This is a genomic window from Arthrobacter psychrochitiniphilus (assembly GCF_003185915.1).
GTDB lineage: Bacteria > Actinomycetota > Actinomycetes > Actinomycetales > Micrococcaceae > Specibacter > Specibacter psychrochitiniphilus.
Genome location: NZ_QHLZ01000001.1, coordinates 575234 through 632904, shown reverse-complemented (window position 1 = coordinate 632904; position 57671 = coordinate 575234). Strand labels below are relative to the sequence as shown.

Below are 57671 nucleotides of genomic sequence, written 5' to 3'. Positions count from 1 at the left end.
GGCCGCCATTGTGGCCGGTGTGGTGGGTGCCGTGGCAGGCTACCTTGGCGGTTGGTGGGACAGGGTTATTGTCTGGGTCATCGATCTACTATTGGTGCTGCCGAGCTTGTTCCTGTTCATCTTGCTTAGCCCAATTTTCAAGCAACTGTCCTGGGTGGCGCTGATCTTCCTCCTGGCAGGCTTTGGCTGGATGATCATGGCCAGGGTCATCCGGGCCCAAACCCGCTCGCTGCGCGAACGCGACTTCATCAAGGCCGCCCGCTTCATGGGTGTGGATACCTGGACCATCATCCGTAGGCATGTGCTGCCCAACGTCTCTTCGCTGCTGATCATCGACGCGACGCTTGGCGTAGGTGCTGCAATCCTCAGTGAGACCACCCTGAGCTTCTTCGGCTTCGGCATCCAAGCCCCTGACGTTTCCTTGGGCACCCTCTTGGCGGCAGGCCAGAGTGCAGCCGCCACCCGCCCTTGGCTGTTCATTTTCCCCGCAGCCATCCTTGTCTTCACAGTCCTCTCAGCCAGCCTTGTTGGCGATGCGCTCCGAGATGCCGTAGACCCGACCTCGGGAGTCAACCGTGACTGAAAACCTGATCGACCCCGCAGCAAGCAATGAAACCAGCCCGTCAGTACGCCCCGGCCCCACACAGCCGAATCCGTCAAATCACCTGCTGGAAGTCCGCGACCTCCATGTCACCTTCCCTCAGCCGGGCGGGGCAGTCACAGCCGTGCGGGGAGTTAGCTACCATGTGGACCAGGGTGAGTTTCTGGGGATTGTGGGTGAATCCGGATCCGGAAAGTCTGTCTCCTCGCTGGCCGTCATGGGCCTGCTGCCCTCGAACGCAAAAATCAGTGGAGATATCCTCTTTGAAGGCAAATCACTGCTGGGTCGCAGCGATAAGGAAATGTCCAAGCTGCGCGGCGAGGGCATCTCCATCATTTTCCAGGACCCGCTTTCGGCGCTGACCCCCGTTTACACCATTGGGGCGCAAATTTCTGAGGCTCTGCGATTGCATGACCGCAAGCTCTCCAAAGCTGCCGCCAACGCACGCGCCGTGGAACTGCTCAAGGTGGTGGGCATCCCCAATCCGGAGCGCCGCGCCCAAGCTTTCCCGCACGAATTTTCCGGCGGTATGCGCCAACGCGCCATGATTGCCATTGCCATTGCAAACAATCCGCGGCTCATCATCGCCGATGAACCAACCACTGCCCTTGATGTGACCATCCAGGCGCAGATCCTGGAAGTGCTGCAGAAGGCGAAGGACATGACAGGTGCAGCCGTGGTGCTGATCACCCATGATCTGGGTGTGGTGGCAGGGAATGCGGACAGGCTCGCCGTCATGTACGCGGGGCGGATTGTGGAGACCGGGACCGTGGATCAAGTGTTCCACGCACCGTCCATGCCGTACACCGTGGGGTTGTTGCGTTCCATGCCGAACCTGGCCACGGCCGGGCATACCCGGCTGGTGCCGCTGGAGGGCCGTCCGCCCCAATTGAGCAACCTGGCGCCAGGGTGCCCCTTTGCGCCCCGGTGCCCGGTAGTCATTGAGGCCTGCCGTTCCACCGAGCCGCCCTTGACAGTCATCGGGGAGGACCCGCTGAACTCTGCCGCCTGCCTGCGTGTAGCCGAAATAGCCTCAGGCCAGCTGGACCGTACCAAGCTGTACCCTGTGCCTGAACCTGTCGCCACTGCGGAACGGGCCTTAGTGGCCCCTGAAACAGTGCTGGATGTGGCGGGGTTGGAACGCCATTTCCCCTTATCCAAGGGTTCGGTGTTCAAACGCACTATAGGTACCGTGCGGGCCGTGGACGGTGTCAGCTTTGACCTGCGGACAGGGCAAACTTTGGGACTGGTGGGTGAATCCGGCTGTGGGAAGTCCACCACTGTCATGGAGATCTTGGAACTCACCAAGCCTCAAGCCGGGCAGGTCAGTATCAACGGGCGGGATGTGGCCACGCTCACTGCCAGGGAACGGAAGGCTCTGCGCAAGGAAATACAGGTGGTTTTCCAAGACCCCATGGCCTCCCTTGACCCGCGGCTACCCGTGCAGGATCTCGTGGCGGAACCACTCACCGTTCACGGTGTCCCTGCCAAGGACCGGCTGGAAAAGGTCCGGGCCGTTCTGGATCTGGTGGGGCTGGACCCGTCAATGGCCTCACGGTATCCGCACGAGTTCTCTGGAGGGCAGCGCCAACGCATCGGCATTGCCCGGGCCTTGGTGACTGACCCGAAGATTGTGGTGTTGGATGAGCCTGTTTCCGCCCTAGATGTCTCCATCCAGGCCGGGGTGATCAATCTGTTGCAGGACCTGCAGGAGAAATTGGGGCTCTCCTACTTGTTCGTGGCCCATGACTTGGCGGTAGTGCGGCAAATTTCTGACAACGTTGCCGTCATGTATCTGGGCAGGATCGTGGAAAGCGGGCCAGCGGAAGCGATCTTCGAGAACCCGCAACACCCCTATACCAAGGCTCTGCTCTCGGCCGTGCCCGTCCCAGACCCTACCGTGGAGCGCAGCCGCACCCGGATCCTCCTCGAGGGGGACCTACCGAGCCCCACCGAGGACATCACGGGCTGTAACTTCCGCACCCGCTGCCCTCTGTACAAACTCATGGACGCTCCAGGAAAGGAACAGTGCCGGACCCAGGATCCACAACCCCGAGCCGTGCAAAACAGTGTGGTGGCCTGCCACCACGCTGAGCGAATCGGCTTGCTGGCGGCCGGGATGCCATGATCCCTGAGCGCCTTCGTGAACACCCCCACAGAACTTACCGTAGCCACCGAACCCCGCGGGAGAAGAACAATGACCCGCCGGGGACCATTCAATGGGAGGAAGAAATGAAAAATATTAACAAGATGGTGGGAGCCGGCGTTTTGGCGGTTGCCCTGGCCATGACAGGTTGTAGCGCTGGCGGCGGAGGCGATAACAAGCCCACCGTGGACAGCAGCAAGGGCGCTGCTGAGACCGCCACCCTGCCCACCACCGCATGGGTAAGCGCTGATTATGCTTCCGTTAAGGACGGTGGCACCTTGACTCTGGCTGTTGACCAGTTGCCGGATAACTGGAACACACTCCAGATTGATGGCAACGTCAAGGCCGGAGGCGAGATTCTGGATCCCACTATGGGCGCCCCGGTCCGTACCACGGTGGACGGCGGTTGGGCAGTGGACCCCAACTATGCCACCGAGGTGAAGCTGCTCAGCGAGGACCCGCAGGTTGTGGAAGTGAAACTGAACCCCAAAGCAGTGTGGGAAGACGGCACACCCATCACGTACAAGGACTACGCGGCTACCATCAAGGCCAATAATGGCACCAACAAGGACTACCAAATTGTGGGAGACAACGTCTTCAAAGACATTGATACTGTCACCAAGGAGGACACCGACTTCAACTTTAAGATCACCTTCAAGAACAAGAATGCTGACTGGGCCTCAATTCTGGGCAGCAGCACGGCAGGGACCGCCACCGCAGCAGTGCTGCCCGCAGCCGTTGCCTCCGATGTGAAGGCTTTCAACGAGGGCTACAAGTCCAAGCCGCTGCCTTCCACGGGCCCGTTCAAGGTGGGTACGGTGGACACCACCGGACAAGTGGTCACCCTGGTCCCCAATGACAAGTGGTGGGGGCAAAAGCCCAAGTTGGAGAAGATCATCATGAAGGTCATCTCCCGCGATGCCCTCGCCCAGGCTTACGCCAACAAGGAACTTGATGCTGTCATCATTGGCACCAACAAGGACAACTATGACACCGCCAAGAAGCGCGCAGACGGCGCCATTCAGCAGTCCGGTGGTTTGACCTGGAACCATGTGACAATGAACGGTTCCAAGGGTCCGCTGGCAGATGTGAAGGTCCGCCAGGCCGTGGCACGCGCCATTGACAGGGACACTATTTCCGCCAGCCGCCTAGCTCCTATCGGCGCCCCCGTGGCCAATCAAAACAGCTACATCTTCATGCCTGGTCAGAAGGGCTACGAGGACGATGCAACGGCCGTCATTGGCTATGACACCGCCAAATCGGAGGCACTGCTCAAGGAAGCCGGGTACACCAAGGGCTCCGACGGGGTGATGGAAAAAGATGGTGCCAAGCTGGAACTTATTTACACCTTGGACGCCAACAACCCTGTTTCTGAACAAATTTTCAAGCAGATTCAGGCAAACCTGAAAGTTGTGGGTATTTCGCTCAAAAATGACACGGTCCCAGCGGATAAGTTCTTCTCTGACTACGTGCTCAAGTCCAACTTCCAGCTGACCGGCTTCGCCTGGTCCGGGACCGCCTTCCCGGTTGCCGCCGCCGAATCGATCTTCTACCCTGCCGATGCTGGGCAGAACTTCACCGGAATTACTGATGTCAAGCTCGGTGAGATGTGGGCCGCTGCCAATGCGGAACTGGATCCCGCCAAGCGCATTGAACTGGCCAACGAGATTGACAAGACAATCTTCGCCTACACCCCTGTCATCCCGCTGACACCCACTCCGAACACCTTGGGCGTCAAGACAGGACTGGTCAACTACGGTGCCGCCCAGTTCGAATCCATGGATTGGACCAGCATCGGATTCAAGAGCTAACCCAACCCGCTTCAAGCTCAACAAAGGCCCGGCCTCACCCTTCATGGGTGGGCCGGGCTTTTGGCTTAGCTCAGCACGCTGGCAAGAACCAGCCCTACGCTCAAGACACCTACGACGACGGGGACCACGTTCCAGCGCCGGGTCACCGCTGTTGGTGGGTGGGGCTGAGCGGTTGGGCGGTGGGGCGCGGAGGCGGCCGCGCCGTCGTCCATCTCTGGTTGCCGCAGTTCCCAGGCGTCCCACGCCGCCTGAATGACAACCTTGGTGTGCGGGATGGTGAGGGCGCGGGGGCCCAGTTTTCCGGTGCTGGGGGCTCCCCAACTGGGAATCCTTCCCGCGGTGGTGTCAAAGCTGGTGGTTTGCAGGACGCGGACGGCGGTGAGCTCGCTGAAGGGGATGGTGTGCTCGCGCAGAATATTGCGGACCAGAATGCTGTCGGAGGTGATTTGTAGGCAGGGGCGCCACAACAGAATGTAGATGGTCCAGCCAACCAGCAGCAGCCATGGCAAAAATCCCCAAATGGCTTGCACCGTTCCGGTCAGGATCAGATTCACTGACAAAAAGATGCACAATGTCCACGTCACCGCACCTAGAACCCGAGTTGGTGTGGAGTAGATGAGTGTTTGTGGGGTGCGCGGAGTAGCTGCCATGGTACTTCAAGAATGCCAGAGGTGGTGGGCAAGGTGTGGGAAGCAAGTACTCAAAGGCGCAATACGGCCAGATGTTCTGCGGTGGACCCGTCAACGGTGGGCCGGGGCCGTTTGCGTACTCACATCGCTGACCCCGGCACAGGGGAAGGATAGGAGCCGGTGAGAGCGCCCGGCTATTTTTCCCATCCAGCTAGAGTTCGCTCATCTGGTCTGGGCGAACTCCGCCCGTGCCAACGTGCTTCTCACTGATCGAGGGACCGTTCTTGATCACCTGCACCAAGGCCATGGCATCCCCACGCCCCAGCCAGTCGTGTTCCATGAGCCAGTCAATGTCGCAGGATTTTCCGGTGGTCCGTCTAAACTGCGGGAGTGCACCTCAAGGGGGCCACTGACACCTCCGCTGCCATGACCGTTCGCCCTCGTTCCCAGAAGGCGAATAAAACCCTAGAGTTCTTTTCTCTTGGCGCAATGACGTGCGTCCGTTGATGCTGCCTTGCTACTGACGGACCCGAAATCCCACAACGGAACGATTGCGCCCGCTGGCTTCGCTATCCCATGGACCGCGGGTGGACAGGGCCACGAGAGCAAGCCCGAGCAGGACGAACAAGATGTACACCCACGAGCCCGCAGTCACGAGTCGGAGAATTCCAGCCATGGCAACGAAACTCCCAATGGAGAAGAGCAAGCGCGTCGTTTTCCAGCTGAACATTCCATGGTTGGGTCGCATCCAATAACACTACGCGAGCAGACCCATCAAAGCAGTCCCCCCATCGAGTCCTTACTAGCTGGGCCGTAACACTGCAAGCCGTGAAAGGTTCACTCATGCTGCTGCCACCCGAGCCAGTGCTCAGAGGCTCAGTGCTCAGAGGCTCAGAAGAAGAATGCCAGCCGGGTCAGGATCTTGCTAGAGCCGATCCGGCTCTCTCTTGGCTTCTTCCTCCAGGGTGGCTGCGTGATCGTTCATCTCTGCGATGTCCGGGGTCACCATCTCGGAATAAACCTCAGCCAGCCGGTCCGGCGTTGTAGGCTCGTGAATTAGTTCGCTGTCATCAAAATCTGGATGCTTGCTCATGCTTCACACTAACGCCTGCCGCGCGGCCAGGGCTAGGCCTGCCGGGGACTGGACACCGCCAGCGGATCCGCAGGTTACGGCAAGCAATGCCGGGCCCGTCCGCGCCCAATAGCACTGAGGCGCTATTGGCCGTCAGCAATCCCCGGCACGAAGAAGGTGCTGGAGGAGAGCCGTGCGCCGTCGAGCATCACAACCCATTCATAGGTGGAGCCCGTGGGCAACGGCAACCCGCCCGGGAAGTTCAGCACCACGTTGGAGCAGCCCGGGAAGCCCATGGGTGGCGGCTGCATGTTAGGAGCCATGGTGTGCCGGAAGTCCACTTGCTGTTTGAAGTGCAACACGTTGGGGCCCTCGCTTGCCGGTACTGAGACGGGACGGCCGTCAGTGTCCACAAGTGCCACCTCCACCACGGCTTGGGTTGAATCGAAGGCGGGAATACTGACGGTGACGCTCACAAAGAGTGAGAACGGTGCGCTCATTCCGGTGTCGGGGTCAAAGCCTAGGAATTGGATCCCGCCACCAATGATATTGACCTTTCCGGCCGCGTCGATGTTGACGAAGTCGGCAATGATGATGCTGGCGCCGGCGCTTGAATGATCGCTCATGTGGAAATCTCCATAAAGCCCATCCAACCACGTCCGGTGAGCGCTGTTGGTTCCCGTTACACTGGAGCGGCACTCGCCACGCGGTGACGTGGCGAAGATGAGAGCAATGTTTGACGGTAGGCTGGGAATGGTTGAGCAACAACGCAGTATTGGCAAGGCGAGGCGGGCTGATTGGCTACGCACCATTTTGAGAGCGGTAGTGAGCGCTGCCGTCACTGTAGCCGTGGGTGCTGCCATTCTCGTGATACTTGTGGGGTCCGGCCAGCGCGAACATCTTGCGGCTAAGGCGTTGATTCTGCTGGCCGTAACGATCATTGTTGCTGGCGGTGCTTCTTGGATGGCCATCAACGCCCGTGCGAAGAAGGATCTTTCCCGGCTCTGCAGCGACGTTCAAGCGCTGGCTCCAAATACTTGCGTCTACGGCTCTGCGGGCACCTTCTTTTCTCCCCACACACCAATCCCGGCACTAGGCGTTTCTCTGGTCCCTGATGACACGCAGGCCCGCCCCGGCGTGGCCATTTCCACTGACAGCTCCGGAATGAGCTTTTGGTGCCGTGTTCCGGGCATTACGTCTGTGTGGCAATTGCCTTGGAAGAACATTGAGCAGTTGTCCGTGGTGCGCCGCCGGATTCCGCTCCGGGGCAGTTACCGCAAACCTCTCCGAACTGTGATCCGAGTGACTCTATGCAATGAATCAGGGACGCTGCCGGAAGAGTTCAACATTATTGCCGGCCACACTGGCAAGCGGTCCATGGAATGCGCTGCCAAGGAAACCGTCCAGACGATGCTCGAATCCCGTCCGTAAACAATATTGACGCTTAGACACTGTTGGCGGCCGTCCCGGATGGGACAGCCGCCAATAGCGTCTAGTTCTGCGCCTGCCTGCTAGTTATGGCTGGCTTTCCTGCGCCGGAGGATGAAGAGTACTCCAACACCCATCAGGAATAGGGCTGCGCCGAACAATGTGCCCGCGTTGGCGCCCGTGCTGGCGAGGCCATCGCCTTCCGAGGCCGCCTGGCTCGTCTCAGGTGCCGGGGACGTGCCTGTGGTCACCGAGGACGACGGCGTGGCGCTGGCTACCGCTGTTTCGCTCGGCTTATCGCTGGGCTCCACCGTGGGCTTATCGGTGGACTCGTCACTGGGGAGCATAGTCGGCTCCACTGTCGGCTTATTGGAGGACTCCACTGTTGGCTCGACTGTGGGCTCATCAACTGCCAAAACATTCTCTGTGCTGGCTTTGACACTGAAACCGGGGTAGTACGGAGAGCTCAGAGTTGCCCTATTTGAGGATGCTGCCATTGCCCGCGTCAGTGACCACGCCACGGTATTCCAAGGTTGCTGTGTGTCCGGGCTCCAACAGACCCGCCCAGGTCAACAGAGCCTCATCGAGGAGTGCCGGGTTGGTGATGGCGCCGCGCTCAGGACCGGTCCAGACCTGCATTTCCCACAGGGACATCCCGTATTTCTTGCCGCCAATAGGAGTACGGTCCAGGCCCTGCATGCGGACAAAGGAGACCCGCTCGGTCACTGTCAGGGATTGCCGGTCCACGCTGCCGCAGACCGGTGTGATCTCTGCCGTGGCCGGGACCCACACGACGCCGTCCGTTGAGACATCGATGCGGTACTTGGCTGCACAAGCCTCTTCCCAATAAATACTCACGTGATCAACCATGGTGGGCTCAGCCAATTCCACGGCGAGCCACGCATCATCCGCTCCGTTGGAAGACCAACGCGAACCTTGGGCGCCGGATGGTCCGCTCGTGATGCCATCCACAGCGAGAGCAGGCCCCCACTGATTGGCTACCTCTTGCCCGGAAGCGGTCACGGACCTTTTGAACGCCGCGTTGATACCGGGCTCACGCACCACGGTGCCGTCCGCATCAGTGATCGCCACGGTGGGTGCCACTGTCAGGCTCACTTCATCCAGGACATCGCTAAGGTCATCGCTGACTGTGGCCTTTACGGCGGTGGAACCGGTATTAGTGGCCAGTACCTGCCAAGAAATCTCATCTCCTTCCTCAAGGTCGCCAGTAACGGAAGATCCTGCGCGGGTGGCGGTTGCTGTCTTGGTCAATTCCAGAGCCGGTGCTGTGGACAAGTCGGCAGCAGCAGGCTGGGTGCCTATGGCTTCAACCCGTGCCAACCAATCCGCGTAGCTGGCGGTGGAGCCGCTCGGGTTCCAGACACGCTCAGCCATGGCACGCAGGGGAAGCCGAATACCAGCAGTGACTTGTTCTTCAGTTTGCCGTGCCGGTGCATCGCTCCAAATAGCAAAGGAGGATCCCGTGATCCAGTCCGGGCTGGGTTCGGGGTACGTCTGGGCCTTCTGGGCTGCCGGTACGGTCCAATCCTTGTTGGGGAAGACCCCTGGACGCCAGGAGGTGTAAATATCGGAGGCGGGCCTCCGGAACCAACGTGGCCATCGGCTCAACCGCAACCGCTTCGAGCTCCGCAGCAGGAACCACCGCTGGGGCTGCCGTGGATCAGAACCTTGGCACCTCTTGGAAGTCCGGTCCGGCGGAAGGAACCTCCTGGCTGATACTTGATTTGAAGAAGCGCCATGATCTGACCGGCTCCACGCTGGTCTGGGACTAAACGGGAGCCTACCCATACCTGATCCAGTATTCCGAAGACGGCATTGTCTGGGACACGGCACTGGATAAATCCGGGAACCATGACGCTGCCGAGAAGGTGATTGATAACTGGCTGCGGTCCGGATGCTACGTACGTGTGGTGTTCCCGGAAAATGCTGCCAGCGGTGTGGCCGGGGTGGCCGAGTTCAAACTGTTGGGATCGGAAAGTTCTGCCCCTGCGTCCTTGGACATTGTCCAGGAAAAGCTCGGTGTGATGGCCTCCAACTTTGCACCAGGACATGAGCCGGCCGTGGCTAGTAATGGCAACCCGGCGCAATACTGGCAAGGCGGCCGTGGAGGGAACACCTGGTGGTCAGTGGACTTGGGTGCCCGCCACCAGCTCACTTCTACCTTGGTGACATGGCTCGATGGCAGCAAGGCTTACCAATACACCATTGAAGTTTCCAATGACGGGGAAAATTACTACACGGTCGCGGACAAGAGCTCCAATACTGTGGCGGGGAATGAGAGCCAGGACGCATTCAGTGCAGTGGCCCGGTATGTGCGCATTTCCATTGTGGGCGGTTCAACCGATGAATCACCCGTGGGCATGTACAACTTCGAGACACTTGGCTTCCCCGTGGCTGACGTGGTGGCACGCAAGTCCAGCACAGCAACCTCATCAGCAGACGGGGCCGCTGCAGCCTTGGGCAATGACACCGCAGAAGCTACTGCCTGGCATTCGGCTAAGGGGGAGAGCGCACCCATGTGGAGTGCAGATCTTGGTGCCGTGTTTGACCTCAACGGCATTGACGTGACGTTGGCGAAGGATTCAGCCCCGAATTTCCAGGTTGAAACCTCCTTGGATGGAACTGCTTGGAATGCTGTTCCTGCGACTGCCAGCTCCACCGGTTCGTTGACGTTCAGCTCCACCGTGTCCGCACGTCACATCCGGGTGAAGTTCACCGGTGTGGGTACTGAAGAGTTTGCCGGGCTGGAAAACGTGGCCGGCTACGCCGGCGAACTAAACCGCAACTTAGCCTTGGCCTCGGCGAACCCGAAGACCATTGTTACGGCAACGTATTCCAACGCAGGCGGCGGAGACTCGCTCAGCAAGGTCAATGACGGCATCATTGCCAACGCCAGCAGCGGAGAGACAAAGAACCTCTGGACCAACTGGATTGCAGCCCCACGTGCCGAGGACACCATCACGGTTGACTTTGGCGCAGCAAGGAGAGTCTCTGCCGCAGAGTTTTACGCGTTCGTTGATTCCGGGGCTGCAGCACCTGCGGCGGTGAAGGTTCAGTACTTGGATGGTGCCACTTGGAAGGACGTTCCTGCTGCAACAGCAACACCGGCCCAGCCGGCACAAGGAAAGAATGTGGTGCAATTCGGTGCAGTGACTACCAAAAAGGTCAGGTTCGTAATGAGCGCTGGCAGGCTGGCGAACGACACTCTGGGTTGCCATGCCATCTCTGAGCTGCGTGTCCTGGGTGCGAATGCGCCATTGCCGCAGCGGCTAGCGGCTGTGGACGTGACTCAAGAGACCGGAATGCTGCAGCGGTCAGCGAACAATATTGCTCATCCGGGAGATACGGTTCAGCTGGCTGCTACAGGTAGCCCGGCCGCGTTTGCTGCTGTGGAAGCCACATGGGAGGTTCAAGCCGTGGCCGGTGAAGAGCCTGTTGCCTCCGTAGACGCCAATGGCATGGTCACCGGTCTCCTGCCACCACTCCGGGCGGTAGTCCAACCACTGGTGCCGCAACGCCCGCCGCCGGCGGATCGCAGGCCTCGAGTGCTCCAGCTTCGAGTACCCCGTCAGGTGCCGGCGTGGATGATTTGGCCAGCGCGGGGCTCGATTCAAGGCTGCAAGTCTTGGCAGCCTTCGCAGGCCTGATGCTGCTAGCCGGACTGGGGGTGGTGGTTACACGGAACCGCAGCAGGCAGCGACGTAGTCACTAGAACAAGAAATAGGTACTAAAAATGGCTGTGGCACCCACAAAATGGTGGGGGCCACAGCCATTTTCCTTCTCAGCGCCCTGCTTTGGCGAGGGCTTCCTTCAGAGCACCAAGAACCAGCGTCACGGATGCGGGGTTGGCGTTGGGCCCCATCATGCCAATTCGCCACACGGAGGAGGCGAACTCACCCACCCCCGCACCAATCTCAATGTTGAATCGCTCCAGCAGGTAGGCGCGTACGGCAGCCGAGTCCACGCCGTCGGGCACCTTGACCGTGGTCAGGCTCGGGAGCCTGCTCCCTGCTGCGGCAAACAGATCCAAGCCCATCTCTTCCAAACCGTCCTGAAGTGCCAGGCCGGCGGCCACATGACGGGCCTGAACTGTGCCGAGCCCCTCTTGAAGGACTCGGTTTACGCCAGCCTCAAGGCTGGCAATCATGGTGACCGGCGCGGTGTGATGATAGGTGCGGCGGCTACCGCTGGCACTGCCCACATAGCCACCTAGCAGGCCCAGGTCCAAATACCAGGATTGCGGGTCCTTGATGCGCAGTTCAAAGGCGGCATCGGAAATGGTGAAGGGTGACAAGCCCGGCGGCACGCCAAGGCACTTTTGTGTGCCAGCATAGCCAACGTCAATGCCCCACTTATCGGCGTACAGTTCCAGGCCTCCGATGGAGGTGACGGCGTCGGCGATCAGGAGGGCATCGCCCTTGAGCTGACCCAGAGCGGCAATGTCAGAGAGCACCCCGGTGGAGGTTTCTGCGTGGACCGCAGCAATGACCTTGGGACTCGGATGGGCTGCGGCCACGCGTTCCGGGTCAATGGGCGTGCCCCAAGGATGTTCCACACGCACCACTTGTGCACCAGTGCGCCGGGCAACCTCGCACATGCGGGCACCGAACATGCCGTTGACGGCAACCACCGCAACGTCCCCCGGACCTACCGCGTTCACGAACGCCGCTTCCATGCCGGCAGAACCGGTACCACTGAGAGGTAGGGTGCGGCTGTTGGTGGTTCCCCAGACCTGACGCAGGCCTTGGCAGGCGCTGTCCATGATTTCCAGGAAGAGCGGATCAAGGTGCCCCAGCACCGGATTACCCAGAGCGGAGATCGCCTCCGGATAACAATTGCTGGGGCCAGGGCCAAAGAGGTGGCGGTAAGTGAGGGTGGTGGTCACGGGTGCTCCTTCGGTGGCGGTCCTGGGTGCAAGGGATACAGGCGTTGCCTGTTTGCCTAGGATAGGCGCACCACTTGGGATTACCTACAGTTGACCCTGGCTACCTTGGTCCGTCCTGAGTGTGCTGCGCTATTTGCGTGAAATCACATCTGAGCTATTCAAAATGACAAACTCGTGTTCATCAGTCAAAACGTTGAGATATCCCGAATCCACGCTGAGGACATAGCCACTGACGGGGCCGTGGGTTGTCATGATGGCTTCATGCGGGACCCACGGGGTCTGGATGAAAGCGGCAACTATCAGCACTGCAACTGCGGTGACCCCACCAACGCCAGCCATGGCCACCCCAAACCCGCGCCGTAGCCAGTGCTTGACCGGGAGGGCGCGGGTGAGCGCAAAGACTCCAAAAACAGCTGCGGTTGCCAGCGGCAACCACCAAATTTTGAAGCTGACTGTCAAGGCGATCAGAGTGACACTGCCCAGTGTGGTGGCTAATAAGACTGTGGCCCGGTGTCCGCTCGAGGACCATAAAAATGTGGCAATAAGCAACGGCAGAACAATGATCAGCAGGATTTGCACCAGGACATGCCCTGCCATGAGTGAGCCAAAGACAAGGGCCAGCCCATCGCTCAAGCTCAAGGTGGTGCTGACGGCGAACGCCGTTTCCCAGTCATACCCGGAGACGGCAAAAATCCGCAGAATCAAGAATACGAACCCCACGGCTGCCACCGGCGCGAATTCTCCAGTTGACGTGCGTTTCCCCTCACCAGGAGCCAGGGGTGTGGGGGCGGACGTTGGGTTAGTGTCCGGGGCTTTGTCAGCAGTCATGAAAAGAGGGTACTTGCCAAGGGTGCCTGCATCCCAATTTCCTCATGGTGAGGGAAACCGCTAGCGGATACAGGCCTTGCCGGCCAGGAACGTTTGGGAGATGGCAATGCTCTCAATGGAGGTGGGAGCTACTTCCAACGGGTTCTCCTCCAGCATCAGCAGATCGGCGTACTTGCCTCGCTCCAAGGAACCGGTGATGGTGTCAGCGCCGCACTGCCAGGCGGCGTCAAGGGTGACAGCCCGCAGCGCGGCCTCCACACTAATGCGTTCACTGGCGTTCAGCACCTCCCCACCCTCAGCCATGATTCTGGTGGCAGCGTCCTGGACATAGCGCAAGGGTTCCAGCGGGGTCACATTCCAATCACTGTGCAAGGAAATCCGCAGCCCAGCGCTGAGCGCCGAGGCACACGGATCGTAGAAGGCAGTCCTTTCCGGGCCAAGAAGCCGGTCCTGGAAGGCTTTGCCCCACCAACGGACATGGCCAATCAGAAACGATGGCGAGAGCCCCAGCTCAACCATCCTTTGAATGTGTTCCGGACGCATCACGCTGCAGTGTTCAATCCGGTGGCGGTGATTGGCACGGGGATGGGCTTTCAAGGCTTGTTCAAAAGCATCGATGGTGACGTCAATAGCGGCGTCGCCGTTGGCGTGTACCCCAAGCTGCCACCCATCGGTGTGGGCGCGCAGAACCACCCCTGCCAGTTCCTCCGGTGAATAGTTCAAGGAACCGCGGCTTTTTTGGCCCAGGTAGGGTTCGCGTTGGAATCCGGTGCCTGCTTGATTTGAGCCGTCGGACCACGCCTTGATGCCATCCACCCTGAACAGGTCAGTGCCGAATCCTGGCCGCAGCCCCATTCCCATCCACGCATCGTAGGCCGTAGAGACGAGCATGCCCCGGTAACGTACGGGCGAATCGGCGTCGAGCACCTGCTCAAGCCCAGCCAGATCCGCGGTGCCGTCAATGGATCCGATCCCACAATCGTGCAGGAGCGTGACACCTTTGCTAGCGGCATGCCACAGCAGGTCACGGATGCGTGCTGTGGCAGCATCCCCCGTGACAAACGGCAGGCCTTGGGAAAAGGCAGCCAAGGCTGAAGACTCTTCGAGGCGGCCTGTGAGCTCGCCGCGGTCATCACGGGTGTAGCGGCCAGCCGGCGGGTCAACAGAATTCTTATCCACCCCTGCCCGGGCCAAAGCTGCCGAGTTCACATAGGCAATGTGTCCATTGCTTTCCAACACCAAAAGCGGCCGGTCTGGAACCAGCCTGTCAAGGACCTCCAAGGTCAAGACGGGGTGGCCTTCGGTGATGCTCGGATCAAACTGTTGAGCCAAAACCCACCCTGTTGATGTAGCAGGGGCGTTGCGAAGCGCGGTAAAGACCTCATCAACTGTGGGCGTGTTCATGGGACTGATATTGACCCAGTCATTGAGCTGGACCATGGAGGAATGCATGTGCGGATCGATGAGCCCGGGCAGCAGCGTGCGCCCATCAAGGTTCACCCGTTCTGTCCCGGGGCCGGCGAGCCCACGCAGCTCTTCCATAGTGCCCACCGCAAGTATCCGGCCTTCACGGATGGCAACGGCCTCGGCGTCGGGACGGTTCGGGTCCATGGTAATGATGGGACCACCGCTGATGAGCATCTCGGCATCGCCGTGTTCATCCTGCCAGTAGGCGGGGTTCAACGCAGCTGTGGTTGGCCTTGCAGCGCCAGGTACTTCACCGCTTGGCGCTGAAGATAGTGCCGGCGGGGCCGTGGACTTGAGCTGAGGGGGTTTCGGCGTTAAATCACAGGCTGCGCACATGCCCCCTATGCTAGCCCCGGATGGCCTTGATGCGCGTAATAATAGTGACGGCTAGTACCGCTACCACCCCGACGGCGGCTGTCACCGCAGCTGGCGTGGACACGAGGTCCCCGTTGGTCCGTGCTATGGCTACCCAGGCCAAGCCCCAGCATAGAGAAACGGAGGGGGAGAGCCGGCCGCGGCCGTACAGGGCCAGGGCAATACCGACTGCTGCAGCAACGGCAAGGACCAGAACGGCCCAGGCGTTGGCCGCTAGCCCCCAGCCAGCAAATCCGGCTGCTACTAGGACGGCGGAAATATTGGCGGCTGTGGCCACGCACACCCAACCCAAGTACAAGCCCATGGTGCCGTCAGTGAGCACTGCATCGAGGGTGTTGCGTGGTTTGTTGTGTAACAGGAGGACAAAAATTCGTGAGAGCACGGCAAGCAAAAAGATGATGATGGGGACACTGAGCCAGAGCTGATCAAATTGGATACTGAGGATCCAAGCCGCGTTCAGGATGAGGGAGGCCGCGGCCCAGTAGCCCAGAAGGCGGTGGCGTTCTGAGGTTTTTTGGGCGGGCAGGAACTGCCACACCGCGTAGGCCATTAATCCAAGGTAGATCACGCTCCAGATGGAGAAGGCGGAGCCGCCTGGGGCGATGAGTGTGGCATCGGCAGCCAAGGCCCCGTTGGAGGCATTCTGAATGGGGGTGCCACCTGCTGCGCCGGATCCAATGAAGGAACCTACAACAGCAATGACGGCGCTGGTGGCCACCACAAGTTGCCGCGTTAGATCACTTGATCTTCGGATTGTTGGTGCGCTCATGGTGCCATCCCCTTCAGATTTTTGCTGTGCATATGCCTTTAGCTATGGCGTTGATCCTACAGTTACGCGCCAACCCAGAAAATTCGGGAGCCTTGAAGCTGGTGCCTGGGTTGTGGGCGGAGATCAGCCGCCGAATGATGCAATGAATTGATCGGCAGCGGCCAGGTTACGAATCATCTTTTCGCGCTGGTGGGTGGCTCGGTTGCGAAAGAATTCCAAGCGTTCTGTTGTTGCGGCACAGTCATTGCCTAGGTTGTCGGTGAGGGCGGGAAGAAGAGAGAGCATCTCCGCCATTTCCTCCAAAGAGAACCCCAGGGGTTTCATAGCCATAATCGTTAAGAGCCGTTCGTGGTCGGCCTCGGTATACAGGCGGAAGCCGCCCTCGGTCCGCGCGGTCGCTGGGAGGAGGCCTACGTCGTCGTAGTGCCTTATGGTTCGCAGGGACAAGCCGGTGCGCTCCGCCAGTTCTCCGATGTGCATGGTGATGGCCTCACGTTCAGTCATGGGTGGGTCACTCCTCATTCTGCGACAAACCCTACCATTACGTTAAGGTAGGGTTTAACGGGCGCAGCGCTGACTGGGCTTTTTCTCATCATGAATGGAACCAGTAGTGGCAACCGTAAAAGTAGAGCCCGCCTCAACCCTCACTCCGGAGCAACGTCAGTCCGTGTGGGGAACCTTGCGCTCACCCCGCCGGCTGAAGACTGAAGTGCTGGCCGGGCTGGTGGTGGGTTTGGCGTTGATCCCGGAAGCCATTGCCTTCTCAGTCATTGCCGGGGTTGATCCTCGAGTGGGGCTTTTTGCGGCCTTCACCATGGCTGTCACCATTGCGTTTGTGGGCGGGCGTCCTGCCATGATTTCTGCGGCCACGGGCGCCGTTGCACTGGTGATTGCCCCGTTGGTGAAGTCACACGGAGTTGATTATTTGATTGCCGCAGTGATTTTGGCCGGCGTCATCCAAGTCCTATTGGGTATCTCCGGGGTGGCGAAGTTGATGCGGTTCATTCCGCGCTCTGTCATGGTGGGGTTCGTGAACTCCTTGGCCATTTTGGTGTTCATGGCCCAGCTGCCGGAACTCCTTGGTGTCCCGTGGCTGGTGTACCCGCTGGTGGCGCTGGCGCTGATCATCATGTTTGTGTTGCCGCGATTCACGCAGGCCGTGCCTGCCCCGTTGGTGGCCATTGTGGTGGTGACGGTGATCGCGGTGGTTGCCACCCTTGTGGTTCCTACAGTGGGGGATAAGGGCGAGCTGCCTGATTCCGTACCGTTCTTGCACCTGCCGCAGGTGCCTTTCACGTGGGAGACCTTGCAGGTTATTTTCCCGTTCGCACTGGCCATGGCCTTTGTGGGTCTGTTGGAATCCTTACTGACCGCAAAGCTGGTGGATGACATCACAGATACTCGTTCCAGTAAGACCCGTGAGGCGTGGGGGCAGGGCGTGGCCAACATTGTTACCGGATGTTTTGGTGGGATGGGTGGTTGCGCGATGATCGGCCAGACCATGATCAACGTCAAAGCGTCCGGCGCCCGCACCCGCATCTCCACCTTCTTCGCAGGAGTGTTCTTGCTATTGCTGGTGGTGGTGCTTGGAGACATTGTTTCGATCATTCCCATGGCAGCACTGGTGGCTGTCATGATTTTTGTTTGTTGGGCCACCTTTGATTGGCACAGCATCCGGCTGAGTACCTTGCGGACCATGCCCAAGAGCGAAACGTTCGTCATGGTGGTGACCGTGGTGGCCACTGTCGCCACGGAAAACCTGGCCATTGGGGTGGGTGTAGGCACTGTCACGGCCATGGTGATGTTCGCCCGGCGCGTGGCCCACTTTGTCACCGTGCAACGGATCATGGCCACAGGGGAGGAAAGCGTCACGTATGTAGTCAATGGGGAACTGTTCTTTGCCTCCTCCAATGACCTGTACACCCAGTTCAGCTACGTACTGGATCCAGCTCATGTGGTTATTGATATGCACGCATCCCATCTGTGGGATGCCTCCACCATTGCGGCGTTGGACGCTATTACGGATAAGTACCAGCGGCTGGGTAAAGACGTGGAAATTGTCGGTCTGAATGAGGCCAGTGCCAAGATGCGCCAACGCCTGGGCGGCAAGCTGAGCTAAGGCTGCCAGTGAGCCCACCGGTGCACTTGCCCTACAAGAAACGTTCGACGTCGGCCCTCGGGGTGCGCTGGTCAACGTCACCCAGGTGCCGACCCTGTCATACGACCTCGCCGAAATTATTGGCCATGCCGTGACGCGTGTCCGTGTCGACTATGCGAAGTTGCCCTATCCCTGGCGGGTACTGGAGTAGCCGTTTACGTTGAAGGAACTGCGTGAACTGCACGAGGTCGTCATGGGGGAGCGGCTCCAGCGCCATACTGTTCGGGGTAATAGCGGGACCGGAGCAACTTGCCCCACTGTTTGTCACCTAGTTGTAGGACAAATCGAGTTCAACGAGCCGAAAAGCTCGAGTGGCTTTGCAAACCCGGAGATTATCGCCGGGACAGTCCTGACTCATCTCTAAAGAATTTGAGGGGTTCCACTACGGAGTGTCTCAACTGCTATATGCCAGCTTCGCCCGACGAATCGAGCTGCGGGACCTGCGGTGTCGAGTTGAAAGAAAGCCCCGTCATGGCTACAGCTGCTAGTGGGCCCAGCCTTCGGCAAGCTGCCGCACCAACGACCAGAGCAGAGCGCAAGGCAGCAGCCCGGATTTCCGGAGTTGGGGAGGTGGAGGGCCCAGGCCAAAGTTTCACGCCTTCGTCCGCGTCGGTATTCCCAACACCTGGCCACGGGGCCCGGCCAATGGCAGTGCAGGGTAGGACAAATCCGTGAGTGATCGTTTCGCTGATCCTTGGGATAGTTGGCGGTTCGCTCTTAGCAGTAATCGCTGGCTAGATAGCTGTAAAACAAATCAGGCAGAAGGGTGAGGGCGGTTTCGGTATGGCAAAAGCTGGTTTGATCCTTGGATATACGGGACTGGCCGCAATGGTTGCGACCTATGCCTAAGCAATGAGTATCGTCTCCGGCATAGGCGGCTATTAGAAGTCATTCGGTGGGCGGGACCCATTGCTGCGACCGCGACAGGACACCGTCCAGCTGATTCCCGCCGACTTCCCTTAGCAGCTCACCATCGCCAACTATCACCAACAGGCAACGTGCTCGAGACAACCCCACATAAAGGAGCTCCGCAGCTCGGGTCATATCCTTAAAACCGTTGACGCACAGAATAACTGCGGAACGCTCAAGGCCTTTGAATCCCAACACGTGGCCATAGAATTCGGCTTCGTCGGCGTGGAATTCCTGCCAATATTCAACGATGGTGTCCTCATCGAAGTACTCGCGGTGAATGGGATGCCGAGAGTTGGTGGTCAGCAGTGCGATCTGGTTATTGGTCCAGCCTTCGTCAATAAGCGCATCAACACAGCTGTCGGCAACGTCCAGAGCGTCTTCGCTGGAGCATTGAACCCGGCGAACCGGCAGCCCAGTACTACCCCGCGGCGTGAAACCGTCCTCGGCAAAGGACTTGAAAGTTGCTGCGATTCTCTTGGTGTTGCGGAGGTTCTCGTCGATGTGGATGGGCAGCAGATCCCGGATGGAGTCCTCATTGGCCCACCTGTTGTAGACATCCTGCCCGTCGTCCATGAAGGCGTAGATCTCAGCAGTGTCGGGATTCTTCAGGCAGCCACGCAGGGCCTCCCACCAGAGCGGGGCAAAGTCCTGGGCCTCGTCCACAATCACGGCGTCGAACTTTTCTGCACCGGGCATGGTCAGTGCGAGTTCTTTTAGCTTGGTCGGCATGTCAACATCGAAGTAAGCCTGCCCAATGCCGTCGGGAACGCCGAGCGAGCGTACATATTCGTGGAACTCTCCTGTGAACGTCGGCTTCGCTGATTTCCACGGTGCGACTTGCCGTTGCAGATACATTCCTAGGCCCTTGTTGTAGCAAAACAGGCCAACCCGCTTGCCCTGTTTGCTCAACAGGCGCGCCTTCTCCACCGCAAGCCATGTCTTGCCACTGCCGGCGCCGCCCGTGAACTTGATGCGGGGGAGTGAACGTGTGGCAGATAGCAATACTTTTTGGCGTATCGTCAGGTGGTTCTGTTCGTCCTCAATCTCGGTCTGGCCCGCAGAGCTCGTGTCGGCCTGTTCCAGATTCCCTTCCAAGTGCGGGATGATTCGCACCATGAACTTTGCTGCTAGGGGAGATGTGGCACCGCCCTCTGTCTCAATGGCGTGGCGGATTTTCTCCGTCGGTGACTTGCAGTCATGCTCATCGAGGATCAGCGCGCGTGGGCTGCCCGACTTTACCCATTCCTGCGGGACTCTGGAATAAGGAAAGGCAGCCATGTAAGCGAACCGGTTGCTGAGCTTCGATCCCAGCTGCCCCTCGATCCACTTCCTGAAGCCGTGCAGAGATCCTTGGGACTGTGCGATGGGATCTAAGAGCCTGTGCTTGTTTTCTTTACCCCCAGATTGGTACCACTGGCCCTGTTCAAGAGTGACAAGCCCACCCTTGACTTCAATGGCGGCCATTCCCACGCCGGGCCACAGCACAAGGATGTCGATCTCGTGCTCAGCACTGCCGTTCCGCACCTGCACCGAATGCGCAAGTACGACGTCGTCTGGCAAGCCCGCTTTCAACTGGTTCCAAACAGCCTGCTCGGCCAATTGGCCTGCACCGAAGTCAGGCTCGGGTGGGATGCAATGCACGGCGGACGACCTCTCGTTGGGACACAGCTCACATCAAATGTAGTCTGATTTGAACCGTGAATAGTTGACGGTCGGCTGGAGCTCGGCAAATGTCTGGGAGGAGCCTGAGCTTCTCTATAGCGAGACGCTGCTGCAAGCCTTACAGGCGTTTCTAGGCCACTCCAGTGGTGATGCGAAGCAACAGAAATGTGGACTCCTGGCTGGGCGATGGTGATGCACGCTGAGACGATGAATTACCGTCGACTTGAGTATTCGGTGGACTGAAGCGTTACTTGATATGGCGGGCTCTTCACTATGATGTCAGTGCCTCGTGGCAACGTGGGAGACACGCCACAGAAGGTCGAAGTAAATACTTTGCAATGAGAAGATGGACGACATGAACACCACCACCCCCCTTTACGCCCTTGAGATCTGCGCTGGCGCAGGTGGTCAGTCATATGGCTTGGAAGATGCTGGCTTTGCACACTCGCTGGCCGTTGAAATCGACAAGGACGCGGCGGCAACGCTGAAACTCAATCGACCGTCATGGAACGTCCACCATGGTGATGTTCGTGAGATCAACGGTCGGAATTACAAAGGGATCGATTTGCTCGCTGGGGGTGTGCCATGCCCCCCATTTAGCGTGGCTGGCAAGCAGCTGGGTGCAGACGATGAGCGCGATCTGTTCCCGGAAGCATTGAGACTCGTCCGAGAAGCTAACCCAAAGGCTGTCATGCTCGAAAACGTGAAGGGGTTGGCATCGGCCAGATTTACTAGCTACCGTGAGCTGATTCTCGAGGAGCTCCGAGAACTTGGCTACGAACCCCAATGGCAGCTTTTCTACGCGAGTGAGTACGGTGTTCCGCAGCTGCGACCGCGCTTCATTCTTGTCGCCGTTAAGACGAGATACGCTAAGAAGTTCGCTTGGCCGACGCCGAAAGGTACTCCTCCGACGGTTGGCGAGGTGCTGCTGCCGATGATGGCGAGTGGGGGATGGGCTGGTGCCGAAGCCTGGGCCGCCAAGGCCAACAATGTCGCCCCCACGGTTGTCGGCGGCTCCAAGAAGCATGGTGGAGCTGATCTCGGCCCCACGCGCGCTAAGGCTGGCTGGCTGATGCTGGGCGTCGACGGCAAGGGCATCGCCAACGAAGTACCGGGGCCGGAAACACCAATCAACCACATTCCTCGCTTGACCAATCAGATGGTTGCCCGCATTCAGGGCTTCCCTGCGGAGTGGCAATTCTCCGGACTCAAGACTTCCGTTTACCGGCAGATTGGCAATGCTTTCCCTCCTCCCGTGGCTAGCGCCATCGGGACGTCAATCGCAGCTTCGCTTGGCGTGAAGGCTGCGGCGAAGAAACCCGAATCTGAGGATTTGGAGCGCCATCTTCGCGCCGCGAGCTAGCTCGAGACTTGCCGGTTGGTGAGCTTCTTGTCATTTTCGATTTGCCTTATAAGGGGAGCAATAGGCTCTGACGGCCAAGGCATCCATTTGGTCAGTTCGTAGGAACTGCGCATGCGCCCGTGTTTTTTCTTTTTATGGGTCCTATAGTCCCAACCAAGCTGTCGTAATTCGCGCATGCGCTTCTGCCAGTTCTCTTGGTATTGGATTAGGCAGGCCACGAGTCCCACCACTTCCGATGGAGTTGGCTCTCCGGCCTCTTTGAATACCCTGAGCGTTTCGCCAATGCGCTTGTGTGGCTCAAGGAGAGAGGCTGCGACGCGGATCTTATCGGCATACGCATTGAATGTTGCGTAGTAGTCTTGCTTGTCATGATTGCACTCTTCGCAGAGTGGCTGGAGGTTTTCGATGTCATCCGTACCACCCCAGGCCAGGGGGCAGTTTGTGGTCAACCTCAAGCTTCACGTTGTCTCGTAGCGGTGTCTTTCCACATTGGGCGCATATTTGGCCATGGAGCACCCGAGCCCTCAGCTTGCCTGAAATTGATTTCCGGCTGGAATAGGTTGCATCTGGCATTCCTTCAAGGACGTACCTGGGCTTCTTGTTGATCCATCGGCAGGGGGGCGCAAATTCCATAGACATCACGCAGATCGCGGACTCGTCGATCGGTCTGGGAATGGCCTTCACAGGCAATGGTGGTGGCGTGCGCCCTGATTTCGACCATGGTAGGCGGGTCATCGTGCCTTTGGTGCAGGTACTCGTATATTGCTCGATGTTGAGTGGAGGGGATCAAATCGATTTGGGCCCACGTGCCGGGCAAAGGTAGCTCACTGAAGTCCGTAGTCACTGGCTGACCACTTTCGGTGCAACTGCCCTGGAGTCATGGCCATGTTCAATCCTGCGCCAGAGCTGGCCGTCGAGCTCTACAGAATTATCAACAAGGTAGTCCACCGGACTGACTCGAACACTTACTAGCTCACCAGGTTCGGGAACAATGCATCCGAGAGCCCTGGCAACGGCCGTTTGTGATGAGTAGTCGCCCCCGAGTATGAGGTAGCCTTCGGCCCGAAGGGTGCTTCGGGCTCCACCGTTTTCCCTGACTCGTTTCATGAAGTCGTTTTGTTGTGCGACGGTGGCGATGATGTTCCGGGAGATACGCATGTTGGTGGCAACACGGAACAGTTCATTGACTCTCGCTTGGCCACTTTTGGGTGCAAAAATCCGAGCGACCTGATCCTCTGGGAGCTGCAAGAGGATGTTTGGCTGCATAAGGGCATCCTTAAACAGCCACTGAATGCGAGACTTGCCGAGGGCGCTCAGGCTGCCTTTCCTGTCTCGGTTTGTACCGACGTTGCGGTTCTCTGGTGTCGCCCGGACAAGTCCAATGCTCCAGGTAGATTTCACGTCGCTGGCAACGGAGCCAAGGATGAGGTGGTCAATGCTCTCCGGTGGCAACATCCATTGCGCTGAGGCAGAATATTTGCAGTCGATTTCATGGCCAGCAATTTGGTAGTCCATGACGAGTCCGTCGTCGAACTTGAACTCACGCTGGAGGTTGATCTCGATCAGGGTGCCGTAGTGAGTCTTCTCTGTTTTGTAGAGCTGATCCCAGCGATATCGCCCAGTCCTCTGGCCGTCATAAAGCTGATCAAATGTTTCCCGATACACCCGGGCCATGCGGGATCCGTCCGGATCCGCTTGCCGGAACCAGTCGAGAACTGCAGTGAGGCCTGGATCGACGAGTTCGGCATTTGGCTCCAAGGAAAAAGGCAACATGGCCCAACTCTATGGCGGTCACGAACGATGACCAATTTAATGTCGACGTGTTGCAAGTAATTCAGCGTTGGTCAGACGGCTTGACACCGTCGACCCTCCATTGCAATCTTGGCTTTCACCACGGACCGGGGAGAACCTTCGTAGCCCGCTAAATCAATAGAATGAGAGCCGATACCAGGATTTCTGTAGTTGTGATTGCTGCAGGGACGGGTTCCATTGATTCGTACGAGTGTGGACTGCAGCAACGTCGAACGTTTGGCCTATGGAATCTGACGTGCGAATAGTCGGGCGGCAGTATCAAAGCAGTCTAGAAAGATCGTTGACCCCGATTAACGACAATTGCGGTGTCTCGGGGACCGACGGCGGGCAATAAATTGATGCCCTAGCACGATACTGAGTACTTGCAAATTACCCATGCCATTCTTTGCTTATGACGGGAAAAATTTTCGTGTTTCGGGTTGTATGCGACGCGATTCAGGAATGTCGGAGGTCCCCATTACAATCATCACCATGGGGGATCTTGAAGCACTAGAGACATACGTGGACTACGACATGTGGCAGTCGAAGCTGTCTCAAGCGTTTTTCTCGATGAATCAACCTGATGAACCTGTGATCGTCTTCATTGATGATGAGGAAATGTCAAGGTTCTTTCCTCATTTAACAGACCCTGTGGGCTCTCTACGTTCTGCCGTGCTGGCTGAGCTTCGACAAACGGACAAATCCACGATATTCGATGCTATTGACAGACGGCTTGCCATTTGGAGGCGGGGCCCGCGGGATCTTGCACCGCCGTGTTTACCGCTCTTGGCAGTCACGGTACTTGCCGGATCCAGAATGAGAAATGACGGGGAATTCTCGCAGGCGGCCTATTATCCGCGGTTGCTTAGTCTGATGACGTCCGGATCAAACAACATCACGGCTCGGGGGATTCAAAAACATTTCGATTTAGTAGCTGAGATGTGGCAAGTACTCGACAAGTGGATAGAAAGTAATCAAGATTTCTTGGGTTCCAGCACCATCTACCCAGGAAATTATAGCAGAATTGGATATCCTCTCTCGCAAACATTGATGAAAGCATCAGATCGAGAGCGGTTATCAATTTTTCTTCAAAGGCGACGAGTTGATCAAGCGTCAAAGTCGTCACCTCAGCATTTGCTTGCCCTTCTGCGTCTATGGCTCCATAAGCCGCGAGGGTTCTCGAAGGCATTCTTGGACCTGGTTCAAAAAGGTTCAGGAAATCCGTTACTGTTAGCGGTCATTGTAAAATTAGCGGAAGAACAACCCTCGGACTTTCCTGTAGTTGAGGGCAGGGTGAGATTGGACCTGGGCCTCTGTATCGATCCGGAGGACTGGTCAGTCAGCTGGGTTATCCCTGTTCATCCGCGGCTGACAACTCAGAGGCTCACGACGGGCAACGGGTCATTCATAACGATCAAGGAACCAGAATATGGCACTGTCTACGACATAGTTGAGGGTGCTCTCCCCGAATCTGTCCCTCTCATGAATCGCAGCTTTCAAGCGGTCGGTGACAAAGCAGTCGTCACCAAGAAGTTACGTCAGTTATGGATCTTACGTATGGATCCCTCGTCGGGCCGCTGGCTGTCTGTGAGTGATGTAATTCCAAGTGAGCAGCATCTGTTGGTTGTCCAGCAATCTGATAATGCCGAGATGGACGATCTTCTCTCCAAAAGTGCCGTGTCTGGATACTGGAAATTTCGCGGAGTTCTCTTCCCTGGGTGGAGTGTCTATGTTGATGTGTCCTTCACCGGACCTATTGGGTTGTCCCCGACGGGAACGTTCATCAGCATAGAAGAACTCCTCAAGCCGGCTTCCAATCTGCGGCCCAAGCTCATGAACGGACTCGAACTTCGGACTGTAGTTGGCGGTCGACACTTCCTCTCAGGTGGTGAGCCGGATTTGCAGCTCCCAGACGATCCTTCGAGAGAATTCATTCAGATTCTTCTTGATGGTCGGCTTCCCGGGACACGAGCAATGGCCAACGGCTCACTGTTTCCTTTGCGGCTGGCCGGGCCGTTTACGGAAGGTAATCACGCCGTATCTGTTGACGATGTCACATTGGAATTTTTCGTTCACTCAAGGGGCTCTGCTGCACAGTGGGAGGCGGAGCAAACTGAAAGCGTTGTCGATCGTTTGCCTTCAGACTCCGCGTACGGAATCAGACGTGCAGAGTTCGTGCTGTCCAGACGAGGAAAGGACGCTGCTGTTTGGTTTGTCAGCCCTTCAGGAAAAGTGCGCATGCAAGGTGAGCCGCCAATTTCGAGCCTTAGTACGAGGCTCGGCTTCCCTGAGTCGTACCAGTGGAAAGTACAGGTTCCCACCGACACAGCGTGGGTGCTTGCAGAACGAGCAGGCAAGATTTCACACTTGCAACAGATCACTACAGATCCGCCGAATTTCGAACCACTAGATATTCCCGCACAGTTTTTCTGGAGAAGGGCCGCCAGCGAAACAATCGACTACACGAACCCTTTATGGCGAGCATTTTTGTCACAATCAATGCAGGAGAGCATCCATGGACGGTGATCTAGTTCTACAGTGGTTGAGCTCAAGAGGCTACGGAAGTATGACTGACGTGGTCGCGTCAGTTGGTGCCGTGATGGACGGCGTGCCTCCTGAAAACGTCCAAGCTGCTCGATCCTACCTTTGGCGTTTGGAGGTACTCGGGCACTTGGACCAATCATGGTCAGAGGGTAAATGGCGTATTCGACCAACAATGGTGACGCAGCTTCCAGGGTCCTCAGCGTTTGCACTTGTCGTTGGAAAACGGTCGCCTGAACTGGAAGAACGGCTTGAAGCCGATACGGTCTTGCACAAACTGGAACAGTCACGATCTGGAATCGGGTCACTTAGCGACCCGCGAACTTTGATCGTTGAGTACGACAATGAAGCAGAACTCCGTCAGGTTGCTTCCAGTTCAGGCGCAGATTTCATATCGTGTGCCGCGCTGTCCATAGCCGAAGATCTCCCTTCGCTTGGTCTCGGGCCTCTAGCAGGGGGACCAAACACACAAGGTTCCCCTGTCCAGATGTTCAATGTACGCATGGGAAAATTCATGCACGTTGAAACTTTTCATCGGGATGGATTGTTCAAACAGAAAGTGAACGGACGGTCTGTTTACTGGCTGCTGAGATCGGGTATTTGGTACTCAACGACCTACGCCGAAGGGGTCTGCTTAACCCGAGTAGATATTGACAAAGAGTGCTTTGAACTGCAAATTACCGAAGATGCTGACGATCCCATCGGTATGCTCCGCGTTGACAAAGGCTTGCCACTACCCATGCCGCACTTCCAAGCACTGACGCTTTGTAGCGGGTTCCACCCCGACAAGACCTCGGATGGGAGCTGGACGTTCGAAAACATTCCGAGCTCCGTTGCCAACGCTGTCGCACAATCTGTTCATCAACAATTGCAAATTGTCTAGCGAAAATTCCAGGTTCCCGCTCGTTCAACAGAAAGACGCCGCCATGCCCATCGACATAGTTGAGACATTCGATCACTTGCGGGAGTCATATTTCCGCTATTACGACACACCGTTTGGACTTGCTGATGAGAAACTCATGGCAGAGCGCCGTCGAATCCTTGACAAGGACAACGGTGTCTACAGAGAGCCATTTATAGAACTGCGACCCGAATACAAGGTCTCCACACAGACGTTCGAGCAGTCAGTAGAACAAGCCCGGGCTTCGAAAGACCTCGTTGAGTTTGCCCGGACCGGGCTCATTCCTGTCGGTCGAGACCTATACACACACCAAGAGTCCGCGCTGACGTCCGTCGTGAGGGATAAGCGCAATGTTGTCGTGACCGCTGGAACCGGCGCCGGCAAAACTGAGGCGTTCCTTCTACCTCTACTGTCCAACCTTTTGACAGAATCAACATCGTGGACAGGGCAGGGAGCCAATTTTGCTCCGTGGTGGAAACGGGACAATCGGCCGTTCGCTCCGCAGCGAGGGACAGAGTCGGGACGCACCAAAGCTGTTCGCGCCATCATCTTGTATCCGATGAACGCGCTCGTTGATGACCAACTCATCAGGCTCCGTAAGGCTCTCGACAATGATGAGGCCCGAGCCTGGTTGGACAAGCACAGGCGCGGTCATCGCTTCTACTTCGGTCGGTACACAGGAGCGACCCCTGTCACGGGTTCAGTGGGCGACACTGTTCCATTAGGGAATTTACGATCCTATCTGCAAGACGTCGATGAGCGCAGTGCCCAAATGCGGCAGCTCGATGATGAATCCAAGTACTTCATGCCCCACCTGGGCGGAGCTGAAATGGTCTCGAGATGGGATATGGCCGACGCTGCGCCTGATATTCTCATCACCAACTATTCGATGCTCAATGTCCTGCTCCTTCGTGATCGGGATAGCCGATACTTCGACTCAACTCGCGCGTGGCTTACCGCCAGCCCTGACCATCGGTTCACCTTCGTTGTCGATGAGCTGCATTCCTACAGGGGTACCGCCGGTACGGAAGTCGCGCTGCTGATCCGGAACTTGAAGCTGCGGCTCGGCCTCGGTGAAGACTCCAAACAATTCCAGGTCATCGCCGCCTCGGCTTCGTTGGAAGCCAACCGGGACGAAGCGTATGTTGAGGAATTTTTTGGAGTGCCTCGCGATTCATTTGATTTTCTTCCCGGAGAGCTCATCCGAGCACAGCATCAAGCTCTTGACCTCTCCGAAACCGGGTTCGCAAGCCAAGAGGGCACTCCCAGCCATGCGGACGAAATTATCGGGGCAAGCGCACTGAGCAACGTCTTCTTTCGGAGTGAAAACGGTGAACCGCTGTCTCACCCCAACGCCAAGTCTCTGCGACAGATTGGCGAGCAACTGTTTCCCGTATTGACTGAAAATTTGCGCGGCCCGGCCGTGCAAAAGCTGCTGAAGTCTGCCGCGTCAACGGTTGAAAAGACTGAGGTAATCAAGTGGCCGTTATTGAGAAGCCATCTATTTTTCCGAAATGTACCGGGAATGTGGGCCTGCACCGATCCTTCCTGCCCCGAAATTCAGGAAGAGAAGAGCGAAACTAGACGCGTAGGACGGCTGTATTCCGAGCCAGTAGGCCGCTGTTTATGCGGATCCAGAGTATTGGAACTCCTGTATTGCCAGAACTGCGGAGATGTCTTTCTTGGTGGTTATGTTCCTTCCGGTTCGACCCAGCAGCCCGGGAAAGCCGTAACCTTGTTGGCTGACCTGTCCGACATACAACATTTGCCTGATCACGTCGGACTTGAGCGAACAGCGAACAACTATCTGCTGTACTGGCCTCAAAAACGAAGCCCAGATCTAGAAGCGCTTGAATGGAATGCAGACAAGAATAAAGTGAAGTATGCTTTTCGTCGCTCCATCCTAAGGCCCGAAACAGGGGAGCTCCGACCAACGAACGGAGATGGTTATACCGGCTGGACCTTCCAAGTTACATCTCCGGCAGGCAAGCGGAACGTAGAACAGCTGTCGGCGTTCCCCACTAGATGCCCTAATTGCTCCGATGACTGGGAGATCAGGCACACTGCGGAAGGGCCTGTTCGATCAGATGACAAAAAACGTCAACGATCACCCATCCGCGCCATGCGCACAGGGTTCGAGAAAATAAATCAGGTATTGATTACTGAATTGTTCCAAGACCTCGAACCTGCAAACCGGAAGACTATCGTTTTCGCCGACAGCCGTCAGGATGCTGCAAAGCTATCGTCTGGAATAAGCCTCAGGCACTACCAGGATTTGTTGCGGCTGCTTCTCCATAGTGAACTTGCAGGATCAGATCAGGTTGCAGCTGATATTTCATTGGCCAAAGAACACTACTTGAACGGCAACCGGACTCCAGAATCTCGAGACGCGATCAAGCGATTACGAGCCAAGGATCTGAAAGCTTTTACCACTCTTCAAGACGTGTGGGATCTCGAGAGTAATGTGCCGGAAACTGATGCCATACGTGATCTGAATCAATCCCCATCGATTCCCGTACTAACTGCACGGATTAGTCAGCGACTAGTTGAAATGGGCATGAATCCTGGCGGACCATCGGCTTCTCTTCAGCAGACTGACGAGAAAGATGCCCTGTCTTGGTCGCATATTTACCGTTGGGATCCTGTACCTTCACGAAAAATTGATCTTTCGACACCTCAGAACCGACTAGAGGCTGCCATAGACAAGAATCTACAGAAGGAGGTCATTGACGGGTTGTTTTCAGGAGTAGGCCGAGACTATGAATCCTTGGGACTAGGGTGGGTAGGACTTGTTGGTGCACTCAGTAGTGCTCAAGATTCCCGCTCTTCGGCGGCTATCGCGCAATCCAGCCTGCGGATTTTGGCTGGAATGCGTCGATTCGCTGGTATGAGGAATGCATCCGAGACGCCGCCCAGGAAACTCAAAACTTTTTGGCAGTCAGTGGCGAAGACGTTTGACATGGATTTCGATGACATTCAGACCTCAGTCAGGAAGGAATGGGGAGATTCGGTATCTCAATTCCTCATCCATCCAGACAAGGCCACCATCTATCAGCCCTCCGGTAGCGACTGGACATGTGAGAATTGCCGACGACGACACCTAGTGCAGGGATGCGGACTTTGCACGTATTGCGGTAAACAACTTCCAGAGGCGACTGCTCACAAGACGGACCTTGATTATTACGGACACAAGGCCATCCAAGGAGCCGGACAGTTCAGACTGACAGCGGCTGAGCTGACCGGCCAAACCGATAGACTTGCCGCCCAATCGAGGCAAGCTCGGTTCCAGAATGTTTTCCTTGACCAGAAGGAGAACAAGAAATCCGATGGTATTGAGCTGTTGTCAGTGACCACAACAATGGAAGCGGGCGTAGATATCGGGGCCCTCGACTCCGTCATCTTGGCGAATATGCCACCTACCCGTTTCAACTACCAACAGCGAGTTGGGCGTGCTGGCCGTCGTATGACGCCCATGGCAATATCGCTTACAGTGTGCCGGGGACGCAGCCACGACGAGTACTATTTTGGACGTCCAGAACTCATTACCAATGAACCAACGCCTAAGCCATATCTTGCTCTTAATCGTCCAGAAATATACCTACGGGCCCTAAGGAGTGAGACACTTCGGCGTGCCTTTATCTCTCTTGCCGATGTCCTCGCACTTGACGAAGAATTTTCCGGACTTGGCCGGAACACCCACGGCCAATTCGGGCTCGCATCAGACTGGTACAAGGTGAAGCCGCACCTAAGCCGATGGCTCGATGACAATCAGGCCATCGTCGAGCAAGCTGTGACCGCCTTCGCGACTTACACAAACTTAAGCCACGACGACTTGAACGGCGCACGCGCCGACATAGCCAATCTGGTAGACGACATTTCAACGGTCGTAGCTCTTGACAGCCCGGGCCATTCCGACCTGAGCCAGCGACTGGCCGAAAATGGTCTCCTGCCGATGTTCGGGTTCCCTTCAAAAGTTCGAGATCTCTACCTCAAGAGACCAAACATCGCATTCCCCTGGCCGCCCGACAATGTCATAGATCGAGATGCCGCAATGGCAGTAAACCAGTTCGCGCCTGGGAGCGAACTGGTTCGCGACGGGCAGATCTATCCAGTCATTGGCGCGGCCGCGTTCTACCCGGCTGGGCGCAACGTCAGCAAAGAAGACAATGCTTTGGGTGACCAACGACTGATCGATATTTGCCGACAATGCGCGTATGTGGAGGAAAAACCGACAGGTTCGGACTACTCGGAAGGTGCCTGCCCACGATGTGATGCCGACCCCGGAATCTTCAGCACCATCGACCTGCGGGAGCCCAAAGGATACCGGGCAGGTAAACCTCGTGACTTTGACGGCAACTTCTCTTGGTCACCCAAGTCGACATCGACCCGGGCCGTGGCTGATCTCAAAACACTGGAGTCCGTTTCTCTTTCCAACTCAGTCGCATACTCGGGCCCTGGGAAGCGGTATGTCATCAATGACAACTCCGGAAAATCCTTCGAGTTTCAGCAGGCTCTCTCAAACGATTACTGGGGCGGTTACGTAGCGGTAGCGTCTGATGGGACGACACCAGTTCACACTGACCAGTCAGCGGCAGTCATCTCAGTGGCACTCGGAACGATTCAGCCCACGGATTTCCTCTTCTATGGGCCCCAGTCAGCAGTAGTTGAGGGTCAGGGGCTGCGGTTGGATCTGAGCGCGGGAATGCCCCAACAATACGGCGCCTATGATTCCATCCAAGGCCGTCGGGCCGCTTGGTACTCGCTGAGCTTTCTGATGAGAACTGTAGCCGCCAACAAACTAGACATTCAGTCCCAGGAGTTTAACGCCGGAATCTATACGGGACTGCAAGACGGGCGCCCAACCACGTTCGCTTTTCTTGCCGACACATTGGAAAACGGCGCGGGTTTTAGTAGTCATTTGGGAAGACCTGACATTCTGCCGGAATTCCTCAATGACGTCGACGCCTATCTCGGAGAACTGGCCGGTGAGCACTCCATTGAATGTTCGTCTTCTTGCTACCGATGCTTGCGTGACTACTCGAATATGGCCTACCACGCACTCCTCGACTGGCGTCTAGCCAAAGACTTGAAATCAGTACTTGATGGTCAAGTCCTGACTATCGAGTTGGACAAGCAACGTAAAGCAATCCAAAACTGGGCGGCGGTCTACAACGTATCGACGCTCTCGAATAGCTTCGCAGCCTGCGCCCTGTGGGATAAACCTGCTGAGGGACGCATTGCGGTGATTCTGCGGCATCCCCTCGAATCCGGGGAACCTGGCTTGATGCCGGAGAGATTAAAGGAGGCTACGGCACAAATTCATGCAGAGAACCCGGGTCTCGATGGAGTGGTTTATGTCGACGCGTTCATGCTTGACCGCGACCCGAGCCATGCTGTCAATCTAGTTCGGAGCCTGAGGATCGGGGACTAAACATACGTTTCAGGTTCTGTGAACGCTCCTAGGGGCAAGGGCATCGAATCGGTAATTTTGCCCCTCAGCGTCCGTAGAAATTCGATCATGAAGGCCAGGTGGGGCTGTTGAAGGTTTGAGTGAGGCTTCAACAGTTCCATCTGCATAACAATTGAAGCTGGGCTCTCGCAATGTAAGCGATATTGGAGGCTACAGGTCCTACGTATCCGCCTTCCGTAGCTGTTAGGTACTGGTTGCCTTGATGATATCTTTCTAACTTCCATCTGCCAGGCTCGGTGATCCATGTCGGGTGCACGCGCACCCGACCAAGTGAATATTGGCTTCTGTGGGCTGCACTTGTGGTGCGGGTAAGCGCCATCGCTCGGAAGTGTGGCCGGCGTGGTTGATCCCTACGTCCATAGCGTCATGTACTGTCGCGTAACTCTGGCACGTGCAACAGTGGAACGATACCCATTGCTATAGGAGGACCACCATGAGCGTTCGAGACAACACCAACCGCAGGCTCAAAGAAGTCCTTGACATCATGGCCGCCGGATCGTGGCAGGATGACAAGCCCAACGGCGGTGAAGTCCTGGCCGAAGCGGTGGCACGGATTCCCTTCACCAAGGAAGAGTCCGAACTCCTCAGCGGCGGCATCCCGCGCGGTCACAAGAACCTCACCAAGGCCACGGCAGATCTGGTCAAGGCCGGATGGATGACCAAGGGCCGTGGTGGCTGGGCCATCACGGACAACGGCCTACGCGCCACGGTGGCCTTCAGCACTGTTGAGAAGCTCAGCGATGCACTCAGCAACGGCACACTCATTCCTGCCGGTACTGAACTGCCAGAAAAACCTGCCGGCACGCCAGCAGCAAAGACCGCACCAGCCAAGCAGCCGTCCGTCAAGGCAGCCACAGCCCCAGCGGCCGCCAAAGAGCAGGCGGGGGACTCCGGCGTCGTACTTGGGGAGCAGCCAGCTTCAGTGGCTTTGGTGGGAGATTTCGGCACCACCTTGGGTGCGGAGAAGAACTGGGATCCCAGCCATGCCGCCGTGCAGATGACGCTAGATAGCATTGGTGGGCTCTGGCAGTTGACAGCCGACCTCCCCGCCGGACAGTACAACTACAAGGCTGTGGTCAACGGAAGCTGGGATGAAAACTACGGCGCATTCGGTCTGCTAGATGGCGCCAACCACGAGTTCTCCCACGCCGGTGGACCCGTCACTTTCCACTACAACCACGCCACCAAAGACGTGCTGCGCGGCTAAAACGCCAGCCCGGGCAAGCCGCCCCAGTTAACGCCGCGCCAACGCGGCCGCCAAATAAGGTGCGGTGCGGCTTTCCTCAGCAGTGGCTACGTCCTCGGGTAACCCGGTGGCCATGATGCGGCCGCCGGCGGACCCTCCCGAGGGTCCTAAGTCAATGACCCAATCGGCGGCTGCCACCACGTCCATCTCGTGCTCCACAACCACCACAGTGTTGTTGGCGTCCACCAGCCGGTTGAGCTGATGCATCAACAACTGAACATCGGCAGGGTGCAGACCCGTGGTGGGCTCATCCAAGAGGTACAGCGTGTGACCCCGCCGCGGGCGCTGCAATTCGGTGGCGAGTTTGATCCGCTGTGCTTCACCACCCGAGAGTTCCGTGGCCGGCTGCCCCAGCCGGAGGTAGCCTAGCCCCACTTCACGTAGGGTTGCCAAGCTTCTTGCCGCAGCGGGAATGTCCGCGAGCACCAGCGCTGCCGCATCCACCGTCAGCGCCAGAACATCGGCAATGGACTTTCCCTTGTACAACACTGCCAAGGTCTCATCATTGAAGCGGGAACCGTGGCAGACGGGGCAGGGGCCGTAACTACCAGGAAGGAACAGTAGTTCCACCGCCACGGCGCCTTCACCCAAGCATGTTTCACAGCGCCCACCCGCAACGTTGAAAGAAAACCTGGCCGCGGTAAATCCCTTCGCCCGGGCCTCGGGTGTGGCAGCGAACTCACGCCGGACGGCGTCGAACATTCCTGTGTACGTAGCCAGGTTGGAGCGCGGTGTCCGGCCAATGGGGCGCTGGTCCACGGGAACCACACGGTCTACGCCGCCGAACCCGCTTGTTCCCGCAATGTCCTCCGGGGCGGAGTCATCGCCTTCGCGCTGGCCGCCAGCAGTACTGTTCAGCACCTGCAATAACGTGGACTTCCCAGAACCGGATACCCCAGTAATGGCTGTCAGAACGTTCCTAGGGATCTGCGCATCAACGTTCTCAAGATTGTGGGAGCTGATACCTACCAATTCCAACCAGCCTTGGGGATCTCTGCGCACTGCGGAGGTGCCGGTAGCCCTTTCAGCATCCTGCGCTATGGGCGCAGAAGGGGAAGCCCCTTCCAATAGGAAGGGCCGCGTGACTGACTCTTGAACATGGGCAATCCCCGGAACTGGGCCGCTGTAAACAATCCGGCCGCCGGCTTCACCTGCCTGGGGGCCTACATCAACCAGCCAGTCGGCCCGCCGGACCATGTCCATGTTGTGTTCAACAATGAAGACGCTATTTCCGGAACGTTTGAGCTGTTGTAATACCTCCAGCAGAGGCTCGGCGTCGGCCGGATGCAGCCCCGCTGACGGTTCGTCCAAAACGTAGATGACACCGAAAAGTCCAGAACGGAGCTGGGTGGCAATGCGTAAGCGCTGCATCTCTCCGGGGGAGAGGGTGGGCGTGCTGCGGCCCAGGCTCAGATACCCTAGTCCCAGATCCAGCAGCACTGTTATGCGCTGGTGCAAATCATGGGCAATGGCGCTTGCAACGGCCTCACGGCTCCCATCATCGCCAGTAGGGCCGGTCATGATCCTCTGCAGTACCTCAGCAAGTTGCGTCAGCGGCAGGGCATTCATGGCGGAAATGTCTTTGCCCTCCACCGTCACCGCCATGGCCGCCACTTTCAACCCGCTCCCACCACATTCGGGGCAGGGTCCTGAATGCATGAATCTCAGGGCGTTCTCACGCATAGGTGCACTCTTGGTGTTGGCTAGAGTGTGTAAAACATGGCTGCGGGCGCTCCAGAATTTTCCCTTATAGGGTTTGGCCACCCGGTCCCTTTGCGGCGTTACCTCAACAACAGGTTGCTCTTCGGTAAAGAGGATCCAATCACGTTCTTTTTTAGGCAGCTTCTTCCACGGAACGTCAACGTTGTAGCCCAGATGGCTGAGAATGTCGCGGAGGTTTTTACCTTGCCAAGCGCTGGGCCACGCCGCAACCGCACCTTCGCGAATGCTGAGGTGTGGGTCCGGCACCAGCAATTCTTCGGTAACAGTGTGGGCTGTTCCCAAGCCGTGGCACACCGGGCAAGCGCCAGCCACCGTGTTGGGCGAGAAGGAATCTGAGTACAAAATCTCAGCGCCCTTAGGGTAATCACCTGCCCGAGAAAACAACATCCGTACTGAGTTTGAAAGAGTTGTTACTGTCCCCACTGAAGAGCGGGTGCTGGGGGTTCCGCGGCGCTGTTGCATGGCCACTGCCGGTGGAAGTCCCGAAATGGACTCCACCCGGGGTGTATTTCCCTGTTGAATGAGACGGCGCGCGTAGGGAGCCACGGATTCAAAATAGCGGCGTTGGGCTTCAGCGAAAATAGTGCCAAAGGCCAGCGAGGACTTACCGCTCCCTGAGATGCCGGTGAAGGCGACAATGGAGTCGCGGGGGACATCCACGTCCACGTTTTTCAGGTTGTTCTCGCGGGCACCGCGGACTTGGACAAATCCTGAGTGCTCAGGGCTGGTGGTGGTCAGAGCTGTACTTAGAGACGATCCCATTTATCGACCCTAACGTGAATTTTGCTTGGGCGCTGTCCTAGTGCCCAATGCCTGTACCTACTCCCTGCATTTCGCGGCCTACCACCGCCCGGCTAGCCTTGAAGCATGACAATCGACGCGAGTGATTCCACCCTGAGTGCTACCCCGGCTAAAAAGCCGGCAGCTGCGTGGCATTCGGAGAGTGGGAACCTCGTTGCAGAAGGGGACAACCTCAGCTTTTTAGGCACACTGCCGGATGAAAGTTTCCGCCTGATCTACATTGACCCGCCCTTTAACACCGGCAAGGTTCAAGCGCGCCAAAACATGACCAACGTCCGCAGCGAAACAGGCTCCCGCGTAGGTTTTCAAGGCCGCAGCTATGAAACCATCAAGGGCTTGACGCTGAGCTACAACGATTCCTTCGGCGACTACTGGGAATTTTTGGAGCCCCGGCTAGAAGAAGCATGGCGTCTCTTGAAGGACGATGGCACTCTCTACTTGCACCTGGACTACCGCGAGGTCCACTATGCCAAGGTGCTGCTGGACGCCCTCTTTGGCCGCGAGTGCTTCCTCAATGAAATTATCTGGGCCTATGACTACGGGGCGCGCTCCAAAAAGCGTTGGCCCGCCAAGCACGACAACATCCTTGTCTACGTCAAAAACCCTAAAACCTACTACTTCAACAGCACCGAAGTAGACCGCGAGCCCTACATGGCGCCCGGGCTGGTCACGCCCGAAAAGCGGGAACTGGGCAAGCTGCCCACCGATACTTGGTGGCACACCATTGTTTCCCCGATGGGCCGCGAAAAAACTGGGTACCCCACCCAGAAGCCCCTCGGGATCCTTCGCCGCATTATCCAAGCCAGCACCGAGCCGGGGGACTGGGTACTGGATTTCTTTGGTGGCAGTGGCACCACCGGGGCCGCCGCCTTGGAGCTGGGCCGCCGCTTTGTCATGGTGGATCAGAACCCCGAAGCCATTGAAGTTATGCGCTCACGCCTGGACCCGGAGCAGGTCACCTTCATTAAGCACAAGAGCGCCAAGTAACCCTCAGCCGAAGGGGACCAGCCACTCCACCGCAACGTAAATGCAGGCGGCAATGGTGATCACTCCGGTGAAGCACGCCGCAATCCAGAGTGAGCGGCGTGGTGCTTTCACCGCAAGGCCCAGCAGCAGCGGAAAAGCCAGCATGGCCAAGGTGGCCAGAAATCCCAAAACGCCCAAGGCAATACCGGGGCCCGTGACCGCTGTGTCCAGAGTTCCCGTCATGACTATGATAGAGAGCAGTGCCAGCAACAACGCGGGGTAACCCAGCAACGCCCAGCCGGCAACGGTGATGACAATGGCCAGCCAGAGTCCGCGCTGGGGCCTAGCTGCAGTAGCTGGCTCAGCGCGTGATGTGGCTAGGCGCTGGGACGGGATCTCGCGGTGAGGACGGGGCATGGGCTTATTTTGGCATGCCGTGCTGAGTGCGGACTGTATTCACTTGGAGTCATCCAGTAGCTACGTGAATGAGGCCCAGAATGGCAGGGATGGTGGCTAAGGCGCCAAAAATCAACAAGCCCGTGCTGCGCCGGTAAAGTGCCATCCCGAGTAGTAAAGGGGAAGCTACTGCAGAAGCGCCGACGAAAAAAGACTGCCCATAGAAATTGGAATTATTAGAATCCCCGTTGCCGGAACTCATCAATGCAGCCATGAGGGAAAAACCAGCAAAGACCAGGAAAGCCGGAGAAAATACTAGCCACCCGATGACCGTGATGGCGACGGCCCCACCCACGTTACCCCTCGCTTTGAGCGCCGGGATCTCCTTAGCAGAGGTTGGCTCAGGGGCGTGGTTGGAGTTGCTGAGGTAGGCCATCAGCCCAGATTGCTCAGCCAGCGGAACACGAAGTACAAAATGACGCACACGGTGGGAATGCCCGTAAGCAAAGCGGCCCGCCACATGGCCCGCTCCTTAAACCGCACCGCCTGGCCCAGCAGGTGCGGAGCGGCAATCATACAGAACAGTAGGACTGCGCCGCCAAAAATCAGGGCTAAGCGGGCTGGCGATGCCATACTCTGCGAAGGCTCCAAGACGGCGGCAAGGATGAAGACCGCCATCAAAATGATCGGCACCACCACCACAGCCCAGCCGATGAGCGCCACGAGGGTGCCGGTGAGCTGGGAGCGTTCCTGTTTTACGCGTTCGTTTGGCGTGGGTTCAAGGCGGGAGTTCTCAGTCATGTTCTAGTTCTACCAGCATTGGTGACGGAACTTGCGTTCGCTTCTTGTCCGCGAGGTACCAACAAGGCTTTCCTCTCCGTGAAGCTGAGACTGTGCTGAGACTCCCCGTTCACAATTGACAGGCCAGCGTTAAGTGCTACCCGCAGCCTGCGCCCAACGAGCGCCGTGGTACATCAATTCTACGAAATCTGTGGACGCACCGCCCGGCTGGGTGTATCCTGCATCACCGTCTATAGTGGTCTGGGTGACATTGGACGGATGTCCCGCAAAAATCTTGAAAGAGGGCCACTGTGCACGATCGTATTCGCCATGCCGGATTGTTGGAAAAGCGTATGTCGGCCGAGGCAGCCGCTGCGCTAATCAAGCCCGGAATGACCGTCGCCATGAGTGGCTTTACCGGTGCAGGCTACCCGAAAGCCGTGCCGCAGGCGCTCGCTGCACAGATGGAAACCGCGCACGCCGCCGGAACTGATTTCAAGATCAAGGTCCTCACTGGCGCCTCCACCGCACCTGAGCTGGACGGTGTCTTGGCCAAAGTGGGCGGCATGGAACTGCGCCTGCCGTACATGTCCGATCCTGCGTTGCGCAAGCGGATCAACGACGGCGACCTCGACTACATGGACATTCACCTCAGCCACGTTGCCCAGCACACCTGGTTCGGCTTCTACGGCGGCATTAACATTGCGATCGTTGAAGTGGTGGGCATTCGCGAGGACGGATCGCTGATTCCCTCCACCTCGGTGGGCAACAACAAGACCTGGCTGGACATGGCCGACGCCGTGATTCTCGAGGTCAACGCGCAGCAATCCGCACAGCTGGAAGGCATGCACGACATCTACTACGGCACTGCACTGCCGCCGCACCGCAAGCCCATCGCGCTCGTGGCACCGGAAGACCGTATTGGCCAGGCCTACCTGGACGTTGACATGAACAAAGTCATTGCCGTGGTTGAGACCGACGCGCCGGACCGGCTCTCTGCCTTCGCCGCCCCGGATGAGGCCTCCACCCAGATTGCCTCACACCTGCTGGACTTCCTGGACGGGGAGATCAAGACCGGCCGCCTGACGGATAAGCTGCTGCCGCTCCAGTCTGGCGTGGGCAACATTGCCAACGCTGTGCTGGCAGGACTGTCCCGTGGTGGATACCGCGGTTTGAAGGCGTACACCGAAGTGATCCAGGACGGAATGCTTGAGCTGATCAAGGACGGCACCCTGGCGTTCGCCTCGGCCACCTCCTTCTCCCTCTCCGAGGCCGGCATTGAGGAGTTCAACCGAAACGTCGACTTCTACCGTGAGCGCATTGTTTTCCGCACCCAGGAGATTTCCAACCACCCCGAACTGATCCGCCGCCTGGGCTGCATTGCCCTGAACGGCATGATCGAAGCGGACATTTACGGCAACGTAAACTCCACCCACGTTGTTGGCTCACACGTCATGAACGGCATTGGCGGCTCCGGCGACTTCGCCCGCAACGGCTACTTGGGTGCGTTCATGTCCCCTTCCACTGCCAAGGGCGGAAAGATCTCCGGCATTGTTCCCATGGCCAGCCACGTGGACCACACTGAGCATGACACCATGCTTATCATCACCGAACAGGGCCTGGCTGACCTGCGTGGTTTGGCGCCGAAGCAGCGCGCCCGCGTCATCACCGAAAAGTGTGCGCACCCGGACTACAAGCCCATGCTCGAGGACTACTTTGCCCGCGCCTCACGGGATTCGTACGGCAAGCACACCCCGCACCTGATGGGCGAGGCCCTGTCCTGGCACCAGCGCTACATTGAAACCGGTGATATGCGCCTGTAGTTAAGCCAACGTTGTCTGATTTTTTGCGGTGCCTGTGGCCCGAGTAGCTTAGCTCGCCACACCGCAAAGCCCCGTTCTTTCTCCCTTTGGTTGCAAGGACGGGGCTTTCTGCGCCCCGGCGAGTGATTAGTGCGTGGGCAGCGGGTGGACGGTGAGCCGACGGCGGTGGACACGATGCCGGCAGGGATGCAGCTGAATAAGCGGAAAAGCCAAATGAAGGCCTGGCGTGAGGGCCTGCTGGCCCTGGAGCGTCGCCACAAGCTACTGAATTTCCAGCACCCCGAGATCACTGATCCAGTGCCGCGGCGTTGGGCGTGCCCGTCAGCCAGTAAATGCATGTGGCCACGGTAGCTGATACGAATGAAACTCAGATCCTGAGCGTGTGTAAACGCCTGCACCAGCGTTGAAGATGTCTTGGGACTTTGCCCTAGATAGGCTCACGTTTGAGGATGCGGAGGGCAACCACTCCCCAAGGAGGCCTTTAACATCGATCAGCCCGGTTCCGGGAGGTCTAAGACCTACCCGGAACCGGGCATGAGGGATAAACGTACTTCTTTCAAAACTTTCCACACGCTAAGGCTTAGCAGCCGTACTTTCGACCGTAATCAACTGTTGTGCCGCATGAGGAGATATGCCCTAGTTGCAGGCTCCTGTGGCTTCCCAAGGTCCCCACTGTGAAGCGCCGGGCTTCTCATTCAGGGTCCACCATTTGGCCTTGTAACTGATGCCGCCATGGGACACCTTGGAACCGCCGAGATAGGTTGCCGTTGCGCTCCAAGGAGCGGCACAGCCTGACCCGGCGGGCGGAGTTGTGGGCGGTGTTGTGGGAGTGACTGTCGGAGTGGTGGTCGGGGTAGGAGTGGGAGTGACTGTCGGAGCAGTGGTCGGTGTAGGTGTAGGAGTAGGAGTGGGGTTCGTCGTGGACGGGGGTGCTGCTTCAGTGACAGGACCCGGCGCTGCAGCGCGGAACTTATCAGACATTGCGCCTACCAGCTCACCGTTGCGGTCGCCAGAGAGCTCCCACCACATGCCGCCGCCAAGTCCCTTGCTGACAATGTAGTCAGTTTTTTGCTTAGTGGTGGCCATGTTGTCATAACTCCACCACTGGGTGCCGTCATAGCGCCACGCAGATCCGGTTGCGGCGTCGTAGTGGTCCGTGCCAAGCGTCTTTAGCTTGTCGTAGTCCTCATTGGCCTTTTCGTAAGTGCCGGGAGCGCCATCAGTGGCAGGGCCCCAAGGGGAAACGTTCTTTGCACCTGTCCAGCCGCGGCCGTAGGCTGCTAGCCCTAGTCCCAGCTGCTTCGGGTCAATGCCAGCTGCAAGGTACTTTTTCACGGCCTTATCGGCACTGAATTTCTTGCTCGGCTCGCGAGGATCCGCGGGGTCGTCATACAGATTGGCCTGGTGACCGGTGAGCGTGGGGTTCCACGCACCGTGCAAGTCATAGCCCTGGATACTGCCAAAGTCCAAGGACTTGAAGTTGGCAGGGTCATCCCAGCCACCTGCATCGATGTCCGCAGGATTAGCAGGCAGGAAGGCGCTCAGGACGTACTTCTTATTATTCGTTGAGCCGTAAGCGTCAAGCTGCTTACGGAACTCCGCCAGTAGAGCCTTGAAATTTGCACGATCATTGACGGTGTCTACACCGTTGCCTTCTAGACCGGAGTTTGTGCCCGGCCATTCCCAGTCAATGTCAATGCCGTCAAAAATCCCGGCCGCCGCACCAGCGCCGCCGCGACCTTCGAAGTTTGGCAGGTTGCCCTTGATGTATAGGTCAATGCAGCTGGAAACCAGCTTCTGGCGGGACTGCTCAGTGGCTGCGGCCTTGGAGAAGTTCTTGGACCAGGTCCAGCCGCCCAAAGAGATCATGACTTTGAGTTTGGGGTTTTTAGCCTTCAACTGCTTGAGCTGGTTGAATGAACCAGCCAAAGGCTGATCCCAAGTATCAGCCTTGCCTGAGACGGACTTGTCGGCCGCATAACCCATGCCGAAGTCTGCCCAAGCATCGCCGGCGCCATCGGAGCCGTTGGGACCGGTTCCCTGCGCCTTATTGGCCATAAAACAGGTCAATGTCTGGTTGTTGATGTTACCGAAAGAGTAGTTGATGTGAGTGAGGTTTTTGGCTGTACCGGAGACGTCTAGCTGCTTTGCCTGGAATGCGCGTCCATACACTCCCCATTGTGCAAAGTAGCCAACGTTGCGGTAGCCGTTGACCGTTGAAGTGAGGGGGGCATCGGCCGCGGTGTTGGGCGGTGCAGCATTGGCACCGAGGGCACCCACACCCCCTGCCAATCCGGCAACCATGGTGCCCGCCGCTACAGCAGCCCACAGCTTAGTAAGGCGTCTGGGCCGTTTGATTTTTTCTGACATGAGCAGTCCTTTGAACAGTGAGGTGCGCGTATCGCACCGTCGTCCAGGAACAACGCTATTCGTCGGTGGCGCATGTCACATCAGCATGATCCACATACTTTTCCCGCTGACATTGACCTAAGTAGTAATACTTAGATTGCCGTGATGGCAGGAATTTTTTCGTTTCCTCTACTTTTCCCCCCACTCATGGACATAAAGACGGCGAGATTCCGAAGAACCCCGCCGTCTTTGTGTTAGATGCTCACGATCTGTGGTGTTACGTTTCCCGTGTCAGCAGGAAAGGCCTCACTTGCCGCACAGGATGGGAGAACCCCAAGCGTTGGCAGCGCCGGAACCGGGGACTTCACCCTGGGTCCACCACTTGGCCTTATAACTGGAACCTGCGTGAGCTACAACAGCCCCGCCGGTGTAGACCGCTGCAGCGGACCATGTAACAGCACCATTACAGCTCTCAACCGGGCCCGCGCCGTTGCCGCCGCCAGTGCCCGCGGAGGGCTCCACCACGCTCACGCCACGAGGGTAATCGGTCAGGAGAGCATACTGTTCTGAACCAATACTGACCCGGAAGTTGGAAATCATCGAGGTAGGTAGCGTCCATGCCAGCTTGGTACTGACGGTAGCGCCGGGCGCAATGCCCCCGGCGGGTACCTTGATGGTGTAGGTATGGAAGTCACCCTTGAGCCCGCCGACGTTACTGCCGGTGTGATCGCTGGAATCCTTTGTGATAGACCAGCCGCTCTGTTCCTTCATCTCACCCGTATCGCTTGTTGCACTGTCAAAGGTGATAGTTGCACCGGCCGGGATGGTGGTTTTGGAGTTATTCGTGAAGTGCGCTTCTGGGTTGATGGGGTAGTTGTTGTCACCCAAGGCGAAGTTTTTCAGTTCAACACCAAGGTCAATGGCCTTGGTGGGCATCTTCACGTTGGCCTTGGTGGCCCCATAGGGTTTGGACGCGGACAGGGTTGAATGGATTCTATTTACCAGTGTGGAGCCCATCTCGTACTGGCCCTTGCTGGCGTTGTACTCGTAGTCACCGGCGAGCTCCCAAATCATGACCCCGCCCAGGCCCTTATCTGCCACGTAGTCTGCCTTGGCTTGGATCGCCTGATCGGCGTCGCCGCTAAGGAATGTCTTTGTGGTGTCATTCCACCACCACTCATTTTTGGTGACGTTATCAAAATGGCGTGTGTAAGTGCCCTTGAGAGCACCCGTCGGTGAACCATAGGAAGCCGCGTAATCGCCCACAACACCCTTTTGCAGGTTCAGCACATGCCATATTGGGTTAGCCCCGGCGGCCAATTCGCCACCCATCGGATCGCTGTCATGCCACAGGTTGTCGATGCCCCCGGCACCGTCACCACACTTGGAGTTTCCGCCGGCTTTAGGCCCGGTTCCGGGAGCGCACTTGTTCTGGTCGGCCAACACGGAGCTACCGTAGAGGCCATTGGTTCCGCCCTGTACGTTAGTCCAGCCGCGAGTGTAGAAAGGCACTCCTAGGTTGATGCGACCAGCTGGCATTGCGCCGCGGAAGTAGTGGTATGCCCAGTCAGAGTTCAAGTAGCCGATGCCCTTATAGGCGTTGTACACGCCACCAGCGGCGAGCTCTGGATCTTTGCCATCGTCGAAGAGCGCCGCGTTGCCGCCCACGAAGTTATTCCATGCACCGTGCAAGTCATAGCTCATCATGTTAACGAAGTCCAAGTATTTAACAACTTGATGCGCTTCCATGCCACGCAACAGCCAGCCCGAGGCCGGAGCGGCAACTGTGAGCTGGTAGTAAGTGCCATCAGCAACGCTGGCTTTGTCCAGTTTTTCGCGCAGAGTCTTCATTAGCTTCATGTAGTTCTCAAAGAGCACGGCTCGGCGAGGCTCCGAGATAGCAAAGTCATCCGGGTTACCCGCTTTGGAGTTGCTAGTGGCGTATTCGTAATCGATATCCACACCACTAAAGCCATACTTGCGGATGAATTCCACGGCTGAATCGGAGAAGGTATCGATCTTTGCTTGGGATTCGGTCAACGTATAGAAGCCGCCATCCCCAACACGAGTGCCATCAGCAGCGAAGTAACCACCGGTCTCGGCCCAACCACCAACTGAAACCAGAGTTTTCACTCCAGGGTTTTCCTTCTTGAACTTCTTCAGCTGGTTCAAGTGCCCCTTGTAAGGCAACGTTGGGTCCATCTCTGCGCCAGCAACACCGGGCCACGTCAGGTCAGTGGCCGCATTACCGGGTGTCTCTGCACCCACGGAGACTTTGTTGTTCTTGTCAATGTGGGCAAAGGCGTAGTTGATGTGGCTGAGTTTCTTCCACGGGATGTCACTGGCGAGGTAGCGTGGGGCGCCGTTCTCACCGGTGCGCCAGCTGGTGAAATAGCCGATCACGCGTTGTTCTAGTCCATTGGGAAGGAGTTCCCTGCCGGCTTCGTCATAGACGGAGCAATACGGCACATTGACGCCGGGGGTTTGGTACAGGCCGTCGGGCCGGCACTTCTCATCCGGGTTTGATGTCCAAGGGGTTCCGGCCGCAGGGGTTGTGGGTGGCGGCGTGGTTGGGGTTGCTGTCGGAACAGCAGTGGGAGTTGTGGTCGGAACCGCAGTTGGCGTCGGCGTTGGCGTCGGCGTAGGCGTCGGATCGGTTACGGTGCCGCATGTGCCCTGACTAGTCCACGGGCCCCAAGGATCAGAGCCCGGGACGTTGTTCTGGGTCCACCACTTGGCAGAATAGTTCACGCTCTGGTGGGAGACCACTGCGTTTGAACTGTACGAGCTGGCCGGGGCCCACGGAGTGGCGCACGCCTTGGTTGTGGTGGTCCCAGAGGGGGAGGCATAAGCCACCTGAGTCGTTATGCCTATTGAGGCAACGAGGGCGAACCCCGTCACGATGGCGGCACTGCGATGCCGCCATCTTGGCAATGTTGGTGTCTGCATGAATTTCCTGTTCTGCTGTGCGAATGAGACCGCTGCAGCGCAGGAAGTAGGCTCCTACGCTTGCTGGCCCAAGGCTATCCATGGCCATGGCCACCGCACATCAGCACAAACACGCATAGGTGTCACTACGTACAAGCAGGTATCCATTCGCTGCCCATACGGTGCGCCAACACGCTTAGCTCCACACGGGAACGGACACTGAGCTTGGCAAAGATGCGGCCCACGTGAACTTCCACCGTGCGTACAGAAACATGCAACTGTGCCGCTACTTGCCTGTTTGACGCACCATCAACAACCAACATGGCTACTTCCATTTCCCTCTCGGTCAGCTGTTCACCCCACGCTTGGCGGAAGCGTTGCAGAGGTCCGTCCCCGCGCACGTTCACGGACTTAGCTGATGCCAAAGATCCTCCTTGAGGGCCGCTGGAGTGTGCCAAAGCTTCCTTCGAGCCCGCGGCTACCCGCGGTGCAGCTGCGGCGCTGATGGTCACCGTCTCCGTGGGTATATCCGGTTCCAACGTAGGGGCATCGAGGTGGCTTGGCGGCTCCGGCATATTGCTGAGAGTGTTTTCTACGCAGCGCAGCCACGCCAGGGCACCGATTTCCCGGAAGAGATCGGCAGCCACCACGAGGTGTTCCCGGGCAACGCCGGGCGTACCGTGTTCTAGACATGTCCGGCCAATGACGAATTCCGTGCGGGCCCGTTCATATTGGGACCGCAGCGTCACGCTGACTCTCTCTGCGTATTCATAGTCCTTGGCAAAACGGGAGGCGCTGGTGGCGCAAAGAGCCATGCGGGCGGAGCTGGCCCGGCGGTGGCCAGATGGCATCAGTGGTCCGTTGATGCCATCATCGTGCACCCTGGCCCCAGCACTACCCGCTTCACTCTGGTGCGGTGTCATCTCATCAAAGCCAGGGACATGCAGTGGCGACGCGGCACCACGCAACGAGCGTTCAGCAGCCAGTCTGCCCAAAGTGGAGGCTTCTTCGATCCGGCCATCCAGATATGCACTCAACGTCCGGTCCATGAGATCACCGGTGCGAATGAAGGCAGAGCTACCGGCCGGATAGCTAGCTTCCATGGCATGGGCCACGGTGCCCACTTGCCCGGTGGTGAGCACGTCAAGTCGCCGCGCTACGATAACACCGAGGCCGAAAAATGGCAGGCCCACGGGCACGGACGCGGCCGCTCGCCCTAGTTCGGCTGCTGCTCGTGAGACATCTCCGAGCCATAGCTGAAGTAACGCTGCCACGACTGCCCCGTAAGCAAGTCCCAGCGGTGTTGGTGCCCATTGCAGCCCACCGCCTCGGTTCCTTACCGTCATAGACCGACCGGCTTCTGGACCCTCTTTTAGTAAGCGCAGACCCGCGTAGGGATCGTCATCAAGTCCTAGCGTCAACGCCTCCATAACCACGCGCGCACCGGAATTATCAGGCAGGCCGTCAAGGCACCCGCGGCACCTGCAGGCGTATTCCGGCTCAATGGTGGGTCCGCCAAAGTTCGCGCACCAGAGCCGTGCTGCGCAGAGTGGTAGCCCGTCAATCTTGTGAACTTCCACAAGCCGCTCAGCCATGGTTAATAGCCCCTCGGCCTCCTCGAGCATGCCCCGTGCCGCGCACAGCCCGGCTGCCAACCCAGTGGCCTTGGCAACCTGGCGGGCAACGGTAGCGAACCCCGCCGCATCCAGGGCCTGGGCTCGGCTGAGGAAGGCTTCACTGTAGCGAGCTAGGGCCACGGTGGGCGCCTCCCCTGCCAAGAGCGACTCGGCGTGAATGAATGCCGGCAGTGCCCGGGCAGCCACCAACACATCCGGAGATGACAAGGCTCCACCAAGCCAAGTGGCGGCGTCGCCCACTTGCCCAAGGTTGAGCGCGGCCTCACCAGCGCATAGCTGTGCTTGAAATAATTCAGCACCCACGGCATGACTGGCAGCTTCGCGGGCAATGGCATGCGCCCAGACTGCATTGTTAGCCGCGTTCGCTTTGCGAGAGAGGCGTAGCAGCGATGGGACAAGCAGGTTATCACCCTCAAGGGTCGCCAGTGACTCGTGCCAGATCGCTTTGTCCATATCCCCCATGGCGGTGTAAGCGCGCTGCATCTCGATGTGGGCGTTTGTCCGTTCGGCTAGGGTTGCCGAACCATGGACCCATATACGCATGCGGGGGTCAACAAAGGAAAAATGTCCTGCCACGAAGAGCAGATGGGTGCCCCCCCGGCTGGCTATGAGTTCGCTCATGGTGACTTGCTGCTGTTCCAGAAGCACGTCGGTGCGGTCCTCGACACAGATTGCCGCAGCCAGCAGGCCTGCTCGGTCTTCGGCGTCGAGCTCGTCACCGGCGGCACCTATCCGCGCCCTTAGCCCTGGCATCAAAGGCAGCGGGTCTGGGAGTGCAGAGTGGCCGGAAAGCTGGGAGGGGGTGAGGGCTCTAGCCACCTCAAGTACAGCTTCAATGTCTGAGGCTAGGTCTGTGACCAAAGCTGCAGCCACATGTGGTGCCAAGGAGATTCCTGCTTGTGAGAGAAACTCCAGCAATTCCGGAACTTCGCCCACGGCAGTGTGGGCCAAAGGGAGAATTTGCACCATTGAAGCCTTCCATTTGAAGCGTCATCTGTGACGCGCTGGTAGTAGGCTAGCAGTCTGAACAAGCTGACTCGCTTCAGGGGAGCTGCAACTAGCCTTAAGGTCAATGGCCGTGGTTTTTGGCCGCTAAGCCGCGTGACCAACTTCCCCGACCCGCTGTGGTGAAAATGAAGCCAGATAGAGCCTGAACTTGCGCAGAAGACTTGCGTAGAAGTGAGTAGGAAGAGCCAAACCTTGACTCGCGGATAGTTGCAAGGTCGCGGCCTCCTACTAGACCCAAGTTCGCGCTTATTTTGAGTCCTGTGGGGGTATAAACGGGGTTTGGTCCGGAATCCTATTGATTCCGATGGGTGAAGGATGATATTCGGGTGGCGAGATATAGGGATGGGCGGATGGTCTTGAGGAAATCGGGACCGGCTGCGCAAATCGGTGCTCGCCGGACTGGGCTGGAGCATGTTCCGTGTGTGGTGGTTGAGCTGGTACCGGGATCCGGCAGGTCAGCTGTCACATTTGCAGGACGCCATCGCGGCCGCCGCAACGGCGTCTGGGGCGCGGGCGAGGACAGGACCTGGCGACTCGCCGAGCTCTGACCGAACTCGACATCACCGGCGCCCATGGGCACAATGAAAGTTCAGCCAACTGGAGGGGGGAGCCGTGGCGTATCCCATGTCCCGAGCCGTGCTAGGGGCAAAAACCGTTCCCGTGCCCACGTCCCCCGTGGTGTGGGCTGGCTACGTGGTGAAGACGTGGCGCGCCTGCGCCCTGGTGGTGTTCCTGTGGGCGCTGGCAGTGTCCATGTTGGGCTTCTTCTCGCCTGTCAAGATGAGCCGCGTCTTTGAAGACGTTAGTCACTTCCTGCCGGCCCTCCTCTTTGTCATTGGTGTGGTGGGAGCTGTCCGGATCGGGCATGAGATCGGCAAGGACGTCATGCACGTGCTGGGCTATGGGGACATCAAAGTAGTTTCAGCGCACGCTGGGCGCGCCGTGGTCCCGGAGCGGGGCCGGCGAATCGCCCAAGCATCGGTGCTGGTAGGACTGTTTCTGGGGACCGTGGCGGCGGCGATCATTCGTGCAGTCTCGGGTGATTGGTTGGAGATGTTGCTGCTGATTGGGCTGTCTCTGCCCTTGCTGGTTTGGAGTGTCAAGGTCCTACGGCTGGCGCGGATTATGTGGCTCAAGGCCAGAGAAGAACACCGAATTCATTGGGATATCATTGCCAGCGGCCAACACACCGTAGGCACGGTAGTGGCTGTGACGAACGAGAAATTTCTTCTGGACAACCGAGCCATGTTCCACGTGGATGTGGAATACCTGATTCAAGGCAGGATGGAGACTTCAAGGATTCGTTTCTTTGACTACACGGTGTGGGCGCCGGCCATAGGCAATGAGTTTGACGTGTGGGTTGACCCCGAACGTCCCTTTGTTCAGGAACGGATCCTGCTTGAACGCCGCTATGTGGGGCAGAAATTTGCACACTTCACCGATCTTCCGGTGCCGGGTGTGCACGCCTCCGAAGAGGATTTGGTGGCCCGGCCCGGCACGGAGCCGGACGGTACAGTTGCCGGAGCGCGCGCCGGCATTGCGCAGGCGGGCGCAGCCGTGAACCTTGCCACTGTGAGTGGGGTAGCTGAGTCTGGGAGTTCGGCCCCGGCTTTGAAGAGGCTGCCGCAGTGGATGGTTGATGAGACGGCGGCCAGCGGCGCAGCCACGCCGAGGGCCGCCCGCCGGACCCGCATACTTATTGGCATCCCACCGAATTTGATCGCAGTGTTGGCACTGATAGGGACGCTGTTGGTCCCGCCTATGGTTCAGGATGTGCCGTGGTGGACGCTGGCTGCACTGTGGCTTTATACGGTACTGACCATAATTAATGCGGCTATCTACTGGCAGTTCATGCTGCGCAGCCGTTGGTTCATCCGGTCGGGTGTCTCCTTCGGAGCCACTGAAGCCGCCGTTTTTGCCGGCTTCTTCGCGGCTGGATTTGCCATGCTCAGCACTCACTCCATGGTGATGGCGCCGCTGAACCGGGAGATCCCGTGGACGGCGGCTCATGTGCTGACGTGGGCTGCCGTGATTGGGGCGTTGCTGGTGTTCGAATGGGCCTTCACGTCCAACGCGTGGGCGCTGCGTCATCTCAATGCGGAGTTCCCGGCACCGCCTGAGGTCATCCAGGAAGCTCTGACGGGCCACAACCCGAACGGGGTGGACACCTTGGAAGCCGACTACGGTTACCGTGCCGGCGTGTTCCTCTGCACCTGACCCGCCCTCCTAGCGACGCTATCTCACCTTTGGGGGCTTTTCGACGAACGCTAGCTCACCTTGTGCAGGCGGGGGATACCCTTTGATATCTTGGGGGCAACTCAAGGAAGAGGTGTGTGATGGCGAACATAGTTTTGGTGCATGGGTTGTGGTCGGACGGATCCAGCTGGGCAAAGGTCATTACGGAGTTGCGCGCCATGGGCCACACCCCTGTCGCCGCCCAGCTTTCCCTTGAGACCTTCGACGACGACGTTGCCTCCGTCCGCCGGACCCTTGCCACTGTAGAGGGGCCGGTACTGCTGGTGGGCTGGTCCTACGGTGGGGCAGTCATTGGGGAAGCCGCTCGCGGGGTTGATGCCGTCACGGCACTGGCCTATGTGGCGGCTTTTGCCCCGGCGGAGGGGGAATCCGTGAGTGGGCTTTCGCGCAAGCATCCCGGCAGCTTGATCCCGGCCCACGTGGTGGTGACGGGGGACTACACGTATATCGACAGGGAGCACTTCGGCGAAGTGCTTGCCGCCGATGCCCCGCCGGAAGACGTAGCCGTCGCCGCGGCCACCCAGCGGATGGTGAGGATTGGGCTGGACCGGGTAAAAGTTGGCTCGCCTGCGTGGTTGGATCTGCTGTCGCACTACTGGGTGTCCGCAGAGGATCTTTGTGTTCCGCCGGTGCTGCAACGAGAAATGGCGGAACGTATGGGGGCCGCCATCACCGAGGTTGCCTCCAGCCATGCCCCACTGCTCTCGCGGCCGCGTGAAGTGGCGGAGTTTTTGGACGCGGCCTGTGCATCGGTCAGTCACTGAGGCCAACCCCTGAGCCCGGAACCACGCCACGGTGGACCTTGACGGGAGGGCGTAGCCTGAAGCCATGACCGCCAATGACGCCGGCATCACGTCCGGACCTTATATAACTCACCGTGTTACCAACCAGCCGCCGCCGCGTGTGGACCTCAACGAGTACACCGCGAACATTCCGCTCCGGGAGTATCTTCGCACGGTCGGCGAAGCGGAAGGCGAGGCAACGCTGGAAGCTAGTGGCGCCGTCGTAGGTTCAGCGCAGTTCCAGGACGACGCCCGGCTGGCCCACAAAAACCCGCCCATCCTGCACACCCACAGTAAGTATGGGCAGCGGATCGACGAGGTGGAGTACCACCCCTCCTACCACCGGATCATCTGTGCCGCGGTGGCTGCCGGCGCCCACACCTCCGCATGGCAAAAGCCCGGGGTGGGCGCCAATGCTCACAGAGCTGCGCAGTTCATGCTGTTCGCGCAGGTGGAACCGGGCCACGCCTGCCCCATTTCCATGAGTCATGCCGCCGTCGATACCCTCCAGCTGGCACCCGAACTGGCGCAAGAATGGTTGCCCCGGCTCTACTCGCGCAACTATTCACCGGCGCTGCAGCACGGTAAGCCAGGTGCGCTCTTCGGCATGGCCATGACGGAGAAGCAAGGCGGCTCGGACGTTCGCGCTAACACCACCCGCGCCGTGCAGGAGGGCGAACACCATCTGCTCACCGGCCACAAATGGTTCTGCTCCGCCCCCATGTCTGACGCCTTCTTGGTTCTTGCACAGGAGGATGCCGGCCTAGGCTGCTTCCTTGTTGCGCGCGTGCTCCCGGATGGTGAACGCAACACCTTCATGATGCAGAGGCTCAAGGACAAGCTGGGAAACCGATCCAATGCCTCCAGCGAGGTGGAGTTTTCAAACACCCACGGCTGGCGGATCAGTGAGCCCGGCCGCGGCGTACGCGCCATCATGGGCATGGTGGGACGCACCCGGCTTGACTGCATTCTGGGCACCGCCGCCGGGATGCGCCAATCCGTGGCCGAGGCTCTCTGGCATGGACGGCACCGGCAGGCCTTTGGAGCCAAGCTCATCGACCAGCCCGCCATGAGTAATGTTCTAGCGGACCTAGCGCTGGAGTCCGAGGCTGCCACCGTTGTCAGCATGCGTTTGGCCCGCGCCTATGATTACGACGCCGGACCAACCGAGAGAGCCTTCCGCCGCCTTGCTACTGCGGTCACCAAATATTGGGTGTGCAAGCGCGGACCCAATCACGCCTATGAAGCCATGGAATGTTTGGGCGGCAACGGATACATTGAGGACTTCCCCCTCGCCATGCGCTACCGGGAGCAGCCGGTCATGGCCATTTGGGAGGGCACCGGCAACGTCATTGCCCTTGATGTTTTGCGGGCCATGGGGACGGAGCCGGATTCCGTTGATGCGTTCTTGGCCGAGTTATGGCTGGCATCGGGGGCGCACCCGGTGTTCGATGATTTTATGGCCCGGCTCAAGGAAGAACTTGCGCCTCTCCGCCTGGCCCCCTTGAACTTCGCCGGGCAAGCCCGCAACATCGTTGAGAAGATGGCGCTCGCGCTCCAGGCGTCCTTGCTTATCCGTTTCGCCCCGGCCAGCGTATCTGAGGCGTTTGTGTTCTCCCGGCTGGGGCTTGAGCGCTCCTTCAACTACGGCAACCTCCCGGCGTCGGCTAATCTAGCCGGAATTCTGGAGCGGGCCTAGCCGAACTCCGGACCCTTGCGCGCCCGGAGTTCCACCTGCTGGATTGACTTAGCGAAAGAGTCCGCTGTAAGCGTTCAGTGCGAGCTGGCCACCGAGGTGGGCGTAGAGAACATTGCTGGTCTCGGGAATGTCCTTGCTCTTGACCAGATCAATGAGCCCGGCCATGGACTTGCCCTCATACACGAGGTCAATAATCATGGCCTCGAGAGAGCCGGAGAGGCGGATGGCTTCCATGGTTGATTCAACCGGGATGCCGTAATAATCCCCAGCCCAGCCCTCAAGGACTGTGATTTCGTCATCGCGCAGTTCCCGGCCCAAACCGATCAACTCTGCCGTATGCCGGGCGATCCGGGCCACCTGTGCACGGGTCTTTTCGATCGTGGCAGAGGCGTCGATGCCGATGACCCGGCGGGGCTTGTCCTGGCCGGCGAACCCGGCGATCATCCCGGCATGGGTGGAACCGGTGACGGTGCAGACAATAATGGTGTCGAAGAAGACGCCAAGGTCCTTTTCCTGCTGCTCCACTTCATAGGCCCAGTTGGCGAAGCCCAGCCCGCCTAAGTGGTGCTCGGAGGCACCTGCCGGGATGGCGTACGGCTTACCGCCTGCTTCTTCAACCTCAGCAATGGCTTGTTCCCAACTGGAACGGATGCCGATGTCGAAGCCGGCATTGTCCAAAGTAACCTCGGCACCCATGATGCGGGAGAGCAGGATGTTACCGACCCGGTCGCTGAGGGGATCGGCCCAGTCAACCCAATTCTCCTGAACGAGGCGGGCTTTCATGCCTAGCTTTGCAGCGACGGCTGCAACTTGGCGGGTGTGGTTGGATTGGTACCCGCCAATGGAGACAAGCGTGTCCGCTCCCTGGGCAATGGCGTCCGGGACAATGTACTCCAGCTTGCGGGTCTTGTTGCCTCCGAAGGCCAGGCCACTGTTCACATCCTCTCGCTTGGCCCAGATCTTCGCGCCACCCAAGTGCTCACTCAAGCGTGGCAGCTCATGGATGGGGCTGGGGCCGAAGGTCAAGGGGTAGCGCTCAAAGTCTGTGATTGCCATGGTGGATGAACTTTCTATGAGGAAAAGTACGGCTTGAAGGTTCTGCAAGATCAATGTGCAGCATGCAATATATTGCACCGCACTGACGGCGAACTGTCAAGCCACTTCAGAGGTGTGCATCACAGCCCCTGGACCCTGATCCGTTTGAGAGCTCAGGGAATGGTGATGTCAGGCCACGCTGACGCTGTTGCCTACGTACCTACCCCTGGCTCACCCAGCGCAAGGAGATTCCCGGCGTCGTACTTCACTACCAAGCACGACGCCGGGAACCCCGGTTTACGCTGGGACCGGCACCGTGCACGCATTCTCCTGCGAGATCCGGCGCAATAAGGCCCAGAGGAGCAGCCCAAGAGAGAGCAGGGCCAGGACCGGCTGGACGGGTTCAAAGAACGTTATAGCACCAGAAGAGCCCAGAGCCAGCAGCACCATCTTGTTGCACACAGGGCAGCCCACGGCGAAGAACGTCAGCAACGATGCGAAGACGCCGGACTTATTGGTGGCGCCCGTACGGGGTATGGGGGAGGCAACATAGGTGGCCACCAGCAGCCCTGTCAGTAGAGAGCTGATGCCCAGGGCCGTGTAAGACCACCAGGTTGGCGGGATCTCGCGGCTAAAGAAGGTATTGGGGATCAACACCGTGGGGATGGCAACAAGAACGTAAACCAGCGCCGCCACTGCCGCCCCGGTGAGCCAGCGCCGCAGCGGCCACGTGCGCAGGTTCCCCGCAACGGTGATCATCATGGGCGCTCCTGTGCCGGAGCCGGGCTCGCGGCACTTTCCGCCCGCCGAGACCGCCACCAATAGAGTCCGCCTGCGAGCAACAAGAGTACTAATGCCGCCCCTGCAAACCACATATTGGAGATACCCGCGGCAAAGCTCACCACCGCGGACTCAGCCTCGAACTGGGCGTCAATGGTCAGCGCACCACCTAGTGAGGAGGTGCCCTGCGTAGCTAGAAGCAGCACACCGATTCCTATTGACAACAGGCCCGAGATTGCCATCCAGATGGAGTTTTCCCACGGGCCAATCCTGAAGCGGCGCGGTTTCAGCCAGCCCCGTGTGCCGAGCCCCAGGCGCGTCCACAGCAGTGACAGTAGCAGCAGCGGCAAGGCCATGCCGAGGGCAAAAATTGCCAGCATAATCCCGCCATAGAGTGGATTTCCGCCCGTCGCGGCCACCGCCAGCACCGAGCCAAGGATGGGACCGGCACAGACCCCGGCCACGCCGTAGACCGAGCCCAGCACAAAAACGGATACCGCTGAGGTCCCGTCAGTACCAGCGCGCCGGCTTAGCCCGGGAAATTCCACCCCCACGAGTTGGAGGATGCCGATCACAATGACTACCCCAGCGGCAACGCTGATCAGCGCCGTCCGGTTCTGAAGAACGAGTGAACCGAGCAGTCCTGCCAATAGCCCCAGCGGGACCAGTGTTGTTAGCAAACCGGCATAAAACAGTGCTGTGCGCCCCAGCAGCTTTGTAGGGCTGGCGAAGGCGTAAGCGAAGAACGCCGGTAGGAGCATGACAGAACAAGGGCTCAGCAGGGTCAGTATCCCGCCCAGAAACGCTCCCGTATAGCCAATATCCACGGCTACTTGGCCTTGGCTAGGGCGGCATCAATCACTTCGGAGAAGACCTCCATGGGTTGGGCGCCGGGGATCGCCTCATTATTGATGACAAAGGTAGGGGTGCTGTTCAGGCCCAGCGCCGTTCCTTCGGATAGATCGGCCTTGACCAGGGCCAACAACTCGGGGCTTTTGCTATCCGCGGAGAACTTTGCCAGATCAGGCACCCCTGCCTTCTGCGCGAACTTCAGTAGCTCTGCTTCGCTGAGTTCGGCCTTGCCTTTTTCCGGGGCGCCGGCGTAAACGGCCTGGTTGAACTCCCAGAACAAGCCCTGCTCACCTGCGGCGCGGGCAGCAACGGCCGCATTCACCGATGCCTCACCCAGCACCGGCAAATCACGCCATTCAATACGCAATTGCCCCGAATCAACATACTTCTGGATGATTTCCGGCTGGGTCTTGCGCGCGTAGACACCACAGAATGGGCAGCGGTAATCCGAATATTCGATCATGACTACCGGGGCATCCACGGCGCCCAGCGCCATCGGATCGCCGGAAATGCGCCGCTCAAGCTTGACGTCAGGGGCCTGCTCGGCGGCTGGCAGGTTTGATTCGCCAAGCGCGTTGGAGCCAGTACCTGCCGGTTTTAGGCGGTTCTCATTGGCCGCAGCGCCGGCAAAAACTATTGCCAAGATAACAACGGCGCCCAACACCAGCGCTAAAACAACATTCCGGGTCTTTTTGGTACTCGTCTTTTGGGTATTCATCTAAAAAACTTTCAGGATCGTATCAGCAGCGCACATTCGCAGGCACTGGAAAGTGTGCCCGGTGGCAGTGCGCCACGGGAAAACATCAGGACAGGCTCAACGCCGGACACCCGCCGCTGGCATTAATGCTGGCGTAGGAGTTGGCGCACCCTTGTCTACGTCCTTACGATCCCGAGATCCAGATGGCTCAAAGCCGCTGGTATCCGTCCGAGGAACTGCTGGGCAGCACCGTCCACGAGGAGGCGGTGGGGGAGGGGGGAGCCAAAAGATCCGCGAGGTGATTGCAACTGAACCAGGTTGGGGGAGACCGCATGGCTTTCCAGGCGAACCTTCTTGTGCCCGGGTTTACATTCTGGGGAGAGCTGATTAAGGGTATTGAGGATCCCGCGGGTGTTAAGGGCAGCAGTGGTGGCTGCTGTGATCTGTTGCTCTGCCGCGGGGCTCACTGCAATTGTTTGCATGCCAGGCGATGCTTGGGCACCGGTGCAGCCTATGACCACCAGTGTCATGGAGCCCAGTGCCAGGAGGAGAGCCATCAAGAGTGCCGGGAATGTTCCGGGGACTCGCGAGCTGAAACTGCGCATCTGATCCCCCTCACTGTTCTCAACATCAGCCAAGTGATGGCTTCACTATCCTCGGGCCCACTATACGGGTGCCGGCACTAGTAGCCGGGTGCCGGCGCAGTGTGTGGCCAAGGTGCTCTGTTTGGCCACAAAGATTGGCAGCCAGATCAATATTTCACGAATATGACAAGTGAAGACGAAGTGAACAATGAGTGCCGCGTCACGGAAGAAGGCCTATTTCTTCCCGGAAAATCAACGATTTGCGAATATTTGCGGCCCGCCCCAAGGCGCTAAGTGACACACCTCTCAGCTCTTAGTGGCTTTTGGGTAATAGGTATGTATACTTGGACGTAGTTGTAGTGTTGCGTTTTTTGTAGTTGAAGCGACGCCATCCTTTAGGGGAAGACGTCGCTTTTCTGGAGAAGCGGACTTACACCGTACACGGAGGCCCGAAGGTCGGGCGGAATCTCCAACTTCAGAAGGAAATAGAAATAATGGCA

At 58.3% G+C, this 57671-nt stretch carries 46 protein-coding genes (2 of these 46 running past the window's edge); 19 read left to right on the top strand and 27 right to left on the bottom strand.

The genetic code is table 11. The features are described 5' to 3' along the window. From CVS29_RS02720 to CVS29_RS02710, 3 genes are all read left to right on the top strand, one after another. A protein-coding gene (locus CVS29_RS02720) for an ABC transporter permease (protein WP_245932018.1) crosses the window boundary here: on the top strand, nucleotides 1–583 show its 3' portion. The gene continues 344 nt to the left of window position 1, outside the view; the window shows 583 of its 927 coding nt (coding positions 345–927); its start codon lies off the left edge, out of view; its stop codon occupies nucleotides 581–583. 82 nt (nucleotides 584–665) lie between these two features. Beyond that, nucleotides 666–2729 carry an ABC transporter ATP-binding protein gene (locus CVS29_RS02715; RefSeq protein ID WP_245932045.1) on the top strand — a complete coding sequence of 688 codons (2064 nt, stop codon included), beginning with the start codon at nucleotides 666–668 and terminating at the stop codon, nucleotides 2727–2729. A gap of 104 nt (nucleotides 2730–2833) precedes the next feature. After that, nucleotides 2834–4558 carry an ABC transporter family substrate-binding protein gene (locus CVS29_RS02710; protein WP_179442364.1) on the top strand — a complete coding sequence of 575 codons (1725 nt, stop codon included), beginning with the start codon at nucleotides 2834–2836 and terminating at the stop codon, nucleotides 4556–4558. A 65-nt stretch (nucleotides 4559–4623) separates the two neighbouring features. On the opposite strand, the gene CVS29_RS02705 is transcribed toward CVS29_RS02710, so the two are convergent. From CVS29_RS02705 to CVS29_RS02690, 5 genes are all read right to left on the bottom strand, one after another. Further along, complete coding sequence (locus CVS29_RS02705; protein ID WP_110104760.1) at nucleotides 4624–5208, bottom strand: hypothetical protein; 585 nt, start codon at nucleotides 5206–5208, stop codon at nucleotides 4624–4626. 190 nt (nucleotides 5209–5398) lie between these two features. After that, entirely contained in the window at nucleotides 5399–5527 is a 129-nt protein-coding gene (locus CVS29_RS19050; protein ID WP_257032404.1) for a hypothetical protein, read from the bottom strand. A 177-nt stretch (nucleotides 5528–5704) separates the two neighbouring features. Then, complete coding sequence (locus tag CVS29_RS02695; RefSeq protein WP_146212975.1) at nucleotides 5705–5935, bottom strand: hypothetical protein; 231 nt, start codon at nucleotides 5933–5935, stop codon at nucleotides 5705–5707. Nucleotides 5936–6112: 177 nt separating this feature from the next. Then, complete coding sequence (locus CVS29_RS18335) at nucleotides 6113–6280, bottom strand: hypothetical protein (protein ID WP_170120874.1); 168 nt, start codon at nucleotides 6278–6280, stop codon at nucleotides 6113–6115. Between the two features lie 122 nt (nucleotides 6281–6402). Beyond that, the gene (locus CVS29_RS02690) at nucleotides 6403–6885 is read right to left on the bottom strand and encodes a DUF6941 family protein (RefSeq protein WP_110104758.1); all 483 of its coding nucleotides are present in this window, start codon (nucleotides 6883–6885) and stop codon (nucleotides 6403–6405) included. 127 nt (nucleotides 6886–7012) lie between these two features. On the opposite strand from CVS29_RS02690, the gene CVS29_RS02685 reads away from it, so the two are divergent. Next, nucleotides 7013–7690 (top strand): hypothetical protein, encoded by a 678-nt coding sequence (locus CVS29_RS02685; protein WP_146212974.1) that lies wholly within the window; start codon nucleotides 7013–7015, stop codon nucleotides 7688–7690. 80 nt (nucleotides 7691–7770) lie between these two features. Here CVS29_RS02685 and CVS29_RS02680 read toward each other — a convergent pair whose 3' ends face one another. Together CVS29_RS02680 and CVS29_RS02675 are read right to left on the bottom strand one after the other, a co-directional pair. Continuing rightward, nucleotides 7771–8184 carry a PT domain-containing protein gene (locus CVS29_RS02680; RefSeq protein ID WP_110104756.1) on the bottom strand — a complete coding sequence of 138 codons (414 nt, stop codon included), beginning with the start codon at nucleotides 8182–8184 and terminating at the stop codon, nucleotides 7771–7773. Further along, a complete protein-coding gene (locus CVS29_RS02675) occupies nucleotides 8165–9316 on the bottom strand; it encodes a discoidin domain-containing protein (RefSeq protein WP_110104755.1) in 1152 nt (383 codons plus the stop codon). Before CVS29_RS02675 ends, CVS29_RS02680 begins: the two co-directional genes overlap by 20 nt. Between CVS29_RS02675 and CVS29_RS02670 the strand changes: the two genes are divergently transcribed. Both CVS29_RS02670 and CVS29_RS02665 read left to right on the top strand, forming a co-directional pair. After that, entirely contained in the window at nucleotides 9301–9480 is a 180-nt protein-coding gene (locus CVS29_RS02670; RefSeq protein ID WP_170120873.1) for a discoidin domain-containing protein, read from the top strand. The two genes, CVS29_RS02675 and CVS29_RS02670, sit on opposite strands and share 16 nt — an antisense overlap. 96 nt (nucleotides 9481–9576) lie before the next feature. After that, nucleotides 9577–11355, top strand: a complete 1779-nt coding sequence (locus CVS29_RS02665; RefSeq protein ID WP_110104753.1) for a discoidin domain-containing protein — start codon at nucleotides 9577–9579, stop codon at nucleotides 11353–11355. 134 nt (nucleotides 11356–11489) lie between these two features. Here CVS29_RS02665 and CVS29_RS02660 read toward each other — a convergent pair whose 3' ends face one another. From CVS29_RS02660 to CVS29_RS02640, 5 genes are all read right to left on the bottom strand, one after another. Beyond that, nucleotides 11490–12593 (bottom strand): pyridoxal-phosphate-dependent aminotransferase family protein, encoded by a 1104-nt coding sequence (locus CVS29_RS02660; protein ID WP_110104752.1) that lies wholly within the window; start codon nucleotides 12591–12593, stop codon nucleotides 11490–11492. A 129-nt stretch (nucleotides 12594–12722) separates the two neighbouring features. Then, the gene (locus CVS29_RS02655; protein WP_146212973.1) at nucleotides 12723–13421 is read right to left on the bottom strand and encodes a hypothetical protein; all 699 of its coding nucleotides are present in this window, start codon (nucleotides 13419–13421) and stop codon (nucleotides 12723–12725) included. A 60-nt stretch (nucleotides 13422–13481) separates the two neighbouring features. After that, nucleotides 13482–15104: an amidohydrolase gene (locus CVS29_RS02650; protein ID WP_211315078.1), complete on the bottom strand. Its 1623-nt coding sequence runs from the start codon at nucleotides 15102–15104 to the stop codon at nucleotides 13482–13484. Between the two features lie 130 nt (nucleotides 15105–15234). Then, nucleotides 15235–16032, bottom strand: a complete 798-nt coding sequence (locus CVS29_RS02645; RefSeq protein ID WP_110104749.1) for a tryptophan-rich sensory protein — start codon at nucleotides 16030–16032, stop codon at nucleotides 15235–15237. Between the two features lie 123 nt (nucleotides 16033–16155). Beyond that, nucleotides 16156–16536 (bottom strand): MerR family transcriptional regulator, encoded by a 381-nt coding sequence (locus tag CVS29_RS02640; RefSeq protein WP_245932017.1) that lies wholly within the window; start codon nucleotides 16534–16536, stop codon nucleotides 16156–16158. A gap of 106 nt (nucleotides 16537–16642) precedes the next feature. On the opposite strand from CVS29_RS02640, the gene CVS29_RS02635 reads away from it, so the two are divergent. Together CVS29_RS02635 and CVS29_RS19225 are read left to right on the top strand one after the other, a co-directional pair. After that, the gene (locus tag CVS29_RS02635) at nucleotides 16643–18151 is read left to right on the top strand and encodes a SulP family inorganic anion transporter (RefSeq protein WP_245932016.1); all 1509 of its coding nucleotides are present in this window, start codon (nucleotides 16643–16645) and stop codon (nucleotides 18149–18151) included. Nucleotides 18152–18928: 777 nt separating this feature from the next. Beyond that, nucleotides 18929–19039, top strand: a complete 111-nt coding sequence (locus CVS29_RS19225) for a DUF4190 domain-containing protein (RefSeq protein ID WP_373366713.1) — start codon at nucleotides 18929–18931, stop codon at nucleotides 19037–19039. A gap of 39 nt (nucleotides 19040–19078) precedes the next feature. Here the strand turns inward: CVS29_RS19225 and CVS29_RS02630 are convergent, their stop codons facing one another. After that, a complete protein-coding gene (locus CVS29_RS02630; RefSeq protein WP_110104747.1) occupies nucleotides 19079–20743 on the bottom strand; it encodes a nuclease-related domain-containing DEAD/DEAH box helicase in 1665 nt (554 codons plus the stop codon). 376 nt (nucleotides 20744–21119) lie between these two features. On the opposite strand from CVS29_RS02630, the gene CVS29_RS02625 reads away from it, so the two are divergent. Continuing rightward, the gene (locus tag CVS29_RS02625) at nucleotides 21120–22127 is read left to right on the top strand and encodes a DNA cytosine methyltransferase (protein ID WP_110104945.1); all 1008 of its coding nucleotides are present in this window, start codon (nucleotides 21120–21122) and stop codon (nucleotides 22125–22127) included. On the opposite strand, the gene CVS29_RS02620 is transcribed toward CVS29_RS02625, so the two are convergent. Together CVS29_RS02620 and CVS29_RS02615 are read right to left on the bottom strand one after the other, a co-directional pair. Then, complete coding sequence (locus tag CVS29_RS02620) at nucleotides 22124–22582, bottom strand: HNH endonuclease (protein WP_110104746.1); 459 nt, start codon at nucleotides 22580–22582, stop codon at nucleotides 22124–22126. The genes CVS29_RS02625 and CVS29_RS02620 overlap by 4 nt on opposite strands. Before the next feature lie 385 nt (nucleotides 22583–22967). Further along, nucleotides 22968–23900: a NaeI family type II restriction endonuclease gene (locus CVS29_RS02615; RefSeq protein WP_110104745.1), complete on the bottom strand. Its 933-nt coding sequence runs from the start codon at nucleotides 23898–23900 to the stop codon at nucleotides 22968–22970. Nucleotides 23901–24410: 510 nt separating this feature from the next. Here CVS29_RS02615 and CVS29_RS02610 point away from each other — a divergent pair. From CVS29_RS02610 to CVS29_RS02595, 4 genes are all read left to right on the top strand, one after another. Beyond that, nucleotides 24411–26444 (top strand): hypothetical protein, encoded by a 2034-nt coding sequence (locus tag CVS29_RS02610; RefSeq protein WP_110104744.1) that lies wholly within the window; start codon nucleotides 24411–24413, stop codon nucleotides 26442–26444. 40 nt (nucleotides 26445–26484) lie between these two features. Beyond that, the gene (locus tag CVS29_RS02605; protein ID WP_146212972.1) at nucleotides 26485–27342 is read left to right on the top strand and encodes a hypothetical protein; all 858 of its coding nucleotides are present in this window, start codon (nucleotides 26485–26487) and stop codon (nucleotides 27340–27342) included. Between the two features lie 43 nt (nucleotides 27343–27385). Then, the gene (locus CVS29_RS02600) at nucleotides 27386–32791 is read left to right on the top strand and encodes a DEAD/DEAH box helicase (RefSeq protein ID WP_170120872.1); all 5406 of its coding nucleotides are present in this window, start codon (nucleotides 27386–27388) and stop codon (nucleotides 32789–32791) included. A gap of 472 nt (nucleotides 32792–33263) precedes the next feature. Beyond that, a complete protein-coding gene (locus CVS29_RS02595; RefSeq protein ID WP_110104741.1) occupies nucleotides 33264–34037 on the top strand; it encodes a pullulanase X25 domain-containing protein in 774 nt (257 codons plus the stop codon). A gap of 27 nt (nucleotides 34038–34064) precedes the next feature. On the opposite strand, the gene CVS29_RS02590 is transcribed toward CVS29_RS02595, so the two are convergent. Then, the gene (locus CVS29_RS02590; protein ID WP_110104740.1) at nucleotides 34065–36560 is read right to left on the bottom strand and encodes an excinuclease ABC subunit UvrA; all 2496 of its coding nucleotides are present in this window, start codon (nucleotides 36558–36560) and stop codon (nucleotides 34065–34067) included. Nucleotides 36561–36665: 105 nt separating this feature from the next. On the opposite strand from CVS29_RS02590, the gene CVS29_RS02585 reads away from it, so the two are divergent. Further along, a complete protein-coding gene (locus tag CVS29_RS02585) occupies nucleotides 36666–37586 on the top strand; it encodes a DNA-methyltransferase (protein ID WP_110104739.1) in 921 nt (306 codons plus the stop codon). Between the two features lie 3 nt (nucleotides 37587–37589). Here the strand turns inward: CVS29_RS02585 and CVS29_RS02580 are convergent, their stop codons facing one another. From CVS29_RS02580 to CVS29_RS02570, 3 genes are read right to left on the bottom strand one after another with little or no spacing between them, the layout of a single operon-like run. Next, nucleotides 37590–37982: a hypothetical protein gene (locus CVS29_RS02580; protein ID WP_110104738.1), complete on the bottom strand. Its 393-nt coding sequence runs from the start codon at nucleotides 37980–37982 to the stop codon at nucleotides 37590–37592. Nucleotides 37983–38031: 49 nt separating this feature from the next. After that, a complete protein-coding gene (locus CVS29_RS02575) occupies nucleotides 38032–38397 on the bottom strand; it encodes a hypothetical protein (protein ID WP_110104737.1) in 366 nt (121 codons plus the stop codon). Continuing rightward, nucleotides 38397–38762 carry a hypothetical protein gene (locus tag CVS29_RS02570; protein ID WP_110104736.1) on the bottom strand — a complete coding sequence of 122 codons (366 nt, stop codon included), beginning with the start codon at nucleotides 38760–38762 and terminating at the stop codon, nucleotides 38397–38399. Before CVS29_RS02570 ends, CVS29_RS02575 begins: the two co-directional genes overlap by 1 nt. 290 nt (nucleotides 38763–39052) lie before the next feature. Here CVS29_RS02570 and scpC point away from each other — a divergent pair, with 290 nt between their 5' ends. Then, entirely contained in the window at nucleotides 39053–40564 is a 1512-nt protein-coding gene (gene scpC, locus CVS29_RS02565; RefSeq protein WP_211315077.1) for a succinyl-CoA:acetate CoA-transferase ScpC, read from the top strand. A 636-nt stretch (nucleotides 40565–41200) separates the two neighbouring features. Here scpC and CVS29_RS02555 read toward each other — a convergent pair. The 3 genes from CVS29_RS02555 to CVS29_RS02545 form a co-directional block, all read right to left on the bottom strand. Beyond that, on the bottom strand, nucleotides 41201–42934 hold the full coding sequence (locus tag CVS29_RS02555; protein WP_245932015.1) for a glycosyl hydrolase family 18 protein: 1734 nt from the start codon (nucleotides 42932–42934) through the stop codon (nucleotides 41201–41203). 285 nt (nucleotides 42935–43219) lie between these two features. Further along, nucleotides 43220–45862, bottom strand: coding sequence for a glycosyl hydrolase family 18 protein (locus CVS29_RS02550; RefSeq protein WP_110104733.1), 2643 nt, complete (start codon nucleotides 45860–45862; stop codon nucleotides 43220–43222). Between the two features lie 125 nt (nucleotides 45863–45987). Continuing rightward, nucleotides 45988–48447, bottom strand: a complete 2460-nt coding sequence (locus CVS29_RS02545) for a response regulator transcription factor (protein ID WP_110104732.1) — start codon at nucleotides 48445–48447, stop codon at nucleotides 45988–45990. A 651-nt stretch (nucleotides 48448–49098) separates the two neighbouring features. On the opposite strand from CVS29_RS02545, the gene CVS29_RS02540 reads away from it, so the two are divergent. The 3 genes from CVS29_RS02540 to CVS29_RS02530 all read left to right on the top strand — a co-directional run bounded on the left by CVS29_RS02540 (nucleotide 49099) and on the right by CVS29_RS02530 (nucleotide 53223). Further along, nucleotides 49099–50703, top strand: a complete 1605-nt coding sequence (locus CVS29_RS02540) for a hypothetical protein (protein ID WP_146212971.1) — start codon at nucleotides 49099–49101, stop codon at nucleotides 50701–50703. Nucleotides 50704–50822: 119 nt separating this feature from the next. Further along, on the top strand, nucleotides 50823–51506 hold the full coding sequence (locus tag CVS29_RS02535; protein WP_110104730.1) for an alpha/beta fold hydrolase: 684 nt from the start codon (nucleotides 50823–50825) through the stop codon (nucleotides 51504–51506). A 64-nt stretch (nucleotides 51507–51570) separates the two neighbouring features. Next, nucleotides 51571–53223 carry an acyl-CoA dehydrogenase family protein gene (locus tag CVS29_RS02530; protein ID WP_110104729.1) on the top strand — a complete coding sequence of 551 codons (1653 nt, stop codon included), beginning with the start codon at nucleotides 51571–51573 and terminating at the stop codon, nucleotides 53221–53223. 48 nt (nucleotides 53224–53271) lie between these two features. Here CVS29_RS02530 and CVS29_RS02525 read toward each other — a convergent pair whose 3' ends face one another. The 5 genes from CVS29_RS02525 to CVS29_RS02505 form a co-directional block, all read right to left on the bottom strand. Then, on the bottom strand, nucleotides 53272–54279 hold the full coding sequence (locus CVS29_RS02525) for a 1-aminocyclopropane-1-carboxylate deaminase (RefSeq protein WP_110104728.1): 1008 nt from the start codon (nucleotides 54277–54279) through the stop codon (nucleotides 53272–53274). A gap of 276 nt (nucleotides 54280–54555) precedes the next feature. Then, complete coding sequence (locus CVS29_RS02520) at nucleotides 54556–55020, bottom strand: hypothetical protein (protein WP_211315076.1); 465 nt, start codon at nucleotides 55018–55020, stop codon at nucleotides 54556–54558. Next, nucleotides 55017–55865 carry a cytochrome c biogenesis CcdA family protein gene (locus CVS29_RS02515; protein ID WP_110104727.1) on the bottom strand — a complete coding sequence of 283 codons (849 nt, stop codon included), beginning with the start codon at nucleotides 55863–55865 and terminating at the stop codon, nucleotides 55017–55019. The genes CVS29_RS02520 and CVS29_RS02515 overlap by 4 nt, the downstream gene beginning before the upstream one ends. A 2-nt stretch (nucleotides 55866–55867) precedes the next feature. Next, on the bottom strand, nucleotides 55868–56608 hold the full coding sequence (locus CVS29_RS02510; protein ID WP_110104726.1) for a DsbA family protein: 741 nt from the start codon (nucleotides 56606–56608) through the stop codon (nucleotides 55868–55870). Between the two features lie 155 nt (nucleotides 56609–56763). Beyond that, the gene (locus CVS29_RS02505) at nucleotides 56764–57192 is read right to left on the bottom strand and encodes a hypothetical protein (protein WP_146212970.1); all 429 of its coding nucleotides are present in this window, start codon (nucleotides 57190–57192) and stop codon (nucleotides 56764–56766) included. 473 nt (nucleotides 57193–57665) lie between these two features. On the opposite strand from CVS29_RS02505, the gene CVS29_RS02500 reads away from it, so the two are divergent. Further along, on the top strand, nucleotides 57666–57671 hold the start of the coding sequence (locus CVS29_RS02500) for a cold-shock protein (RefSeq protein ID WP_038467205.1). 198 nt of this gene lie beyond the right edge of the window; the window shows 6 of its 204 coding nt (coding positions 1–6); its start codon is at nucleotides 57666–57668; its stop codon lies beyond the right edge, outside the window.

Excerpts from the sequence above, each read along its gene's own strand:
- CVS29_RS02710 (WP_179442364.1), top strand. The coding sequence starts at position 2,834 with ATGAAAAATATTAACAAGATGGTGGGAGCCGGCGTTTTGGCGGTTGCC.
- CVS29_RS02705 (WP_110104760.1), bottom strand. The coding sequence starts at position 5,208 with ATGGCAGCTACTCCGCGCACCCCACAAACACTCATCTACTCCACACCA.
- CVS29_RS19050 (WP_257032404.1), bottom strand. The coding sequence starts at position 5,527 with ATGGAACACGACTGGCTGGGGCGTGGGGATGCCATGGCCTTGGTGCAG.
- CVS29_RS02695 (WP_146212975.1), bottom strand. The coding sequence starts at position 5,935 with ATGCGACCCAACCATGGAATGTTCAGCTGGAAAACGACGCGCTTGCTC.
- CVS29_RS18335 (WP_170120874.1), bottom strand. The coding sequence starts at position 6,280 with ATGAGCAAGCATCCAGATTTTGATGACAGCGAACTAATTCACGAGCCT.
- CVS29_RS02690 (WP_110104758.1), bottom strand. The coding sequence starts at position 6,885 with ATGAGCGATCATTCAAGCGCCGGCGCCAGCATCATCATTGCCGACTTC.
- CVS29_RS02685 (WP_146212974.1), top strand. The coding sequence starts at position 7,013 with ATGGTTGAGCAACAACGCAGTATTGGCAAGGCGAGGCGGGCTGATTGG.
- CVS29_RS02680 (WP_110104756.1), bottom strand. The coding sequence starts at position 8,184 with ATGGCAGCATCCTCAAATAGGGCAACTCTGAGCTCTCCGTACTACCCC.
- CVS29_RS02655 (WP_146212973.1), bottom strand. The coding sequence starts at position 13,421 with ATGACTGCTGACAAAGCCCCGGACACTAACCCAACGTCCGCCCCCACA.
- CVS29_RS02645 (WP_110104749.1), bottom strand. The coding sequence starts at position 16,032 with ATGAGCGCACCAACAATCCGAAGATCAAGTGATCTAACGCGGCAACTT.
- CVS29_RS02640 (WP_245932017.1), bottom strand. The coding sequence starts at position 16,536 with ATGACTGAACGTGAGGCCATCACCATGCACATCGGAGAACTGGCGGAG.
- CVS29_RS02625 (WP_110104945.1), top strand. The coding sequence starts at position 21,120 with ATGAACACCACCACCCCCCTTTACGCCCTTGAGATCTGCGCTGGCGCA.
- CVS29_RS02615 (WP_110104745.1), bottom strand. The coding sequence starts at position 23,900 with ATGTTGCCTTTTTCCTTGGAGCCAAATGCCGAACTCGTCGATCCAGGC.
- CVS29_RS02610 (WP_110104744.1), top strand. The coding sequence starts at position 24,411 with ATGGGGGATCTTGAAGCACTAGAGACATACGTGGACTACGACATGTGG.
- CVS29_RS02605 (WP_146212972.1), top strand. The coding sequence starts at position 26,485 with ATGACTGACGTGGTCGCGTCAGTTGGTGCCGTGATGGACGGCGTGCCT.
- CVS29_RS02600 (WP_170120872.1), top strand. The coding sequence starts at position 27,386 with ATGCCCATCGACATAGTTGAGACATTCGATCACTTGCGGGAGTCATAT.
- CVS29_RS02595 (WP_110104741.1), top strand. The coding sequence starts at position 33,264 with ATGAGCGTTCGAGACAACACCAACCGCAGGCTCAAAGAAGTCCTTGAC.
- CVS29_RS02590 (WP_110104740.1), bottom strand. The coding sequence starts at position 36,560 with ATGGGATCGTCTCTAAGTACAGCTCTGACCACCACCAGCCCTGAGCAC.
- CVS29_RS02585 (WP_110104739.1), top strand. The coding sequence starts at position 36,666 with ATGACAATCGACGCGAGTGATTCCACCCTGAGTGCTACCCCGGCTAAA.
- CVS29_RS02580 (WP_110104738.1), bottom strand. The coding sequence starts at position 37,982 with ATGCCCCGTCCTCACCGCGAGATCCCGTCCCAGCGCCTAGCCACATCA.
- CVS29_RS02575 (WP_110104737.1), bottom strand. The coding sequence starts at position 38,397 with ATGGCCTACCTCAGCAACTCCAACCACGCCCCTGAGCCAACCTCTGCT.
- CVS29_RS02570 (WP_110104736.1), bottom strand. The coding sequence starts at position 38,762 with ATGACTGAGAACTCCCGCCTTGAACCCACGCCAAACGAACGCGTAAAA.
- CVS29_RS02555 (WP_245932015.1), bottom strand. The coding sequence starts at position 42,934 with ATGTCAGAAAAAATCAAACGGCCCAGACGCCTTACTAAGCTGTGGGCT.
- CVS29_RS02550 (WP_110104733.1), bottom strand. The coding sequence starts at position 45,862 with ATGCAGACACCAACATTGCCAAGATGGCGGCATCGCAGTGCCGCCATC.
- CVS29_RS02545 (WP_110104732.1), bottom strand. The coding sequence starts at position 48,447 with ATGGTGCAAATTCTCCCTTTGGCCCACACTGCCGTGGGCGAAGTTCCG.
- CVS29_RS02535 (WP_110104730.1), top strand. The coding sequence starts at position 50,823 with ATGGCGAACATAGTTTTGGTGCATGGGTTGTGGTCGGACGGATCCAGC.
- CVS29_RS02530 (WP_110104729.1), top strand. The coding sequence starts at position 51,571 with ATGACCGCCAATGACGCCGGCATCACGTCCGGACCTTATATAACTCAC.
- CVS29_RS02525 (WP_110104728.1), bottom strand. The coding sequence starts at position 54,279 with ATGGCAATCACAGACTTTGAGCGCTACCCCTTGACCTTCGGCCCCAGC.
- CVS29_RS02520 (WP_211315076.1), bottom strand. The coding sequence starts at position 55,020 with ATGATGATCACCGTTGCGGGGAACCTGCGCACGTGGCCGCTGCGGCGC.
- CVS29_RS02510 (WP_110104726.1), bottom strand. The coding sequence starts at position 56,608 with ATGAATACCCAAAAGACGAGTACCAAAAAGACCCGGAATGTTGTTTTA.
- CVS29_RS02505 (WP_146212970.1), bottom strand. The coding sequence starts at position 57,192 with ATGCGCAGTTTCAGCTCGCGAGTCCCCGGAACATTCCCGGCACTCTTG.